At 37.6% G+C, this 57671-nt stretch carries 46 protein-coding genes (2 of these 46 cut by a window edge); 21 read left to right on the forward strand and 25 right to left on the reverse strand.

The genetic code is table 11. The annotated features are described in order from the left end of the window. From A1D18_RS02465 to lapB, 6 genes are all read left to right on the forward strand, one after another. Positions 1–463: the 3' portion of an SPOR domain-containing protein gene (locus tag A1D18_RS02465; RefSeq protein WP_071662244.1), read on the forward strand. Its footprint begins 5 nt before the window's first position; only the last 463 of its 468 coding nucleotides appear in the window; its start codon lies off the left edge, out of view; its stop codon occupies positions 461–463. After that, positions 464–1249 carry an orotidine-5'-phosphate decarboxylase gene (pyrF, locus tag A1D18_RS02470; RefSeq protein WP_071662245.1) on the forward strand — a complete coding sequence of 262 codons (786 nt, stop codon included), beginning with the start codon at positions 464–466 and terminating at the stop codon, positions 1247–1249. Beyond that, complete coding sequence (cmk, locus tag A1D18_RS02475; protein WP_071662246.1) at positions 1240–1944, forward strand: (d)CMP kinase; 705 nt, start codon at positions 1240–1242, stop codon at positions 1942–1944. The genes pyrF and cmk overlap by 10 nt, the downstream gene beginning before the upstream one ends. A 117-nt stretch (positions 1945–2061) precedes the next feature. Further along, the gene (rpsA, locus tag A1D18_RS02480; protein WP_071662247.1) at positions 2062–3633 is read left to right on the forward strand and encodes a 30S ribosomal protein S1; all 1572 of its coding nucleotides are present in this window, start codon (positions 2062–2064) and stop codon (positions 3631–3633) included. 195 nt (positions 3634–3828) lie between these two features. Continuing rightward, complete coding sequence (locus A1D18_RS02485) at positions 3829–4119, forward strand: LapA family protein (protein ID WP_071662248.1); 291 nt, start codon at positions 3829–3831, stop codon at positions 4117–4119. A 91-nt stretch (positions 4120–4210) separates the two neighbouring features. Further along, a complete protein-coding gene (gene lapB, locus A1D18_RS02490; protein ID WP_071662249.1) occupies positions 4211–5371 on the forward strand; it encodes a lipopolysaccharide assembly protein LapB in 1161 nt (386 codons plus the stop codon). A 5-nt stretch (positions 5372–5376) separates the two neighbouring features. Here lapB and A1D18_RS02495 read toward each other — a convergent pair whose 3' ends face one another. Further along, positions 5377–6957, reverse strand: coding sequence for an ABC-F family ATP-binding cassette domain-containing protein (locus A1D18_RS02495; protein WP_071662250.1), 1581 nt, complete (start codon positions 6955–6957; stop codon positions 5377–5379). A 462-nt stretch (positions 6958–7419) separates the two neighbouring features. Here A1D18_RS02495 and A1D18_RS02500 point away from each other — a divergent pair, with 462 nt between their 5' ends. Next, positions 7420–9510: a hypothetical protein gene (locus A1D18_RS02500; RefSeq protein ID WP_071662251.1), complete on the forward strand. Its 2091-nt coding sequence runs from the start codon at positions 7420–7422 to the stop codon at positions 9508–9510. A gap of 94 nt (positions 9511–9604) precedes the next feature. Here the strand turns inward: A1D18_RS02500 and A1D18_RS02505 are convergent, their stop codons facing one another. The 3 genes from A1D18_RS02505 to A1D18_RS02515 all read right to left on the reverse strand — a co-directional run bounded on the left by A1D18_RS02505 (position 9605) and on the right by A1D18_RS02515 (position 13586). Next, positions 9605–10420, reverse strand: a complete 816-nt coding sequence (locus A1D18_RS02505) for an outer membrane protein (RefSeq protein WP_071662252.1) — start codon at positions 10418–10420, stop codon at positions 9605–9607. A gap of 423 nt (positions 10421–10843) precedes the next feature. After that, the gene (locus tag A1D18_RS02510) at positions 10844–12808 is read right to left on the reverse strand and encodes an alkyl/aryl-sulfatase (RefSeq protein WP_071662253.1); all 1965 of its coding nucleotides are present in this window, start codon (positions 12806–12808) and stop codon (positions 10844–10846) included. 100 nt (positions 12809–12908) lie between these two features. Beyond that, positions 12909–13586 (reverse strand): DUF2490 domain-containing protein, encoded by a 678-nt coding sequence (locus tag A1D18_RS02515; RefSeq protein WP_071662254.1) that lies wholly within the window; start codon positions 13584–13586, stop codon positions 12909–12911. Between the two features lie 364 nt (positions 13587–13950). Here A1D18_RS02515 and A1D18_RS02520 point away from each other — a divergent pair, with 364 nt between their 5' ends. Both A1D18_RS02520 and A1D18_RS02525 read left to right on the forward strand, forming a co-directional pair. Then, positions 13951–15588: an anthrax toxin-like adenylyl cyclase domain-containing protein gene (locus tag A1D18_RS02520; RefSeq protein ID WP_071662255.1), complete on the forward strand. Its 1638-nt coding sequence runs from the start codon at positions 13951–13953 to the stop codon at positions 15586–15588. 69 nt (positions 15589–15657) lie between these two features. Next, positions 15658–16599, forward strand: coding sequence for an RING finger protein (locus A1D18_RS02525; protein ID WP_071662256.1), 942 nt, complete (start codon positions 15658–15660; stop codon positions 16597–16599). Positions 16600–16618: 19 nt separating this feature from the next. Here the strand turns inward: A1D18_RS02525 and A1D18_RS02530 are convergent, their stop codons facing one another. The 4 genes from A1D18_RS02530 to A1D18_RS02545 form a co-directional block, all read right to left on the reverse strand. Beyond that, entirely contained in the window at positions 16619–25405 is an 8787-nt protein-coding gene (locus A1D18_RS02530; RefSeq protein WP_071662257.1) for a TcdA/TcdB pore-forming domain-containing protein, read from the reverse strand. Positions 25406–25759: 354 nt separating this feature from the next. Continuing rightward, positions 25760–27763 (reverse strand): hypothetical protein, encoded by a 2004-nt coding sequence (locus tag A1D18_RS02535; protein ID WP_071662258.1) that lies wholly within the window; start codon positions 27761–27763, stop codon positions 25760–25762. Between the two features lie 497 nt (positions 27764–28260). Further along, complete coding sequence (locus A1D18_RS02540) at positions 28261–29100, reverse strand: DNA replication terminus site-binding protein (RefSeq protein ID WP_071662259.1); 840 nt, start codon at positions 29098–29100, stop codon at positions 28261–28263. Between the two features lie 174 nt (positions 29101–29274). Further along, positions 29275–29697: a response regulator gene (locus A1D18_RS02545; protein ID WP_071662260.1), complete on the reverse strand. Its 423-nt coding sequence runs from the start codon at positions 29695–29697 to the stop codon at positions 29275–29277. A gap of 489 nt (positions 29698–30186) precedes the next feature. Here A1D18_RS02545 and A1D18_RS02550 point away from each other — a divergent pair, with 489 nt between their 5' ends. The 4 genes from A1D18_RS02550 (at position 30187) to folE (ending at position 33378) form a co-directional block, all read left to right on the forward strand. Next, entirely contained in the window at positions 30187–31233 is a 1047-nt protein-coding gene (locus A1D18_RS02550) for a methionine ABC transporter ATP-binding protein (protein ID WP_071662261.1), read from the forward strand. Beyond that, entirely contained in the window at positions 31217–31864 is a 648-nt protein-coding gene (locus tag A1D18_RS02555; protein ID WP_071662262.1) for a methionine ABC transporter permease, read from the forward strand. The genes A1D18_RS02550 and A1D18_RS02555 overlap by 17 nt, the downstream gene beginning before the upstream one ends. Positions 31865–31988: 124 nt before the next feature. Beyond that, positions 31989–32801 carry a MetQ/NlpA family ABC transporter substrate-binding protein gene (locus A1D18_RS02560; protein ID WP_071662263.1) on the forward strand — a complete coding sequence of 271 codons (813 nt, stop codon included), beginning with the start codon at positions 31989–31991 and terminating at the stop codon, positions 32799–32801. Between the two features lie 37 nt (positions 32802–32838). Then, positions 32839–33378 carry a GTP cyclohydrolase I FolE gene (gene folE / locus A1D18_RS02565; protein WP_071662510.1) on the forward strand — a complete coding sequence of 180 codons (540 nt, stop codon included), beginning with the start codon at positions 32839–32841 and terminating at the stop codon, positions 33376–33378. A 15-nt stretch (positions 33379–33393) separates the two neighbouring features. Here folE and A1D18_RS02570 read toward each other — a convergent pair whose 3' ends face one another. Continuing rightward, positions 33394–34896, reverse strand: a complete 1503-nt coding sequence (locus A1D18_RS02570) for an ArnT family glycosyltransferase (protein WP_071662264.1) — start codon at positions 34894–34896, stop codon at positions 33394–33396. A gap of 192 nt (positions 34897–35088) precedes the next feature. On the opposite strand from A1D18_RS02570, the gene lpxO reads away from it, so the two are divergent. After that, positions 35089–35991 (forward strand): lipid A hydroxylase LpxO, encoded by a 903-nt coding sequence (gene lpxO, locus A1D18_RS02575; protein ID WP_071662265.1) that lies wholly within the window; start codon positions 35089–35091, stop codon positions 35989–35991. A 7-nt stretch (positions 35992–35998) separates the two neighbouring features. Here the strand turns inward: lpxO and A1D18_RS02580 are convergent, their stop codons facing one another. Genes A1D18_RS02580 through tmk form a run of 4 tightly spaced genes read right to left on the reverse strand, consistent with a single transcriptional unit; the run spans position 35999 to position 39962 of the window. Beyond that, positions 35999–37507 (reverse strand): adenosine deaminase family protein, encoded by a 1509-nt coding sequence (locus A1D18_RS02580; RefSeq protein WP_245756770.1) that lies wholly within the window; start codon positions 37505–37507, stop codon positions 35999–36001. 28 nt (positions 37508–37535) lie between these two features. Next, the gene (locus A1D18_RS02585) at positions 37536–38333 is read right to left on the reverse strand and encodes a TatD family hydrolase (protein WP_071662266.1); all 798 of its coding nucleotides are present in this window, start codon (positions 38331–38333) and stop codon (positions 37536–37538) included. Next, positions 38327–39313, reverse strand: a complete 987-nt coding sequence (holB, locus tag A1D18_RS02590; RefSeq protein WP_071662267.1) for a DNA polymerase III subunit delta' — start codon at positions 39311–39313, stop codon at positions 38327–38329. Before holB ends, A1D18_RS02585 begins: the two co-directional genes overlap by 7 nt. Continuing rightward, on the reverse strand, positions 39306–39962 hold the full coding sequence (tmk, locus tag A1D18_RS02595; RefSeq protein WP_071662268.1) for a dTMP kinase: 657 nt from the start codon (positions 39960–39962) through the stop codon (positions 39306–39308). Before tmk ends, holB begins: the two co-directional genes overlap by 8 nt. A 315-nt stretch (positions 39963–40277) precedes the next feature. Between tmk and A1D18_RS02600 the strand changes: the two genes are divergently transcribed. Then, the gene (locus tag A1D18_RS02600; RefSeq protein WP_071662269.1) at positions 40278–41267 is read left to right on the forward strand and encodes a phosphotransferase; all 990 of its coding nucleotides are present in this window, start codon (positions 40278–40280) and stop codon (positions 41265–41267) included. Positions 41268–41331: 64 nt separating this feature from the next. Here A1D18_RS02600 and mltG read toward each other — a convergent pair whose 3' ends face one another. The 11 genes from mltG to ubiA form a co-directional block, all read right to left on the reverse strand. Next, a complete protein-coding gene (gene mltG / locus A1D18_RS02605) occupies positions 41332–42426 on the reverse strand; it encodes an endolytic transglycosylase MltG (RefSeq protein WP_071662270.1) in 1095 nt (364 codons plus the stop codon). A gap of 5 nt (positions 42427–42431) precedes the next feature. Further along, entirely contained in the window at positions 42432–43706 is a 1275-nt protein-coding gene (gene fabF / locus A1D18_RS02610) for a beta-ketoacyl-ACP synthase II (protein ID WP_071662271.1), read from the reverse strand. A gap of 73 nt (positions 43707–43779) precedes the next feature. Further along, entirely contained in the window at positions 43780–44046 is a 267-nt protein-coding gene (acpP, locus tag A1D18_RS02615) for an acyl carrier protein (protein WP_071662272.1), read from the reverse strand. A 141-nt stretch (positions 44047–44187) separates the two neighbouring features. Beyond that, on the reverse strand, positions 44188–44928 hold the full coding sequence (gene fabG / locus A1D18_RS02620) for a 3-oxoacyl-ACP reductase FabG (protein ID WP_071662273.1): 741 nt from the start codon (positions 44926–44928) through the stop codon (positions 44188–44190). Positions 44929–44937: 9 nt separating this feature from the next. Further along, complete coding sequence (gene fabD / locus A1D18_RS02625) at positions 44938–45867, reverse strand: ACP S-malonyltransferase (RefSeq protein WP_071662274.1); 930 nt, start codon at positions 45865–45867, stop codon at positions 44938–44940. Positions 45868–45952: 85 nt separating this feature from the next. Further along, positions 45953–46903, reverse strand: a complete 951-nt coding sequence (locus tag A1D18_RS02630; protein WP_071662275.1) for a beta-ketoacyl-ACP synthase III — start codon at positions 46901–46903, stop codon at positions 45953–45955. Continuing rightward, the gene (plsX, locus tag A1D18_RS02635) at positions 46900–47937 is read right to left on the reverse strand and encodes a phosphate acyltransferase PlsX (protein ID WP_071662276.1); all 1038 of its coding nucleotides are present in this window, start codon (positions 47935–47937) and stop codon (positions 46900–46902) included. The genes A1D18_RS02630 and plsX overlap by 4 nt, the downstream gene beginning before the upstream one ends. A gap of 10 nt (positions 47938–47947) precedes the next feature. Then, positions 47948–48124: a 50S ribosomal protein L32 gene (rpmF, locus tag A1D18_RS02640; protein ID WP_071662277.1), complete on the reverse strand. Its 177-nt coding sequence runs from the start codon at positions 48122–48124 to the stop codon at positions 47948–47950. 78 nt (positions 48125–48202) lie between these two features. After that, positions 48203–48463, reverse strand: coding sequence for a YfhL family 4Fe-4S dicluster ferredoxin (locus tag A1D18_RS02645; protein ID WP_071662278.1), 261 nt, complete (start codon positions 48461–48463; stop codon positions 48203–48205). A 13-nt stretch (positions 48464–48476) separates the two neighbouring features. Next, on the reverse strand, positions 48477–48968 hold the full coding sequence (coaD, locus tag A1D18_RS02650) for a pantetheine-phosphate adenylyltransferase (protein WP_071662279.1): 492 nt from the start codon (positions 48966–48968) through the stop codon (positions 48477–48479). A gap of 7 nt (positions 48969–48975) precedes the next feature. Beyond that, positions 48976–49842 carry a 4-hydroxybenzoate octaprenyltransferase gene (gene ubiA, locus A1D18_RS02655; protein ID WP_071662280.1) on the reverse strand — a complete coding sequence of 289 codons (867 nt, stop codon included), beginning with the start codon at positions 49840–49842 and terminating at the stop codon, positions 48976–48978. 98 nt (positions 49843–49940) lie between these two features. On the opposite strand from ubiA, the gene A1D18_RS02660 reads away from it, so the two are divergent. The 6 genes from A1D18_RS02660 to A1D18_RS02685 all read left to right on the forward strand — a co-directional run bounded on the left by A1D18_RS02660 (position 49941) and on the right by A1D18_RS02685 (position 54911). Then, the gene (locus A1D18_RS02660) at positions 49941–50657 is read left to right on the forward strand and encodes an outer membrane beta-barrel protein (protein WP_071662281.1); all 717 of its coding nucleotides are present in this window, start codon (positions 49941–49943) and stop codon (positions 50655–50657) included. A 103-nt stretch (positions 50658–50760) separates the two neighbouring features. After that, positions 50761–51405 carry an outer membrane beta-barrel protein gene (locus tag A1D18_RS02665; RefSeq protein ID WP_071662282.1) on the forward strand — a complete coding sequence of 215 codons (645 nt, stop codon included), beginning with the start codon at positions 50761–50763 and terminating at the stop codon, positions 51403–51405. A 175-nt stretch (positions 51406–51580) separates the two neighbouring features. Then, on the forward strand, positions 51581–52201 hold the full coding sequence (locus tag A1D18_RS02670) for an outer membrane beta-barrel protein (protein WP_071662283.1): 621 nt from the start codon (positions 51581–51583) through the stop codon (positions 52199–52201). Positions 52202–52524: 323 nt separating this feature from the next. Next, positions 52525–53178 carry an outer membrane beta-barrel protein gene (locus A1D18_RS02675; protein ID WP_071662284.1) on the forward strand — a complete coding sequence of 218 codons (654 nt, stop codon included), beginning with the start codon at positions 52525–52527 and terminating at the stop codon, positions 53176–53178. A gap of 201 nt (positions 53179–53379) precedes the next feature. Beyond that, positions 53380–54003 (forward strand): outer membrane beta-barrel protein, encoded by a 624-nt coding sequence (locus tag A1D18_RS02680; RefSeq protein ID WP_071662285.1) that lies wholly within the window; start codon positions 53380–53382, stop codon positions 54001–54003. Positions 54004–54302: 299 nt separating this feature from the next. Beyond that, complete coding sequence (locus A1D18_RS02685) at positions 54303–54911, forward strand: outer membrane beta-barrel protein (RefSeq protein WP_071662286.1); 609 nt, start codon at positions 54303–54305, stop codon at positions 54909–54911. Positions 54912–55005: 94 nt separating this feature from the next. Here A1D18_RS02685 and uvrA read toward each other — a convergent pair whose 3' ends face one another. Continuing rightward, positions 55006–57671 carry the 3' portion of an excinuclease ABC subunit UvrA gene (gene uvrA, locus A1D18_RS02690; protein WP_071662512.1) on the reverse strand. Its footprint extends 205 nt past the window's final position, so only the last 2666 of its 2871 coding nucleotides appear in the window; the start codon falls outside the window, past its right edge; it ends in the stop codon at positions 55006–55008.

Raw genomic sequence — 57671 nt, forward strand, 5'->3', positions numbered from 1 at the left:
TTTTTCAATTAAACGTACTAGTTTTATCGCTATTATTGTTATTGCCGCCTTGTTGGTTATTTTTGTGCCGTTATGGGTAAAAGATTATCGTGCAGATACCTTGCTCTCGTTTACCATTCCCACCTTGCCGACGCCACCGAGTGCGGCATTATTACCCACCACTGCCGGTAAAGCGAGTATAAAAAATTTACTGAGTTTTCCTTTAACGCCAGCCAAAGCGTGGGTAGTTGAATTACCCGATATTAAAGATCCTGCACAGGCTGAAAATTTGGTACTCAGCTTACGTCGTAAAGGTTTTAATGCCTATAGCCGGCAGTACAAAAGTTTATTGGGTGTATTGACGCGTGTTTTTGTGGGTCCTGAAGTCAAACCCGAACAAATGAAACAAGTGGCTGAACAACTCCATACCCAGATGCATCTCACCACTCAGGTTGTCCCTTTTGATCCTTTACTTAGCCAATAAATGCCAAAAAAAATTAAAAAATTAAGTTTTTCCGAACGTGCTTCTTTTTGCTTAAATGCAAGTGCGCAGCGTTTGTGTCAACTCATAGCGGATAAACAAACCAATCTTTGTTTATCCGCTGATGTGAGTTGTGCGTCTGAATTACTGAATTTGGCTGATAAAGTAGGAACGGAAATTTGCCTGTTAAAAACGCATGTCGATATCCTGAGTGATTTTACACCTGATTTTATTCAGCAACTTAAGTATTTAGCCCAAAAACATCAGTTTTTAATCTTTGAAGATCGTAAATTTGCGGATATAGGTTATACCGTTAAACAACAATATGCAGGAGGTATTTACCATATTGCGGACTGGGCGGATATCGTTAACGCGCATACCGTTCCGGGTCCAGGCGTTATTCAAGGTTTGCGAGAAATAGGCTTAGCTAAAAAACACGGTTTATTATTGCTGGCCGAAATGAGTTCGGTTGGTTCTTTAGCCAAAGGATCTTATACGGAAGCGAGTCTTGCTATGGCTAAAGAATATCCTGATTTTGTTATGGGCTTTATTGCTCAGCATCAATTAACAGAAAATCCGGGCCTGATACATATGACACCTGGCATCCAATCGGATTCGAGTGGCGTAGATAGGCTCGGTCAGCAGTACATTTCGCCCGAGCGTGCGATTACGCAAAACGGCACCGACATCATTATTGTGGGGCGCGGCATTTATCAAGCAGATAAGCCCACCGTAAAGGCTCAGCATTACCGAGAATTAGCTTGGAAGGCTTATTTATCATGCTGTTAACCACAGAAAAAAAATCTATCATTCCAGTGATTACGCTGGATGGTCCGAGTGGTTCAGGTAAGGGTACGATTAGTTACTTATTAGCCCAGGATCTCGCTTGGCATTTTCTCGATAGTGGAGCTATTTATCGCGCTGCGGCCTGGATCGCGCTATCGACGCAGACGCCTTTCGAAGAGGAGAAACTCCTTCCTTTAGTAGCCGATTTAGATCTAAATATCAGTGTCCAGACCTCCGATCAACCGCTTAGAATTTTTTGGCAGCAGCAAGAGATTACCGATAGCTTACGTACCGAAGAAATAGGTCAATTAGCCTCACAATTAGGGGCTTATCCTAAGGTTCGGCAGGCCTTATTAGCCTATCAACGCTCATTTCGCCGTGCTCCCGGTTTGGTAGCAGACGGCCGGGATATGGGTAGCGTTGTTTTCCCTGATGCTGAGCTTAAAATCTTCTTGGAAGCAAGCCTCGAAGAACGAGCTAAACGACGTTATTTACAGTTGAAGGCAAAGGGGAAGCATGTTAGCCTTAACGCTGTGCGAGCAGAGCTTGAGCAGCGTGATCGTCAAGATAGACAACGGCCCGTTGCGCCGCTTATAGCGCCTAAAGGGGCGATAACTATCGACACAACGTACTTAAGTATTCAAGAGGTGTTACAACTTATTAAAAGTAAGTTGCCACAGGCTCAAACAAAGAAGTAACAAAGGGGCATTAGACGAGAAATTTCCAAAAAATTTCTCATAATGACTAACTATTAACCGCGCATATTGTTGCGCCTTAACCATGGTTCTCTAAAAAAGAACAAGTGATATAACTATATGAGTGAGAGTTTTGCACAGTTACTGGAGGAAAATTTCTCCGAACGTATTTTTTATACTGGGATGATTATTACCGGAACCGTAGTCCGCATCGAAAAAGACCGTGTCGTTGTCAATGCGAATTTAAAATCAGAAGGCTTGATTCCCATTGAGCAATTTTATAATGAAGCCGGCGAATTAGAAGTCAAAGTCGGTGATGAAATTGACGTCAGCATTGAATCTTTAGAAGATGGTTTTGGTGAAACTCGTTTATCGCGTGAAAAAGCCAAGCGGGCAGAAATGTGGACTGCATTACAGCGTGCACACGATGCGGATACGGTAGTAACAGGGAAAGTAACAGGAAAAGTAAAAGGTGGTTTTACGGTAGAAGTTGGCAATCTGCGCGCTTTCTTACCTGGTTCATTAGTGGATGTACGTCCAGTACGTGATTCTAGCATTATCGAAGGTAAAGACCTGGAATTTAAGGTCATTAAGCTCGATCCTAAGCGTAACAATATTGTTTTATCACGACGTGCTGTACTTGAGTCCGAAGGTCAAGCCGGACGAGAGCAGTTATTAACTGAATTAGAAGAAGGGCAAGTTATTAAAGGTATCGTAAAAAACTTAGCCGATTACGGTGCATTTATCGATTTAGGTGGCATTGATGGTTTATTACACGTCACCGATATTTCGTGGAAACGCGTCAAGCAACCCAGTGAAGTGTTAACCATAGGCGATGAAATTGAAGTCGTGGTGTTAAAGATCGAAAGAGATAGAGGCCGTGTTTCATTAGGACTTAAACAATTAGTCGGCGATCCTTGGGAAGACTTAGTGAAACGTTATCCTGTCGGTACCCGTTTGAAAGGTAAAGTAACTAATGTGACTGATTATGGTTGCTTTGTTGAAATAGAAGAAGGTGTTGAAGGTTTAGTCCACGTTTCAGAAATGGATTGGACGAATAAAAACATTAACCCAAACAAAATCGTTCAAGCAGGTATGGAAATCGAGGTTATTGTATTAGATATTGATTCGGATCGACGCCGTATTTCTTTAGGTATTAAACAGTGTAAGTCTAATCCTTGGGAAGACTTCGCAAATAGGCATGCTAAAGGGGAACGTATTACCGGTAAAATAAAATCTATTACTGATTTTGGTCTCTTTATTGGTTTACCCGGTAATATCGATGGCTTAGTCCATTTATCAGATATTGCATGGAATATCTCCGGCGAAGAAGCCGTCCGTAAATACAAAAAAGGGGATGAATTAGAAACGATCATCTTATCGATCGATCCTGAGCGAGAACGTATTTCGCTGGGCATCAAACAATTGGATACCGAATCATCGCACCCTTTTGATAAATACAGTAAAGATCAGATGGTCAAAGGAAAAATAACTGAAATCAACGATGAAGGAATGAAAGTTGATTTAGGTAATAATATAGAAGCTCAGCTTAAAATAACTGAGTACGGTGAAGAAGGTGAAACTTTTGAAGTGGGACAAGAAATAGAAGCAAGAATTTTAAATCTTGATCGAAAAAATCGTCATATTTCACTTTCTTTCCTTCCTTTAGAAGAAAAAGCAGTCACTAAGTAACGGCTGTTTTCTTATTTCTTAAGGAAATCACCATGGGCTTAAAATTAAAATAAAGGATGATTTTGTTGCTAAGCTAAAGCGCTGGCTACACCAAGCGAGAGCTTTAGTTTTATGAAAAAACTAGGATGTGTTGTCTCCACACTCAATGACAACACATCCTAATTTAGCATAAGTTCCCATTGAGTAGGTAAGTCTATGCGATGTATAACATATTTGTTTCTGATAGTATTATTCATCTTCGGGCTGATTTTTGCTGGTCTCAATGCCGATCTAGTCAGTGTTAATTATTATTTGGGCACTAAGCGATTACCGCTTTCTTTATTAACCATACTCAGCTTTATTTTAGGCGGCTTATTAGGTTTGCTAACCGCATTTATTACCTATATTAAACTTAAGTATATCAATCGACGTTTACGACATCGTTTAAATCTCGTTGAAAAAGAATTAACCAATTTAAGAGCATTGCCATTTAAAGATCAACATTAATGATTTACAATAGCCGCTTAATGTTAAGTGGAGTATAATTTATCTTAACGCTTGATAAATCTCCGGTATTTACTTGATAACGAGCGTGATTATGCTGGAGTTATTGTTTCTATTGCTTCCTTTTGCCGCCGCTTCTGGTTGGTATATTGCTTATTTTCAACTTTCTAATTCAAGTACGCGTAAAAAACATACGTGTAATCGTGAGTATTTACGTGGTTTAAATTATTTACTGAATGAACAGTCTGATAAAGCGGTGGATACGTTTATTAAGATACTTGAGGTGGATACAGAAACCGTCGAAACGCATTTAGCCTTGGGTGTGTTGTTTCGTCGTCGCGGAGAAATTGATCGTGCCATTCGACTCCATCAAAATTTGATTGCCAGGCCCAACCTTGCATCCGCACAGAAATTACAAGCTTTGCTTGCCTTAGGAAGAGATTATTACTGTGCTGGCTTATTAGATAGGGCAGAGCGTTTATTTTTTGAAGTCATTCATCATGATGATAGCGAGTATGCGCGTATCGCAGTACGTTATCTATTAGAAATCTACCAACAACAAAAACGTTGGGAAATTGCTATCAAACAAGCGAAAAAAATTTCAAAATGGGATAACAAAATTTTTAAAAATATTGCTCATTATCATTGTGAATTGGCACAGAATTTATTAAATACACATGGAAGCCGAAAAGAAGCCATCAGACTCCTAGAGCTTGCCTTAAAATATGATGCTCAATGTGTTCGAGCGAATCTGATTAAAGGAAAGTTAGCCATTATTGATGAAAAATGGGAACAAGCCATTGCAATCTATCAAGCGATAAAAAAACAAGACCCCGATTATATTACTGAAACTTTAGAGCCACTTAACCAATGTTATCTACAACATCAATCAGGATCAATGGGGTTACTAAATTATTTACATGAAACACTGAGCGAGCATGCACAGACTCCGATTTCGTTAGCGATCGTTAAGTTGATCCAAGAAAAAGATAACGATAAAGCACTGCAATTTTTGACTCAGCAATTACAAGCTAAGCCTTCACTGCCTGGTTTATATCAATTAGTGGATTTACATTTAGCCCAAGAAAATTGTTCTATGACGGATAAAAGTAATTTAATCAGTTTAAAAGATCTGATTAAAAAATTGATGGAAAATAAACCGGTGTATCGCTGTTTAACCTGTGGTTTTAATAGCAAGATTCTCGATTGGTTGTGTCCTGCTTGCCGCAATTGGAGCACCATAAAGCCCTTATAAAAAAATTAATCTAAATTAACTGCATCTAATCGTTTAACATCTTGTAGCTTCTTTTCGCGCGAAATAAATAAAATGCGATCAGCAATTTTGTTGATGAAATGCCGATCATGACTCACAAAGAGTAATGTCCCTGGATAAATCCGTAAGGCAGTCACCAGCGCTTCTGTTGCTTCGATATCTAAATGATTAGTCGGCTCATCCAGAATCAAGACATTTGCTGATTCCAAGACCATTTTAGCCAATAATAAGCGCGCGGCTTCACCGCCGCTTAAGGCTAAAATATCTTTAAGTACATCTTCTTTATTAAATAATACTTGCGCCAAAGTTTTACGTATCGATTGTTCACTGATGCCTGCGGCATACTGTTCTAACCAGGCTAAAACCGTAGCATGCTGATTCAGTAAATCATGATGGTCCTGCGAAAAATAACTGATATGGGTTTCATACCCCCATTCTACACTACCTTGGTCAGATTGAATCGTGTTGAGTAATAGTTTAATCAGTGTTGATTTACCAATACCATTTTCACCCATAATAGCTACTTTTTCGCCACGCTTTATCTCAAAATTGAGTTGTTGGAAAAGTTTTTTCTCTTGAAAGTTTTTGGATAAATCTTTAACTCGCACAACCATTTTCCCCGAGGGGCGCATCGATTTAAATTGAAATAGAGGGGATAATCGCGACGATTGCTTAATATCCGGGATTTCCATTTTAGCGATCATTTTTACGCGTGACTGAGCCATTTTTGCTCGGTTGGCACTGGCACGAAACCTATCCACAAAACTTTGCATGCTCGCTATTTTAAGTTCCACGCTACGTTTTTCTTGGAGTTTTTGCTCGATAATTAATTGTTTTTCAGCAAGAAATTTTTCATAGTGGCCACTGTATTGACGGATTTCACCATAATCTATATCGAGTATCTGATCGGCCAAGCGATTGATGAATTCAACATCATGAGAAATAAAAAGTAATAAACCAGAAAATTCATTTTTTAAATATTTTTCCAACCAGATAATGGAGATAAAATCTAAGTGATTGGTCGGTTCATCTAATAATAAAATGTCAGGCTCTTGAAATAAGGCTTGAGCAAGCAAGACACGTAATTTAAAACCACCCGATAGCGTGCTTAACGGTTTTTCATGATAGGGTAGTTGTATTCCTAAGCCCATTAAAAGCTTCGCCGCTAAGGCGTAAGCACTGTATCCATTAAGCCTCGCAATTTCTTCTTCCAGTTTTCCGAGACGGTTAAGATTTTTTTCATTTTGTAAATCACTGTGTAGCAGATTTTCTTTCTCTTGCATGGCTTGCCACAAGGCAGGCTTTCCTTGTAAAACGATATCGATAATCAGTGTATTTTCATAACGAAATTGATCTTGTTTTAGCCATCCAACGGTAGCGGTTTTAGGAATGGATAAATTGCCCGCGACAGGCTTTTCTGCGCCGGTGAGTAATTTTAGAAAAGTAGATTTTCCAGCACCATTAGCACCCACTAAAGCATAACGACTGTGTGTGGATAGGATAAGATTAACATCATAAAATAACAGTTTTTCGCCATATGCCATGCTGAGTTGATTAATTGAGATCATATTTTTTACTCGAAAATTATTTTTTTGTCGATAGTATACCGGTCTAAGCTAAAAGGCTAATTTTCGATGACAATTTGAGTGATTGTTTTCCAGTAAAATAGAGAGAAGAGAGCAATTGATTATAATAACTGTGCCTAATCATTATAAAAATTTAAGATTTAAAGATTATTTAATCAAAAAACAGATTGGAAGAATTAAAAAGTTATGCTAAATTAATTTTATATAATCTATAATATGTATCTCTATAAAGTTATGCATATTAAATGAATAACTTTATTAACTAATTAAGCTTTTCACCTAAATACTATAAATAAATAGGGAAATTATTTCATACATTACTATCTAATTAATTTCACCCTTCAAAAAACATTTATTGCTTTAGCTTTTATACTGTTATTTTTTTTACGATAAATAAAAAACGTCTCAATAAAATATAAAAAATAATCTTAAAAGGAGATGCCTATGCCACTGTCAATTAACCATTCTAAATTTGAAACACCAACTAATAATAATCAGGATCCTTGCTTCATTGATATAGAAAAAGATGTTAAGGAAGAAAATCTTGTATTGAACCAGGAATTGACTGAGGTCAACGCATTAAACACAGTCGTCAAATATTATTTAGATGGAAAAGGGCATGCCAGTTTATCAAAACTCGTTCGAGATCAGCTGATATTATTAACTGTGGCTATCACTGGGGCTGGTTTATATGCAACAGCAGCCGATGATTATGCGCAATCTATCGGTGAAAAATTAGCGGGTCGCATCAATTATATGGTATGTACTTGTTTGCCTGCATTAGTCGTACTATATAATTCAACCGAACTTTTTTTAATCATGCGTCGATCAGAGGCTATTCCTGAACCGCTAAATCAGTATTTAACTAATTCTAGTACACGCTTAGAAAAATATTTAGAAGATATGGCTATTACTACGGGAGCCGCAATTTCTGCTTTACCTCTGGCGGCGGTTAGCTACATGTATCCTATTCCGGGTTTATCAAAAACACTACTTGTATTTCAAGGAATTGTTGTTTTAATTGATAATACGATACTTCATCTTTTTCCGTTTAAGCTAGCATTTTCAGAACCTTTATACCGTCTCCCCAGTCTACCATTTGAATTTATCATTCGACAAATAATGAATTGCCAACTGAATCAAGAAGTAAAGGATAAAAAAAAGTTACAGATGCAAATAAATCAATCGATACAGGCGATCAAACAACGTCTCATCAATCATTTAGAATGCGGAGAAAAACTTTTAAGCATTTACGGATTTAAATTCCTAGGTTGCAGTTACACCAACGAAGTAAAAAAACAGATTGATGATGAATATAGTCGGCAAAATTTACCCATCGAATTACTCATTGCTTTACTGAATCGTTTACATGACATGGCTTCCCATCAATCCATTTCACCACCCAGCAGCCTAAGGAAATTTTTTAGAACACTGAGTTATGTTCCCGGCGCACTGTGGGTTATGTCCAGCTGTGCAGGGTTTTTAGCCGCACCTGTTAATGAAATGACTGCATTAACAGGTAGTCCAGCGCTAGGCGCCACGTTTTCGACACCACCGATTTACTTTTTAGGCGTATTATTAGCCTTTTTTGGTGGTAATGCGTTACAAAATACGTTTGATTATATCACTGATTGGAAAGAGGACGCGGTTAAAATCCCGATGGCTTTTAAACTTTACCCAAAAACTTCGGTGCTACTCATTTTCATTTCGATGTATCTGTCTGCATTTTCTTATGCGGCAGGGGCACAATTAATTAACGATAACTTTAAAGGGGATTTAGCATTTTTACGTCCTTATTTACTTTATTTAGCCAAAACAGGTTTAACCTTTTTAGGTTTTACTGCCATGATCGATTTTTTCAATAATATGTTAAGCAAGTTTGGACAATATGGTCGCAATGAGGATGCTCAAACAGTCATTAAACTTGCTGAGGCCTTCAGTCAAATGAAAAATAGTTTTCAACGGATGAAACCGGTTTTCTTGTTAGAATCTTTAGCGAGTATGAATGAAGGTTATTTAAATAGTATTTTAAATGTAAAGGATAAAACCGATCAACGAAATTTCAGTGAGCTACTTATTCAGCTAGCCGAAAAGTTAAAAGTAAAGTTGCTTAAAGAATTTGAATCGATAGATTTAGCAGATATAGACGAAGCTAAGTTCATTAAATTATTATCTCAGCTAAAAAATGATTTGTGTTATATCGTCGATAAGATTGAGGCGCTATTAATTTTTTTCGATACGGATCAAAAATCGGATGCGTTGCCTGTAAACTTAAAAGAAGTTTGCCAGGAATATAAAGCCGTTTGTAAACTCATCACAACACTAGATGGTGTAAGCTTAGCTAATGATAGAGAACTCGGTACTTTTTCTCGTGATGATCGTTATGCCGGTCCTTCTTCAGAAACAACCCCTTTACTTATAGCACCAGGAGGGTCTATCCAAACCAGGTTTTTTCATCATTATGCGAGTACTAGCAATAGATCGAGTTTTTCGCCGATAGATTTAACAATCGCATCGTCACAAATAGGAAGGTAAAAATCTAAGCAGAAGTATTTTCCATAACGAACTTGAGCTTATCATGTGATAAGCTCAAGCCGAACTAATATTTTTTTATTAGAAAAAATTTCACCTAACCAAAAAGATAGCGTGCTGTAAAAATAATATTATGAGCATGTAAGTTTCCAATATCTGCAGGACGAAAAAGAGGATTAGATCCCGAAAGAATTTCAGGATTGGCGTTAAGCGAACCTAACTGGAGTTGACCAAAATTATCATAGGAATACCCTAAGCTAAGCCAAAAATTAGTCACCACAATAAAATCAAAGCCTGCGCCTATATTGTAACTCCAGTTTGTAGTTGTTTGTGAATCCGTAGTTACTAAGGTCCCAGTGGGATTATTTGGGTTTGCTGGTATAGGAAGAGTCTGACTTGTACGTGCCCAAGAAGTACCTAATCCAAGATTCAGATAAGGCATCAGTCTATTAAACCACTGATAAAAATCTATTTTCCAGTTGAGTAAAGCACTACTTTCCTCGAGTCTATACGGGACAGTTCTAGTAGCTATCCCAAAAAAATTTGTAGGTGTATCTAGCGAGACCTGATCAGTATAGCGATATTGTATACCTAAACCCATAAAAGGGAAAAAACGGCTGTCAGGATCAAAAGCAAAAGGATTTTTCCAAGTATAGCCTACTTCACCTTGGAAATAGATAGGTGATGAATTATACTGAGGTGATAAAATCAATGGTAAAGGCTGTGGAATCGGTGGAAGAGTCATTAGATAACCACCTGCTCCTGCCCGGTAATCAATAGAATCCCCAATACCTAAGGCAGCATACCAATGATGTTGATTTTCTTTGAGATCAAAGTCACAACAAGTCCGCGCTAAACTATCAGTAGCGAATGATAATAAAAGTGCAAACATCCCTAAACGCAAATATGACATATAAATTAACCTCAACCATCCATAAAGAGTAAGCTAATTGTAATACATAAAAATGATTTGTAAAGTTATACCCACTAGAATCTACTCGGGTTAAATCACACCGATAACTTTATGTGAGGTGAATGTTCTTACCGAACTGGGAAGTAAATTAGTATTAAATTTTCCATCAACAAGAAGAATCGTTTGCATTGATGATTTGGATCCGCCCTAATCCATCAACCATTACATCCGATAATAAAAGTTATCGGATGTACTGGCTTAACTGTAACTTTTTAAATATATAACTTCTCAGTTGCTTATTGCTATCTAGTTTTAATTCCCTTTTTCGATTTTCTGCCAACTTCCGTTCCATAAGAAACGGTATATAGTTTAATTTCCTTGTCGCATTTGAGTTAGAATCTACAGATAACCGACGCGTTTAATTTAATTTGGCGTAATGATGTTAAACATTGTAGGAAAAGTATCGAATAAGCCCATAAACTCCTCAAGTTTTTGCTTGTTGCCTTCTAATTTTATATCACCTTCTGAAATAGCTTGCATAACATTTTTTTGTTTTAATGTCAGTGCATCAAAAATGTTTCTAGTAAGATTTAAAGTTGCATGAGCCTCTTTAATTTTTTTATTGGGGGTATAGATTAAAACTGAATTTTCTATTTCAAGTGCATACAATTGTTTTTTATCAGTTAAATTTAGGTTAATTCTAATTTTTTTACCTTCGGCTTTTTGGCTATTGAGTCTAATACCCATGTAATCAAGATACATTTCGATAGGCATAGCACGTAATGTGTCTGGGCTCGCAGTCTCAGTTCCTGCAGCCTGTGATACACCATACCGAAGCTCGTAGGCACCCATCAAATATTCATTACGCCATGTTGCATTTTCAGCTTGGTAACCTAACTGCTCAAACGCATCAGCTTCCAAATTACGCGCAGTTTGATTCTTAGGATCCGCAAAAACAACATGATTCATTACTTCAGCTACCCAGCGATATTCTCCTTTTTTGTAATACTCACGTGCTTTACGTATAACTGCATCTTCACCACCCATAAATTCAACATAACGCTTTCCTGCTTCTACAGGAGATAATGGATCAAGATGAGCAGGATTTGAATCATACCAACCTAGATAGCGTTGATAGACAGCTTTGGCATTATGACTCACTGAACCATAGTAACCTCGGTTGTACCATTCATTCGACAATGATGGCGGTAATTGAAGTCGATTACCGACTTCTGTCATGGTATAACCTTGATTCATCATATGAAGTGTCTGATCATGAATATATTTATAAAGGTCCCTTTGTTTTTTTAAAAAATTTATAATATTTTCTGTTCCCCAGATTGGCCAATGATGTTGAGCAAATACAACATCCGATCGGTTCCCAAACATTTCAACGGCGTTATTTATTGTCTTCCACCAAGTAGAAGCATCTCTGATTTGTGCTCCTCGCAATGTATAGAGATTATGTAATGTATGTGTCGCATCTTCGGCCATACATAATGCGCGCTGCTTCGGGAAATAAATAATCATTTCAGCAGGCGCTTCAGTATCGGGTGCCATTTGAAATATCATTTCGACACCATCAATGACTCTTTTCTCGCCCGTCTTACTAATAAGGTCGGTTGGAGGGATTAATGTTACATTACCAAGTGATACTGTTTTCCCTAAAGCGGCATCGACTTGCCCTTTTTCATTTTTAGGTAATAAAGCGCCATACATGTAAGTCGCACGTCGACTCATCGCATTTCCAGCATAGACGTTTTCACTCACCGCCGCTTCCAAAAAACCCTGTGGAGCGAGTATTCTTACTTTTCCATTGGCAACATCTTCGGGCGTTGTTACTCCTCTGACGCCGCCATAGTGGTCCGCATGACTATGCGTGTAAATGATTGCAACAACGGGTTTTTTAGGTCGGTACTGATAATACAATTCGAGTGCCGCTTTTGCTGTTTGTTTCGTCAATAAAGGATCAATGATGATAAGACCTTTCGTACCTTCAATAATATCCATATTAGAGAGATCATATCCTCTCACCTGATAAATATTGTCTTTAACTCGATAAAGACCATAATTCATATTAAGCTTCGATTGACGCCAAAGACTAGGATTGATTGTTAAAGGTGCCTGAGTAGATGCAAGAATAAAAGCATAATCCTTTATCGACCAAATGAGACGACCTGCTTCATTTTTAATCTGTAAAGCTGGAATAGTACCGATAAAATTGTTTTTTGCATCGGCAAAATCCTGTTTATTATTGAAAGGCAGCTCATGTAGAACAGATTGATTTTTTTGTTGAGTCCATTGAGATGCCTCTTTAAAAGCCATTTCATTGGCATAGACATTAAAAGCTAAACCTAATAGAACAGATGAAATGAGGTTTTGTATCATATAAAAAAATTATAGATGATTTTTACCATTTTGCCGATTTTTCCAGGACCAAAGCTCAGCGGATAAAAATTAAATTGAAATTAGCCATACTCATAATTAATTAAAAATTATAGATAAAAGATAAAATATGATTGATCTGATTTTGTTTTAATGGAGTTTGGGATTGATATTGATTAATATAGCCTATTTCTAAAAATTGGGTAGTGGATAGATGAAAATTAATACCAAGAAATAACCTATTTTCTCTCAATAAACTATTCGATGTATAATTTGTTCTATTGAGACGAAAAAAAAGCTCATCATAAAAGTAAGGATTTATTCTTCTTACGAAGCGATATTTCATTTCAAATGAAATTCTTTCTCGAAGTTGAAGAGCTATTTGACTTTGATTCGCACGCATTATCTCTTCTAATCGTGATCGTGAAACAAAACTAACGGATTCATTTGGGTGAATAGGCCAAATAAATTGCTGAAACAAACGATTTTCTTGATAAAATTGATGATAAGGTTTGTGACCTGACCATCGATAACCAAACCATATACGTGTATTAAATAAAATTTTTCGACCCAAACCGCCCTCGAGATAGGCCGTTTGCCAGGGATAATTTTTATGAATAAATCTTAATTCGGATGAAATTAAATAAAGCCACGGACTCTCTTCAGAAAAACTTTTCTGTGTATTTATCCCTAACCAAAGTTTTTCATTTTGCTCCAACGCAAAACATGTTGTGGTAAAAAGCAGTAAAAATAAGCCAAAAATATAGTTGAATTTCATCATTATATAAAATGCTATCTCTATTAATTTAAATTTAAGTAATAAACATCAATTCGTAAAAATAATTAAATAATAAATTTTCCCTGAAAATGGCCAGGGTAACAGCAAGCATCAGAGTGCAGTATGGTTTGCCACATCGGATAATAAGCATAGGTATCCAATGACTCTTTTGAGCTTATTCACCTTATCCATAATAATCTTGAGTATATCCTATGGGATAAGACTATTATATATCATGTTTTATTATCAATTAAACAAATTTACGACAATTAAATTTTAAAAAATTATTTAATTTAATGTTAATAATATTAATTTATAATAAATTTTAAAAGAAAAAATAGTCTTTCTTATAAGGGTGGTTGTTATTATGTTTTTTCTCAAGCCTAAATTTAATATTAAAGATTTGACAAAAAATAGTCCTGAATTAAGCGAAGTTTTTCATCATAAAAACCAAGGTATTCCTAAAAAAGATTTACTTGCTTTATTAAAACGAGTTCAAGAAAAAAATATTGTTTTACTTATTCGACCCGTTGAAGTACTGACTAGGGCCTTACATGAACAAGGGAGATTTCCAACTAAAAATTTTAATATTAAAGGAAAATCATCTTCATGGGGTGCATGGGCGGGTTTTATTCCTATCGATCAAGCATATAGTAAATTAAATAGCAGTAATCCTGAGAAAATAAAAAAAGCCAATAAAGAGGTTCAAGCTTGTATAATAAACAAATTTGCGCAGGCTATCCACTTAACAATCTCTGAAAAACGTTTTCAAGAATTACAGAATAAAAAATTTATTTTTCTGCAAGGCCAAGAAGATGAATATTTGAGAATTAATTGTCCTCGTCCCCCTTTTACAAGTAATAAATCCGAATTATGTTATGCAAAAAAAATTAATGCCACGGAATATGCTCTCTATACGGCTGAAAAGAAATCATTTCAAGTTTTAGCAGACATGCATTTAAATAGGCCGCTGATTGCTGATTATGACTTATTAGCTATTTTTCGTACCTGGAAGGATTTTAGTCAAGATAATATTAGACCTAACCCTGATGTAACTTTAAGGGAACGTCATCGGAGACTTTCTCCTATCGAACAGCGTCGTTCTATGGAAAATGAAAAAAACTTCTATGGCCGAGAAATCCCAAATTTAGGTAATATTGCTCCTGAAACAATAAAAATACTTAGTGAATTGAATCAAGCCTTAAATAAGGGAGATTATTTAGAGTGCATTCATCATAATGATGATGCTGGTTCACCTGCTAGTGATCCGACAGCAAATTATCCAATAACGGCTTTGCTACCTAAACTTAAGGGACTACCCGAAATAGTATTAATTGATTCTGCAAAAGAGTTTGTTGATTTTATCGAAGCTATTAAACAGCATGAATTTCGCGTTGAAGCGAACCCTTTATGGGAACAAGCGGTTCAATTAGCAGCTAAAGAAGATTTCTATCAGAAAATAATTCGTTTAGAGCATTTAAAAAATAATCCAGAAATTTTGAAAAATTCCTTAAGAGATATATTTACAGCCATCGGTATAACTGATTCAACCTTAATAAAAGAAATAACTTATGTAGTATTACTCACTATGAAGCATAATATTCATATTCAATTTAAAGATTTTTTCAAAAGTATCAAATCATGTTTATTGATTAATTCAGTGTTAGTAAGCCAATGGTGTAACGTATTAGATAAACTATTAAGTAAAGGCTTGTTAACAGATGACGTTTTTTTCCAAATTCAATGGCTTGTAACACAACTCAAAGAAGATATACCGGGTTTTTCTGAACTTTCCGCAACAATAATTAACTTTGAAAATTTTGAGAGTTTACAGCAATGTCAAACTAAAGAAAGGCTGAATGAATTATTGAGTTTGGCTGAAACATGCATCCATGATAATAAATTAGATAAAATCAAATTTAAAGCCGGTATAAATGAAGGTTTGCTGAAGTTATCATTAGAAACCACAGAAGAATTAACAGCCTCGATGCTATTTAAACTATAAAAAAGTTATTTTTAAATATTAATGTTATAATAATAAAAATACTTTTCCTAAAAAATCAAAGGAAAGTTTATGCTACAAGAAGAAAGCCCTTATGTGTGCCCTATTTCTAAAAAGTTTTTTTTTGATCCCGTTTATTTGCTATGCAATGATAAAAAACATATTTTCGAAAAAGAAGCTTTGCAAGATAAGTTAGCTGAAAATTTAAACTGCCCAAAGTGTAAAATTCCTCTTGACAGTAAAAACCAAATTCTAGAAGCTAATGACATGAAAAAAAGCATCTATGAAGCGATACAAAAAAATCAGCTTTTGGTTTGTAATCAATACCTTCCTCGTGAGGTCATTTTTAGTTTACTTTGTGAAGGTAAGCTAAAAATGCCATTAACAACCATAGAGAAAATACTAAACTATAACTATACTCATCAAAAATTAGAGCTAAAAGAAAACTTGAGTTTTATATTTTTAGATAATTTCACAACGAAAAAACAAAAATTAATTTTATATGCACTAAAAATCCAGCCACAACTTATGGCCTATTTTTTACGGAATTCCATACAAACTTCCCAATTAAAGCTGATCGTTAAAAAGTTAACGGACATAAAGGGTGCCTTTAATGAAATAACTATCAACCAGTTCATTACACACACTACGGCTAATCAGCAAGAATTTAATTCGGTGAGTTACTTGTTGCTCTCTAATGTTGAAGGAAGAGAAATCTTAAAAGAAAATAGTGCCCTATGCACTCTTATTGGGGAAAGATTATCGGAAGATAGCCTCAAACAATTCGTAAATCAAACTACGCATAAAGGTACATTATACTATTTATTAACTGATGAAGAGGTTGGCCAGAAAATATTAAAAAACCATAAAAATTTGAGAGATAAAATGAGTTACATTGGAAAAACACTATTATCTAAACAAATTATCGATGGACCTGATAAAGGTCAAACCTTGCAGAACTTGTATAATCAAGTCATTAATTCGACATCTCTAACTAAGAGATTGACACATTAATAATCAATATCCCATAAATTTAAATTAAATTTATGGGATATTTTCCATTCTGGATCTTTTTTGGTGATTCAATCAACGGATCTTGTTGATCTGCCTGATCTCGAGTGATTAAATTAAAAAATCCGACTAGCGGTTTGGTTACACGTGATAATCGCTGTTGCCCTTGTTCAACGCGTCGTTTTGCCTCGACTAATGCCCTTTCTTGTTCTATTAAACGATCTTGATCCGGTTTAATACTCAAAACTAAACTCTGAACAATAAAAAATTGAGTCAATTTTTTTAGTGCCTGATTCACATAATGTGTCACGGGAATGCCAAGATGTTCTAATAATAAGGGAAATTGTGGTAGAAAAAATAAAGCGATCCCTAGGTAGTAATAGCTGAGATCATTGCTGATTGAGGAAAAGATCAATGCGGTGCGTAACCCCAAGGTGATCAGATGAATAGACGCAGAATCAAAAAATAAAAATTCGAGTAAACTCGGTAGATATGAAAAATTATAATAACCAAACTGTAATAAATCGGCAAGGAAACGTATTGCTTGTTTGGTATAACGAGAATTTTTGCAGTGTACGTCCCCATACATGGCTTGTAGCTTAGGATGCAATAGTGCCGTTTCCAACACTACGGCGGCTATTGACATAATAGGATTGGTTTTATCGCGATCATCCCAACAGAGTTGCTGTCCTGTTGTTAAACAACGTGCTAAATAATAGCGATGATCCTGCTCACGCCAATTGGGTCGCAAACTAAATAACTGGAAAAAATCTCCTGCTGACGTATGCAGAAAACATTCACTAGCAAAATAATTGAGTCCCATTGATCTTACTTTTTGTTTAAAAAGCTGGCTAGCCACTTTATTTTGTAAAATCTTATCTTGTAATACCTTTTTGTGATTCCACTGTGTTTGTAACCATTTTTTAGCTTCGTCGGGAAGATAAGGAAATAAGAAAGCCATAGACACAGGCTGAATTTTTCTCAAATCAATGGTTTGCCTACACGACGCTTCCGGATCAAAGTAAAGATAATTAGAACTGACTGTCACTGAAGTCGATTCCCAATTCAAGCTTGCATAATTAGGTAGTGCTTGCTCACTATCGTGCCCCAGCATATACCAAAACAGCTCGGTAGCCTCTGTGGAAATAGAATGTTTATGGAACCAAATAAGCGCCTGTTTTCCATTGTGGCAATATCCTAATAAGCCAATAGAAGATTCATTGAGTATACATTGCGATTGTTTGAAAAAATCTTCCTGGCAATGAACCAGCGGGTTCCTTTCTTCGGATGATACAGCTGAGGTGCCTAAAGCTAACAAAGGAAGAGAGGCGGCTACGACGGGTAAGGTAGCAGCGTTGTTTTGGCGAAAACGCCTTGTAAAAAGGCAATATACGCTGCCAATAACGCCTCCTAGCGTGGCAGATAAAAAAGAAATAATTAACCAAGGAAATACTACTGAGATTTTATTCCAGGCATCTCGCTTTTTATCGACAAAGTTTGGCGCCTCTACCTCAAGACGATGCCAATCGTGATGAACATAAAGTGGAGAATCATTGTTTAATAGAAGGTTTTTTTCACCATGGGGCGACAAGCAAGTATGAAAAACTGTATTTGCATAGTCATAAGGATCTTTTATAACCAGGCTTTCTTCATCTCGGTACAATAAACAGGTTCTCACGGCTTCTAAAAAGAAGTGAAGTCTAATAAGTTTATAATAATCGGTAATATCGAAACCGGTTCTATTCCAAGTTTCATCCCGCATTCCTTGTAAAAAAGTCCATTGGCCTGTAACACTAGAACCGGAAAGTATAATATCTTGTTTATTTTTTTTGTACTTTATTTCTCCGCTAAAGGGAAAAATGAGTGTTTTATTAGAGAAACTAAAAAACTGATAAAAAGTGACTTGATAATGCTCTAGAATTGCTTTGGGCACCTCAAAAATATAGGAACTTTCACTCGAAATATATAAATTAAGATTTTTTTTATCTAAAAATAAAGGGAATAAAGATTGACTTGAAGTAGGCCATTGATCGAGTACCCACAAAAAAACATCTCGATAAGACATGGCTAACTCTGTAGCAACTTGAGTGTCGGAACGAGAATATTCTCCTGAATAATCTTGATACGCTGGATTGAAATAAACCATTTTTGCTTTAGGACTAAAAAAAACAATACCTGTTATGCCAAATAAGCCCGAACCTATACCTAAATAACGCCAATCTGATGTATCTCCCTTGGAAGGATTATAGAAAAATCGGTTTTTATTGGGATTCCACCAGAGTCTTTTCCCTTCTTGCAATTCAATAGAAATAAAGGCATTTTTTCGACTGGTGATAAATGAGGATGTTTTATTTAAAAAATCGATAGGATTAGAGAGTAAGTCACTCCTAAAAAAATGACTTTCATAACGTGCTATAAATTTCGATTTAAATTTTTGAATAAAACATAGTTTATTGCTAAGAAAAAAATGATGTAGTGGTTCGCTATGGAACCAGCTTAACTCTATTTTTTCCAAATACCATAGTTTAGGTAAAAAGGGATTTAATGAAAAAATGGCGCCGTTTTGATGAATCCACAATCGTTGCTTATGAAAATAAGCTGCCTGTAATGAGTCGGCCAGTACGATCAGAGGAGGAAGTTCTAATTGTAACCGTATCCCTTGAAAATAAGTCGATATGGTGTCTGAAAGAGCCGTTTGTTGATAAAGTATGCCATTATCGCAAAAGAAAAAATCGATGTCCGCGATGCGTGTTAAATAGCTAACGTGAAATGGATCGCCATCGGATTTTAGTGGTGGCTGCATCATGACAAAAATTTTCTGGTCTAAATCATACCATACCGCTAAAGCCTTTCCAGAGAGATCAGTGAGCCCTTGTAAGATAATGGGATGCTTCCTTGAAGGATTTTCTGCCCTTAACAGCACGGTAATTTTTTTCCACCAATCATATGGATGGGCACGGATCCATGCCGCATTGAAACTGACAGTGGATGTTTCACCTAAAACATTTATGTTTTTTATAATGTTTTCGGGTGTCAAAATAAAAAGCATTTCCTTTTCATAGTAAGCATGAGTTATCGATAAAGGGAGTGATGTTGCTACCGCTGCTCCTTCTATTTGACGAAATAATTGTGCTGAAGAGTTGTCTTCAGCAGGTAAAAAAAAGTAAAAAACATCGCTACCATCTGCGGCTAACAAAGCGCCTAGAAAAATCAGTTTTGTTTCCTCGACACGAGGATTAATCAATTGATATTGGCCATTATCTCGCTGACGAAGCCAGACGGGATTGGAATTAAAATGCTCAGAGAGTGGAAAAATCCTTAGGGTGTTACTCAGCTCAGCAAGAATTGTCCTCGTTACAAGTTGAGGATAATCGTCCCATACTGATAATGAATCAGGTTGTTGATTAAAAATAGACTTAATATAGTGATGGAGTACCTTATCTTGAGTATTAATTAAAATCTGCGACAGTTGATCATCCTCAATAGAAAATAAAATTAATTTGTTTTGAATTAAATGATAACTGGCCTTTTGTATGCTTTTTCCCTGTTTATTTTTAAATAATTGTAGGATCGTTACACTGCCATCTGCTTGGACGACAACGGACTCTATCTGAGTTTTTTCATGTGAACTATTTTTTTCATTGCTTATAAGCTGACCTAAGCTCTCTGAATAAAGAAGATAGTTTTCTTTAAGTTGATGGGTTTGACTATTGCTCTGCCAAAATAGATAAGGAGGCGCTACAAAGTAACAGCGATTAGCAACACACTCGATTAAATCGCTGTCAACATTAATACGCTCTGGAATGCTTTGGGTATAAATGCAACGATCTTCTTTAACAAGATAGTAAGCGGTGCCATTATAAGTAATTCCTTTATGGTCTTGAAGAGGGAAATAATTTAGCTTAACGCGAGTATGGAAGGACTTATCTTGTATATAAGTTTTTAAAGCAAACCAATCATTTTTAAAAAAGGGAAAATTAAGCTCCTGAAGTAACAATTTTTTTCTCGACCAATCAATCGCAAAGACAAAAAGATTTTTATCGACGAGTAAGCATCTTTCATTGTGTGGAGAAATCATTTTAATGGGAATGCTATCCGCTATTTCAATCCCCGTGGTAGTAAATCTCAACCTGTCTACAGAAAAATCTTCTGTAACCAATGTCCACGTAGTGTGTGGAGATTGACTAAGCAGTGTGAGTGAGCCTATTCGATTCAATACGATAGAACAACGATCTAACCTAGTCGGCGCTTCGATCGTATAGTGAAGATTTTTATAGATCTTTTTATCCTGATCTGAAAAGTTAGGGATGATTAACGTTCGTTCTTGTTCATTCAAAATAATTTTGATAGGCGTGGTAACGGCTTCTTCATGAATGCTATCAATAATGAATTCGATTGGAAAAACGTAAAAGTCATAATGAAAATCATCCACTTTTTCCAACTTTCTCAGTACGGAAAACCCCCTATCCTGCCTCAAAGTAGCACCAGGAAGTATCATCCAACCATAATCAAGATAAATAATAGGCGTGCTTGGAAGGATCCAGGTCGATACGGTTTTCCAATTTTCTAATCGCGTGCTTTTTGGGTAATCCAAACGTTCGCGGATATTAATTGCTTGTTGCTTATCATGAATCACGCGAGGCGTGGTACCAAACCAAAAGAGATAATTCATGTTTCCATTGCCCTCTCCTCGATGAGGAGCCGCATAAATATAAGGACTTCCGTAATAAAGAGTATTGCTAATAAAATTAATTTCGGTTACCACAGCGCCATAAATTGGATGCATGATGAATTGATTAGTTTGCGAAAATAGTTTTTTCTTATATCCCTTATGCCGGTAAGCATCATCTAACTGATAAAAATAACTACCGACGGCTTCTGCTTTTTTGGCGACCGATTGAAACGCTTGAACTAAAGCCATCGTTCCAATAGCCACACCCGATAAAATGACTGAACCCGCGCCCAAGACCGAAGCGACTGTAGTAGAACCCACATAAGCTGCCCCCAGACTTGTTAATGATAGCGATAAACCGCCGGTATCAAAAACCAGTTGCGCACTGAACGTGACTCTTTCTTGTGCTGTTTTAGCGGCATGAAGTTCCACGCTATCTAAGACTACATTAGCCACACCAAAAAGGGCTGCTAAGCCTTCCCCTGCTCCTTGCTTTAAACTCAATTGAAAAAAAGACAATGGTTTTTCAGCTAAAGTAAGTTCTTCACGTAACAAAGTTTTAACTATATCAACGACTTTGTTAACATCCATCAATGTACTATGCGCCATCTGTACTAGATTAAGATAATGGTGAACCTGTAACGCCGTGTATAAAGGTCCTTGTTCTGTCTGAAATTGTGCGCGATCCTTGACTTTCACAAGATCAAAGATGGCTTGCACAGTAAAAGCCATATTTAATCCATCGACACTTTCTATATTTTCTGTAGAATCCCCTAAGGATTCAGGGATATTTTTTTTTAGCGCCGTCGCATCAGCCATACTTGCATAGAGAAGATTCAGATTTTCTCGCAATATCGTAGAAAAGATTCCATCGAGCTCTACCGTACGAAGCTTGTGCGTATTAGTATCTAAAAAATGTATCTGTTCTTTACCTAACCTCCTTTGTCGTGCTGTTTCTAAAATAGGAATCCAGTCTTTGTTAAAATTTGAATGTTGTTTAATGGCAAAACACCAATCCTGTGCTGATTTTAAGAGCAGCAAATTTTCTTCGTGACTATCAAAAGAGAAAAGAGATCGTTTGACGGGTTGCCATTCCTGCTCCAAATAAGCCTTAGATCCGCTATATAAACTTATTTGATCATTATTGGGTAATGTTTTTCGATAGAGATCGATCCGGTCTTCTGGCGATAAAAGAAATAAAATTTGATCTTTTAAGCTATTTCCCTTTAATAAAGCATGCGCTGAATCTTCCCAGTCCATATGTCGATATTCATAATCCCCTAGATAGATTGCTGCAATCTTTTCGTTGCCAATGCCTAGAGGTTGATGGAGCTCGCTAATAGCTTTCCCATGAGACACTGAGAAAAACTCATTCATTTTAATCAAGCTGAGTTGGTTATCTGCCAACATGCCTTTGAGCTGTTTAAAATCAATCTTACTACTCAGTTGATCGATGCCTTGTTTTAATATACTAGCCGCTTTAGGAAATTTTAGCTGTACCGTTTGCAAATACGTTTCCAGTGTTTCAGCGCTTTGAGCCAAGACCAACAGCTGAAAAATCCTATTTAAATTTTCAATATTTTCATCCAAAAGAAATATTTTTCCTATCGGATGGTTGACTTTAATTAAAGCCAGTAATAAGGCATAACTATCTGCCAATAAAATAATATGGCCTCGTTCTCTCGCCTGCGCAAGATCGGTCATAAACGAGACTTCTTCATCTAGCTGTAATGTAAAATCAATACGGCAGGATGCCCCCACGCTTCTTTGACATCGTTTTCGTTTTGGAGTGCCCTCCTCTTCCGAGCTTTGTTCCATTTGATTCACTCGTTTTCTCTTATTGGGTGAACGTTCAGGAGAAGATAAGCGTTCATCCGTAGAAATATGATCCACTGCGTGTTGGCTCGAACGTTCGGTTAAAAAATCGAGCTCTTTTTTAGCCTGACTATTCATGACTAAACCCATTAGCGCCACTTTTCTCGCATCACTAAGTGATTTAAGATTATCTACATATTTCTCGGCTTGTTCTAATGCCGCATTCACTGATCTGGATATCATCGAACTCGAAACAAGTACCTTGAACTCAAAGATGAAAAGACTTTCCGTGAGCAATTCTTTTTGAGCATTGAAGCTTGGGAGCGTGGCAACGAGATCTGCACGTCCTTGTGCCGAATAATTAGGTTCAATAAAGGTTCTCACTTGGCACGTTTCTTGGTTTAATCCCGCTATCATTCCTTGCATAACGGCTTGAAAAACAAATTCTTTTTTTTGTCCTTCTAACTCTCCTTGAAATAAACTCCGTAAAGGAAATAGAACTTTTTGCACGCTATCTTTTAAGGTAGGTGAAAAAACAAATTCTTTTAGATGTTTTTTGGTGAAAAAATCAGAAAAAGTTAACGTTTGAAGTGGATGAAAAGTTCCTTTTAGCGGGGTAATCGTTGTTACTGCATCAAAGGATCTTAGATCAATACGCTGTAAGCGAATCAGTGAAAAAAAATCAGGGCCATTTTTTGTCGCATCAATTCGTATCGAAATTTTATGAATTTCATCCTGTTGATCTTTGCGTTTCGAACATAACTCATTCAATGCTGCTGGGATAGGACTTTCAGGTTGATGGCGCGTTCTTGCTCCTGTTTCTGAACTTAATTCAAGAACAATCGTCTTTTTAACATGGTTACTCTTAAAATCTATCGTTAACATAGCAAATCGATCCGGATGTTCAGGGAGCAACAAAATAGATTTCTCAAGTATTTGTGGATCGTTAAAATTATTATTTTTAGAAAGCTTAGGAGAGTACGTAATAACATATCCCATTAAAAGCGATAAGAAAGAACGGAAATTTAGCTCTCCAAAACGGCTATAATAAAGCTCGATAAGGTTTTTTTGAATCTTTTCTTGTTTGTCTCTATCACTCAATAAGGGATCAATTGAGGTTTTCAAAATCTGACCAATCACATCTTTTTTAGTCGGTATCTGCGCTGTACTAACAAAAATAACGTCTCCCCTCGTTGTCAGTTGCGCTCTTCCCGCGCGATTATCGTCGGCTAAATTAAAATTAACTCCGGCAATGATCACTGTTTCACTATAGGTTCTTAAGCTCAACACATGTTGAAAATAGCCTTTGTTTTGTATTTGATCAATCGCCTCTCTTGCGGTGGCTATGCCTGCTTTTAACTCGATAATAATAGCAATACTGTTACTTCGACGGTTGTTAGCACGACTCGTCATCATAATATCGGTATAGCCATTCCCCGAAATACGTTCCACATAACAATCGATATGATAACGATTTTTAAAATTCAAGCTTAAACTACCATATAAAAATCCATGTGAAAAAGCTTCGGTTGATACAATTTTGTTTACTTCCTTGATGTAAATATTTTTAGTATTCTTAGATAGATTAGGATTTTTTTCTAAATAAGATTCCAATGCTTTTTTTAATTGTGCTTGAAAAATCGGTTTAAATTTTTTAAAAAGATCAACATTTCCTTTTAAATAAAATCCCAATGCATTTTTTACCTGTTCTTCATCTAAACTAAATTTTTTGACCGTCTCTTCATCGATATCTTCAATACCTGAGTTGAATTCAATTTTTTCGAAACCAAAATTTCGTAATTTATTTTCATATTCCACTGCAGAATCTGTATTCCGCTGTTCTTTAAAGCGTGTCTGATAAAATTCTTCTTTAAAATTTAATCCTTCTTTATGATCGGTATTTTTATAAGCTATCTTAGCCAGCATAACATCTTTAAAAGCCAAGCTAGCGTAAGGTTGTTTACTCTTAGTTTTAGCGGCATACGGCGATCCGTCATCATTAAGCACGGTAATTGATCTAAACACTAAATGTTTGTTATTGTTTTCTCGATTACCTATTTCAAACACAAAATCCAATGTTTTTTCATTATGATCAAATTTCCAAAAACTTGCTGTGACCTGAAGATCCTCTTTTAGCTTTGTGTGTTGAAAATTGTAGATACCTCCTAAAAAATAACCGATAAAAAACTCAGCTTTATCAGTCGAATGGATCATGGGCATACGTTGAATAAATTGATTCATCACTGTAACAAAGCTTCTACCTGAAGGTGTTTTTCCTTTGGTAATCAGCAGCTCTATCATCTCCGGTAATTCTTGTGGCATAAAAAAGCAATCTTGTAAAAAATGTTGTTGTTATAAGCATGGGACATGGTAAGAACCTAGCCATCGTGACGCGTTGTATCATATACAATAAAGATTGCAACACTTTAGTGACTCAAATGGTTCTTTTTTCAAGGAATTTCTCCTCGTATACACGGGTAGATTGACTATTTGAGAGTTGTTTCTAGGTTAAAGTTTTTAGTAAGGCGCCGTCTAAATCGATTAGAAAAATAGATCCTGTCATTTATAATCCGATCAAAAAAATAAATATTTTAATAGTAATTCAATTGCTTAAAATTGTCGATTATATTAAATAACTCGTAATTAAACTGCCAACTAGTAATTGATCTGTTAAGATTATGAAGTAAAATTCCTACTATCATCAGAGGTAGACTTATTATCAGATAGTTGACTATCAGAATGAGATTTTGCTTGACTAAAAAGCATGGTAGGACTTGGAAAGAGAGAATTAGAACTGGATTTTGATTTGTTTGTGTCTATGTGATTAGAATTATGAGATGCATCTTCTATGCCGGTATTAAAATCTTTTATTTCCTTAATAAACGCCTTTGTGGCTATTTTTCTTTTTTGCTGATTCATGTCAGGTTTAAGCATGTTTCCGCTAAAAGAATTAACTCCACAGGCTACGGCTCCCGCCATTGACACAGGAGAGCTATCATAAACTAGTACAGAATTACCCACCGCATTGACAGAAAGACCGAGTGTATACCAAATAGTAGATAAAAAAGACTTTGCTCGGCTTAATAAGCTTTTAGGAAGGGGTATATCCATTGCTTGCTGGGTTTCAGTGGATGAAAAAGGTTTTATTAAAGCATTTTTTAATTTGTTAATGGATAGACATATAAAAGCCATTTGCGCAATATAGGCCACAATTCCCATAGCAATAGCGCCGGTTATTCCAATAAAAATTGATAAATCAACACCGGCAGTGTAACGATAATAGGCTAAACCTGCTAATCCCACCGGAAGCAACACTAACATAATAACTAAACCAACTTTTTCATGAGTCTTTAAATTCTTTAAATTTTTGAACCATTCTAGGCAATTCTTATAGGCATACTGGCTTAATTCTTTGAAACTCTTATTTAAAGCGGCCGCTTTTTTTAATAATTCTAGTGAGGCGGTTAGTGTTGCGACTGTCAAAGCAATGCCCACCGCGACCGCTAAAACACCGACAATAATTAACGGCAGAGGCGGCCAGATGATGGCGAGTATGGGTAATAATTTGCCAATTAATCCTAAAATAGTGATATAGGTGAGTGCTGTAGTTCCTGCGCCTACGGTGAGTGAAGCCAATGTCAGTAAGGGTGTTAATAGATATTTGTAAGTTGTAGAGAATTGCTTGCGATTCCCATCAATATCAATATATTCACTAATACCTCCTTTTTTTACTAGGCTTAGTATAAAGTCAGGAAAATTCTTAGAAAAGAAGCCAAAATTCGCTGTAAACCCAAATAGCGTAATTAATCCTCCTAAGATAAAAGCGGTTGTTGACAAGGTGGGAAACAATAAAATAATAGCCGCACCGGTTGAGATACCACACGCTAATGCAGCCATGAATGCCAGCAGGATGCCAGTATATTTGAGGAACTTTTTCTTTTTATTGGGTGTTTGAAAAGTGGTAATCGCTTCGCCAATTTTTTCTATTTCTTGTGGAATGCTTAAAAGCGGCTGTTGGTTAACACTAATGTCTCGATAAGATGCAAATTTATTGAGTTGCTTAATATGATCGGAAATATATTGAATTAATTTTGGTTTGTTATTTGATTTTTTAAATAAATTAATACTATTGTTCGATGAAAAATCGATAGCATAAATCTCTGCGGTTTTTTCTTGCTGTTTTATCAAGTTGTTACTTTGCTGACAAAGAATAAAAGCCAGGGTTTGCAGCGCAATATTGACTGCATAGCGATCGTCTTTATCGAGAAATGATTTATACTTTATCAGTTGACGTAGCTTTTTTCTCTCATTTTTTTCAGTTTTTGATAAGGTTGACTGTTCTATTTTAGATTCTTTTGAAAGATACGGATCGTCTTTCCATACCATTAAAAAAAGTGCTAGATCTGATAATTTACTTTTAAGCTGATTAATTTGCTCGTTAGTATAAGTTGGCTCAGTTTTTGTGTTAGACTTTCCGTCGATCATCGTGACCAAAAATTCTTTAAATACAGGATTTGAAGTAAATTTATATTTTTCAGCAGTCTTATTCTTTTCTTGTAAAAGTTTAGCATCCCATTCCTTTTTAATCAGACGACCTATACGACGTGAATCACTGAGAAATTGGTGAAAGTTTCTACCCTGTAAATTTCTTAGTGCTGATGCGACATGCGTTTCAAACATAAGACCCCCATTGCATTGATCGATTTAAATTTCCTTCAGCCAAGCACGCTACTTGACTCTTAATTAAGTGTAGCTTCTTGAGCTTAAGATAAAATTAAACCTTTATTAGGAAAGCTTAAGCCTAGAGTATGGATTTAGGTGTTAGAACAAGGATATAAGCTATGAGTAACTTATATCTCCAACTTTTTTATTAAGGTCTTGTACAAGAAGAGGAGGATCGACAGATTTTTGGTGTGGGCAAGTTGATATGGGCAGCTTCGTTTTTGTTATGCGGTAATTGTTCCTCGATTTCACGTTGCTTACCGACAAGCTTTTTTCTCGACGTTGCCTCATCTTTTAACATAATATTCCCTCAAGTTTTTTAAAATTTGTATTCAGATGACGACTTATTTTTTAATGAAAAAATAAAGTCAATAAAATTTAAGCATGTTGCAGAATAAACTACAACCTATTATGTATTTAATTAATAATTGGGTGACTTGATATTTAATTTATAATTAATTAAGCACTTCTTTTTTATATCGATACACACTGATCGACGGTAAAAAAGCAACCGATTCGATTTGCTTATCTACACGCATCTTACGATCTTCTACACGCGGCTTACTAAAACAGACGATAGGATTCGGCAATTGCTGATCATGTAAATAAAATAAAGGTAAAGCGGTGCGAATATCTTCATACACAGAGTAATTGTTCTCTTTAAATGCACCAATATTTACTACCCAGCCAGGCTTAATAGAGCGATGTTTAATGAGTTTAGTTTGATGAGATAAGGCACTTAATTTTGCTTTTTGTATTTCAATATGTAAGCCCTGCCCTGCTTTGTCGAGTAATTTTTCTGAAGCTTGTTTTGATAATTGTTTACTGGTGGTGTGTTTTCCTTTAGCCCAAGCAATGCGTCGCGGATGATAGTTAATATAAATAATATGCCGAAAAACTTGTTTCAGTTTAATACCTGGATAACCGGCATGCGCCAAGGTGTCACGGACAAATTTAGTGATATCATGTTGCATCGTTTGGTGGCATGTACGTACGAGTTGTTTAAAAGTACTTTTAGCCTGATTAACCTCATCAATAAGCCCTAAAGTTTCTTTCGTGCCGGCGACAACACCTGGACATTTAAAAGTCTCTTGGGGAGATAAACCCTGGGTCGGGCTAAAGTTTCCTAGGGCGAAGATAACTTTATCGCGATGGTTAACAAATTCATCGGCACCATTATCCACCCATAGTGGTAATTCAATGAGCTTGGTTTGAATATGTGACTTACAGCTATCGAGAGTTTGTAATAACGATTTAAAACAGCTAATGAATTGGGGTGCAAAATCTATTAACACATTCCCTCCCTTAAAAAGATTTAGCTAATTAATTATCCCATAACCAAGAAACATATTTTAACTTTAATAATATAATCTAAAACAAACCATTTAACATAATTATTTTTAATCTAATTAAATTGGTTATGGGATAAACTATAGAAACCTTTAATTATCTGATTTTTAAGCTGGATACTAATTAATTCGAGCCAATTCTTCGATCCGAGAATGACAAAAATCAATAGCTCTAGCCAAGGTTTGTTTGTTAAAGGGTTTAATAAACACCACATCAGCGCCTAAATATAGGCACTTTTGCTGCATAGGGCCATCAGCATGGGCTGTGGCTACGATAAGTGGTGTTTGTTGGTTGGCCGTGAACTCACGTGTAGCCCGAATAACTAATTCACCGGATTGATCGGGTAAGCCTAAATCTAATACAATAAGATGATAAACATAATGCTCGACACGATCAATTGCTGTTTTTGCATCGCTTGCAATTTCGACTGTGTATCCTAACTCACTGAGACAATGGCTTTGGACCTTTTGACAAAAAATATCATCCTCTATCAATAAAGCGGAACGTTCTTCTAAGGTGGGTTGTTTTTCTAGACTATTCATAAAATCATCCATTAATTTTTAAATTTTATTTTTTTAATGCATACATTACTTTCTACCATCAACGATGAATTATAATAAAAAATTAATTTTAATTTATCTTATACTATCGTTGTGAGTCATAATTATTTATTATTTCTAAGCTAATTTACAGTGAATTTATCTTCTTAGGATATATGCTATGTACTTTAAAGATTAGTGTCAAGTCATTCAAACTTTAAAAAAAATTTTTTATTTCGAACTTTAGTTTTTATTATAAAAAATGATAGATAATTAAGTCTTATCGATATAGACCTACATTTAATTTTTCTGCGTTACCCTCTAGACTTAGCTTTAGGAATCAAGCCACGTTGATTTAACGAATAAAACTGAATTAAGATAGCCACGCAAAATCTGAAAAATAAGTATGAGAAAATTCTTGTTACATTCTTTAACTAAGCACCAATAATACTTTTAAACCAAGCTTTCTAAGCTGAATGGATAACCTAAAAGATGATAAAACTTATTAATATCACCAAAATTTATAATAGTTTAGGCCCCACTCACCATGCCCTACGCAACATTAATCTGACGATTCGCCAAGGAGAAATTTTGGGTATTGTAGGTCAAAGTGGTGCCGGAAAAAGCACACTGGTACGTTGTATCAATCTGTTAGAAAGGCCTAACCAAGGACAGGTATGGATTAATAATCAAGAATTAACCACTCTGCACCCCTCTGATTTACGTTTAGTGCGACGACAGATAGGCATGGTATTTCAACAATTTAATTTGCTTGCCGCCAAAACGGTGTATGAAAATATTGCTTTACCGTTAAAATTTGCCCATTATTCTCAATCAAAAATTCAAGCCGCGATTGAGCCTTTATTAAAACTCACTCGCTTAAGCGACAAGCAAGAGGCTTATCCTGCACAACTTAGCGGCGGACAAAAACAACGTGTGGCTATTGCGCGTGCATTAGCCAGTCAGCCCAAGCTATTACTCTGTGATGAGGCGACATCCGCGCTGGATCCACACACTACGCAAACTATTCTCCAATTATTAAAATCTATTAATCAGCGCTTAGGAATTACTATCGTATTAATTACTCATCAAATCGATGTCGTAAAAAGTATTTGCGACCGTGTTGCCTTGTTGGATCAAGGATCGATCGTTGAAGTGACCGATATCGTCAGTTTTTTTACAACACCAAAAACTAATTTAGCCAAAAAATTGGTGAGTTTGTCCTTAAAACATGAACTCCCTCCTCTATTGCAAAAGCGACTCAATGCGCAAAAAAAACTGGATAGCCATGCCGTACTTAGAATCATATTTCAAGGACAAGCCGCAGCGGAACCGTTAATTGCCCATGTTATGCGTGAAATGGGTATTCATCTGAATATTTTACAAGCGAATATCGAATGTCTAAAAGAAACTATCTTAGGTATTATGGTAGTCGAAGTCATAGGTGATCAGAGTTCTTTACCTCACGGTATTCAATTTTTAATGAATAAAGGACTTCATGTAGAAGTTATGGGTTATATCAATGAATCTATTGTTTGAGTTACTCACATCCACTGGGGAAACACTCTATATGGTGTTTTTCTCGGGTCTATTGGCTATGCTATTGGGTTTACCTTTAGGCGTATTGTTATTTAGTACGCGACAAACTAATTTATTACCCATGCCGTTACTGAACAAAAGTTTATCTTTAATTGTTAATATGGCGCGTTCTATTCCGTTTATCATTTTAATGCTAGCCATCATTCCCTTCACGCGCTTATTAGTCGGGACGTCAATAGGGACTAGTGCTGCTATCGTACCCTTAACGTTAGCAACCGTACCATTTTTTGCACGCATGATAGAAAATAATCTCAACCAATTACCTTCCGGTTTAATCGAGACAGGAATCGCCATGGGCGCAACCACTTGGCAATTAATCCCAGCTATTTTACTAGCAGAAGCCCTACCGGGGATGGTGGGCACATTAACGACGACCTTCATTACTTTGATTGGCTATTCTGCTATGGCGGGAGCAGTCGGTGGTGGCGGTCTAGGTGATTTGGCCATACGCTATGGTTATCAACGTTTTGATGCCGGAGTGATGATCATGACGATAGTGATCCTCATTGCTTTAGTGCAAGGCATACAGCATCTGGGTGATTATTGGACTAAACGATTAAACCATCGCTAAGTAAAGTCTAGATTACCGTGATCAGCGCCGTAATGTGATGGAGTTAATGCCTTCATTTTCTATGCAGCCCTGCTAAGCTTTTAGCAGCCTATAAACTTTTGAAGTTGTCTCGGAATTATTTAAGATGATAAAGAAAATTATTCATTTCACATTAACATGCCTACTGATAAGTAACTTCTTAAGCTTAAGTGCTTGCCATCATCGTGAAAACCCTAATCAAATTCGTTTAGGGACGATTAGCGGACCAGAAACCGAACTCATGCAAGTTGCTAAACAAGTGGCACAACGAGATTATGGCTTAAAAATAAAACTAATTGAATTCTCTGATTATTCGCTACCCAATCGAGCTTTGAACGACGGCAGTCTCGATGCGAATATGTTTCAACACCAAGCTTATTTAACTAACGAAATTCACAATCGACATTATCCTTTAGTAGTCATCGCTAAATTATTTATTTATCCTATGGCTATCTATTCAGTGAAAATTCAACATTTAAGTGATCTAAAACAACATGCAATAGTCGCTATTCCCAATGATCCCAGTAATGAAGCTCGTGCATTATTGCTACTTAGTCAAGCCGGCTTATTGACACTTGACACACATAAAGACACACTCATGACAGTGGCAGATATCCGACATAATCCTAAACATTTAGAGATCAAAGAACTGGATGCCGCGCAATTACCGCGCGTACTCGCGGATGTAGATTTAGCAGTGATTAATGCTAACTATGCTGCGCTAGCCCATCTCTATCCACAGCAAAATGCGTTGTTCAGTGAAAATAGAAACTCTATTTATGCTAATCTATTGGTGGTCAAAGCAAACAATAAAAACAATCCAAAATTTATTTATTTAATTAAGGCAATCCATTCCTCTGAGGTAATGGCCGCCGCAAATAGATTATTTCATGGTGCAGCCATTCCAGCCTGGAAATAGATGACTCATTAAATTAAACAAGAAAATATAAATGCCGATGGAAAAACACATTAAAGCTATTTTAACTGCACTCGGAGAAGATACGGAACGCGAAGGGTTAAAAAACACACCTTTACGCGTATCTAAATCCTTACGCTATTTAACTAGTGGTTCGCGCGAATCATTAGATGATATTTTAAATGGCGCGGTGTTTCGCTCAACAATGGAAGAAATGATCTTAGTCAAAGATATCGAATTATATTCGCTATGTGAACATCATTTATTGCCTTTTATTGGTGCCTGTCATATTGCCTATATTCCGAACGGGAAAATCATTGGCCTATCAAAAATATCACGTATTATTAATTTTTATGCACGACGTTTACAAATTCAAGAAAATTTAACCCGTCAAATCGCTGATACATTAATGAAAGTACTCGATGCAAAAGGCGTCGCTATTATCATTGAAGCCAAACATCTGTGTATGATGATGCGCGGTGTTGAAAAACAAAAAGCTTCCATGAAAACATCGGTCATGCTGGGTTTATTCCGACAAGATCTACGAACTCGATCTGAATTTTTAAGCTTAATCGGATAAGCTTAACTTTCTCGTTTAATTATTAAAATATTTTAAATAAAAAAAACTGGGGGCATGAGGTAAATAGGGTGGGTCGATCCAATAGGTATCATTAATGGTTTTCAATATTTTTTGTCGATACACAGGATAATTAAACTTGGTTCCGATCAAATAATAAAAAGGGGCTTGTTGGTAATAAAAAGTATGTAATTCCACGCGTTGAAAATAAGGCTTGTAATCATTATAGGCTAGCGGTGTACGTGAAAAAATTAAAAAGTTTTGCTTGTTGAAAGTTTTGAAATTAGTAATTAAATCATCTTCTCGACCGTGATAAGAACCCTTTAAAAATACCGATGCATAACAATGGGTATCATAAAAAAATAAACTCGCATCGGCATAATTAGGACTGGCATAAATAACAGGTTGTGGATATTTTTCTTTCAGAAAGTCATTGATAGGCTTATGATGAAAAAAATAGACGATCTTGTTATAGCTTAAAGCCAGAACATTATGATGTTGTATAGATTTAAGCGGAGTAAACAGTAAACTCACAATCAATATAAGCTGTATACTGCTCCAATAAATTGTAAATTTTAATAATTTTCTGAGATTTTCAGTACTTAAATACAAACCAGCCCAAACATAAATGAAAGGAATAAAGGCAAGCGGCCAATGTAATCCTATGGGTTTGAAACTACTCAGTACAAAAAAGAATAGCAACGGTATAAAAAAGAAATAAAATATAGCCTGTTGTTTTAATTCCTGTTTAGGAAATTGAGTTACAGCAAATACTAATGGCGGTGTGATAAGATACAGTAAAATTAACAGATATCCGAATAATGTTTTAAGACTAAAACCCATATCATTATTTCGATTGTAAATATTAAATAAAATATTCGACCAATCGTGTTGATAATTCCAATAGATATTCTGTAATACAAAAGGCAATGCGAATAAGACCAATAAACCTAAACCGATGAGACGAGCCCGGTTCGGCGCAATAAAAAGAAAGTACACGACATACGCTAAACCTAATAAACAAGCAAAATATTTTGAAAAAAAAGCCAGACCTAAAAACAAACCACCGAGAGCGAACCAACAACCCTCATCATTCTTCCGTAAAGCTTGTAATACACACATAACGGATAAAAAGGAAAATATAAATAACGGAGTGTCGGTAGTAATGATAATATTGAATAGACTAATCGGTGCAATCATTAATAAGATGCTAGCCATAGCCGCGCGCTCTGGATCTTCTTTTTTTAGATAGAGATAAGTGACGAGACCCAGTATGAGACTCGTGAAGATGGCCGGTAAGCGTAACGTTAAACCATGATGACCGAATTGTAACAATGGATATAAAACAAATCCTATCATCGGTGGATGATCATAACCCCCACCACTGAGGTAAGTACCCCATATGGCATAATAGGCTTCATCTGCGGTAATGGGGATGAACCAGGCTAATAGGAATTTAACCGCAAGTACAGAAAAAAGCGCGAATATAACGCGTGCAACAGGAGAAAAAGAATGTTTCACTATTGTTATTTTTAGTAGATTTTTTAAATAAAAGAAACTGCGCTAATAGTAACCTTAGAGCCGAATAAAAACAAGCGCCGCTTGCTCAAGGGAAAGCACTATAGCAATTAAAAATTTTCCTTTTTAATTTGAGTTGACGGCTTTAAATTTAAAGTCTCAAAATTTTTGTCATGTTTTGGAGAAGACATTTTAATGAAATATATCCTACTGATTTTGTTTGTCGGGTGCGTCGTTTATATTCATCGACGCGGAACAAAACGTTATCCATTTTGGCGCCAACTTTCCGATCATTCAACTTTTTTTGCGCCGTTAAATGTTTTTATGTACCTGTTTTCAGCGGTGCCCAGCACACCCTATCTGAAGTTAAAAAATTTTCCTGAATTAGAAGTTTTACGTCAAAATTGGCAACTAATTCGTGAAGAAGGCATGACTCTTTTGGCTGCGCAACAAATTAAGGCTTCCGCTGATTACAATGACGCGGGATTTAATTCTTTTTTCAGAACCGGCTGGAAGCGTTTTTATCTGAAATGGTATAACAGCCATCATCCCTCGGCCGCGATTCACTGCCCAAAAACGACTGCGCTATTAAAAACACTGCCCTCAGTTAAAGCGGCTATGTTTGCTGAATTACCTGACAAAAGCCGTTTGCCACGTCATCGCGACCCTTATGCTGGTTCTTTGCGCTATCATTTAGGTCTAATGACACCGAATGATGATCGCTGTTATATCAATGTCGACGGCACGCTATATAGTTGGCGTGATGGTGAAGGCGTCATTTTTGATGAAACCTATATTCATTACGCTGAAAACACCAGCGGTCAAAATCGTTTGATCCTATTTTGCGATATTGAACGACCCCTAAAATATCGTTGGGCACAACAATTTAATTACTTAATGGGGCGTTATTTAATGAGTGCTGCCGCTGCACCGAATGATGAAACCGATGATACCGGCGGTGTGAATCGCATCTTTAAATATGTTTATTTTATTCGTCGCATCGGTAAACGCATTAAAAAATGGAATAAACCCACTTATTATTTGATTAAATGGACTTTATTCGGTGGCATTGCTTCCGCCATCTTTTTTTCATTCTAAGCCGCACTCAATGATAATGCGGCTTTATAAAGGGTTGTTCAAATTGTAAAAATTGCTGTTCCAATTTCCATTGACTATCTGCTTTTTCACTAGTAGCCAAGAAACGTTGACAACTGAGAGATAACTTACCGGTGCTTAAACTATCTTTACAGCGTGCAACCGGATGTTGGTAATGGGCATCTTGCCATAAACTCGCACCCGGTAAAAAACTATAATAAATACTATTACGGACTAATTGTTTTAAGGTCAAATAAGAAAAATGATAATTGACTACCGCTAACTTAAATTGCTCGGTCAGATTGGTTCTTAATACACCTTCATCATCTGTCGATAAAGCGATGGGCACGTGATACTGTCGATAAAGTAGGATCGGATGCTGTTGACCACTCACGTTTAATATTGCGGCATTACTACTGAGGTTGATTTCGACTAATATCTGCTTTCTAGCCATTTCTTGAAGTAATTGTACCGCATGATCTTCATAGCGAATATCCACACCATGACCAATACGATTAGCGTGAGCTACCTCTACGGCTTCACGGATATGAAAACGTAAACCACTCATCGAAACCAAACCAGGAACCAGCTCACCGGCGTGTAAACTAATTTTTACACGGGGATATAAGCGATGCAAAAAACCCACCATTCGCATCTGCAAGCGATAATCGCGCATCGATAGCTTTCCATCTTCAGCTTGTACTAAATTAATGCCTACGACACGGGGATCGCGACTCGCTAATTCAAAGCCCGTTAACAACTGTGCAAAAACCTGTGTGGGCGGCTGCTCACGTAACACTTGATATAAATAACGCAATTTAAAATTTGGACACAACTGCTTTCCAGGTCCATTGAAAAATGCTTGTAGGTGCTTTTGGTAACAATCGAATTGCTTGGAAATATTTAACACGATAGGAATAACACTACTTTTTAAAAGTTTTTCACGCAAGTGTTTTAAATTATCGTCCCAAGCGAATTGACTTCCTAATAACCCGGAGTTGTTGTCATCTGGCATAATCATCAATTCTAAATACAATACATTTTCCCGACACGCTCTTTCTACTGCTTCATGCAGCATTTCGGCCCGATGCTTAACTAAAATAGGTAAATATTTTTCAAACGTTGCAAAAAAATGATCATGCCCCGATTCTTTACCTGGTTGAAAATTCCGCATCGACCATGCATCAATAATTTGATTATACAAAATAAAGGATTTTTGCACTTGCGCAATGCGATAGGGTGGAGAGCAACTGAGATCTTTTTTTACAGCAAAACTTGTGGCATTGACGCATAAATCATCTCGGCTGGCATAGCGCAACATATTTTCCGCCATACTAACACCGCCAAGATGATTATGCAGATCCCCTCCTTTTGGCATAGCGTGCAAAAAAGCACTTAATTTTTTCGGTTGGTTTTGTATCGAATTAAAATAGGCAGCAGTTGCTTGCTCAGCATCCGTTTCCGCCTTAGCGAGATTACTGCTAAATAGCAACAGGAAAAGAATACATGCGCGCATCATTAAAAACATCCTCTTGAAAAATTAACGTCTATCGGTTGACGGGCTGGCCACGCTGTGCTTGCTTAAATAACGTAAAAAAATTAGTAGTCGTTTGTTCGGCAATTTTATTTAAAGAACAATCCCGCAATTGTGCTAAACATTCGGCAACATAACGCACATAGGCGGGCTGATTCGGTTTACCACGAAATGGATGAGGTGCTAGATAAGGGGAATCCGTTTCAATTAACACACGTTCCAAGGGTACTTTTTGCGCGATAGCTTTTAACTCAGCCGCATTTTTAAACGTTAAAATACCAGAAAAAGAAATATAAAAATTTTCTTTAATGGCACTCTCGGCCATGCTTAAATCTTCTGTAAAACAATGAAGTACACCACCCACCTGCTGTGCACCCTCTTCTCTTAAGATGTTTAATGTCTCTTCACGCGCCTGTCGAGTATGTACAATCAGTGGTTTATTCACCGCAATGGCGGCACGAATATGCTGACGAAAACGTTGTTGTTGACATTCTTTTTGTGTATTTTCGCGATAATAATCCAGACCCGTCTCGCCTATCGCCACAACCAAGGGATGCTGTGCGAGCTTAATTAATTCATCCAACGTGGCTTCTTCCGCGACTTGTTCGGTGGGATGGACACCCACTGATGCAGAAACCTCTTTAAACTGTTCAGCAATCGCTAACACTGCTGGAAAATTAGCTAAGTCAATACACACACACAGAAAATGTAATACGCCTTGTTCTCTAGCAAAATCCAGGCAAGCATTGAGATCTTTTTTAAAATAATCGAGATCCAACCGATCCAGATGGCAATGTGAGTCAACTAACATGATTTACCTTGTAAAGCCCAACGAGAAAACAGATCTTCTAACATTAAGGAGAGATTCAGCGTAATTTTAGTTGTGTGCGCCTGTAATGCCATGACACTATCAAAATATTGCAACAAAAAATTCGTCGACAAACACGCCGCTAAATGCGTTAGCGCGTCTTCTATAGCCGTATATCCACTCAGTAACTGGCATTTTAGCAATTCGCTGACGACATTTAACAACGTAGATAATAATTGCTGTGCATCCGTTTTTACATAACGTGCGGCACATTGGATCGGATCCATGCCTTGATTTAATAACTGTGCTAATGCCGCCACTAAATCAGTATAAAATAAATAATAATTCTGCTGTGCATACGTCATTGCGAGCAACGGTGCGCCAGCGGATAAATGGTAAAGTTTATCGACCGGTGCGGACGCTGGAAGTTCCTGCGCTAACCAAACCATCGCTAGCGATTTTTCTGGAGGGAGAAAACGAATCACCTGGCAACGACTTCGAATAGTCGGTAACAAGCGTTCAACTTTTTCTGTCAGTAAAATAAATAATGAACGCTCACTGGGTTCTTCTAAATTTTTCAATAAGGCTTGACTGGCGGCCAATAGCAAACTATCTGCCGGGTTAATCACAATAATTTTATACGCGGCTTGACTGGTATGATTTAGTTTTTCAATGACATCACGTACTTGATCAATGTTAATCCCTCGCTTCGATTTCTCTGTAGCAAGCAAACACAGATCTGGATGTGTACCCGCAGCCACTAGTACGCAATCACGACAATGCTGACAAGCAAACTGTATACTCTTCGCACTTGGATTTTTACATAATAAGGTTTTAGCAAAATTTGCTGCAAATAAAGTTTTACCTAAACCCGCTTGTCCTACCAGTAACAAGGCATGGGGTAAACGGTTCTCTTGATGACAGCGATACAGTTGCTGCCATTGTTTGGTTTGCCATGGCAAAGGCGCTAAGTAATTATTCATCAGACTTTATCCATAACGTTAATAATTGCTCCAAAACCTTTTTAATTTGTTTTTGCACATCCTTTAATGAACGACTCGCATCAATGATATGATAACAATCCGGCATTTGTTTGGCCCGTTCTAGGTAGCTAGCACGTGCACGGGTAAAGAAATCTTGCTTCTCCACTTCGATACGGTCTGCGGTTTTTCGATGATGCGTGCGCCTTAAAGCAATATCGACCGGTGCATCGAGTAACAAAACGGTATCCATTTTTAAATCTTGTTGCACCCATAACTGCAAACTACGAATAAAAGCTAAATCTAACCCTCTGCCACCACCCTGATAGGCGTAGCTGGTTTCGGTGAAGCGATCACAAAGCACCCAATCACCGCGCTGCAAGGCCGGTTTAATCACGTAATGAATATGCTGTGCGCGCGCCGCAAAAAATAATAATAGCTCGGTTTCAGGAATAATGGTCTCTGGTGAAAAATCAGATTGCAACACTAAAGCCCGTATCGCTTCGGCTACTTCTGTGCCACCCGGCTCACGCGTCACAGTAAGCGAGATACCCGCTTTCCGTAAATACTTGGCGACAAACTTAAGTTGTGTTGATTTTCCTACTCCTTCTATCCCTTCTAAGCTAATAAAGCGTGCTCGAGTGATTTGCATAACCCTTCCACATAAATATTTAAGCAATTATACGCATAATAGTAGAGGTTTCGCGATATGAATCCTTAATTTATTTTTCGATACTTGTTTGGGCTAAATAGGTCATGCTATTTTTTCATGCGAAAATTACTTGAAGAAACTATCAAAAATTTTACTGAAAAAATATTTCGATCGCTTAAACTTACCCCATCGATAGCTAGGTTGCTTTCTAAGTAAAAGTTAATTTAGTAAAGTCGCTAAACTGACTATATAACATTAGACATGTTATTATAAAAAAATAGGGAAGAAATAGGCAATTGCACTATAAGGAGGTTTATGCAAAGTCAATTAAGCAACACTGTTGCAGAAAAAAAGAATAATCTTTTATACCAGATGTTATCTGATTTAATTATAGAAAAAGAAGGAGCAAAGCTACTCAATAAAAATCTTTTAATCCAATTGTTAATACTAAAAATCTACCAACCCAGTAAATTTAAAGAAATAAAGGGGGGTTACTCCAATAATACTTACTATTACGCAGAGGAAAATCTCGTTTTACGTTTTCCAAAAGCGTATAATCCATTATTTCCTGAGCTATCGATAGAAGTACAAAATCTTATTCAAGCTAAATTGCTAAATTTAACCCCCTTAAAAACGATTGCTTATTATTCAAAATATAGCTTACTGGTCACAGAATTCATTCCTAGCTATCAGTCCTTTTCAGCCGCTGATTTTAAAAATCCCTGTAAATTAATCTCTCTAGCGCATTTAGTTAAAAAATTACATTATTCACAAGTAAAGTTTAAAAAAAATTCTGAAACCGCAATTTCTTTTATCGACGAATCCTCTCAATGTTTTCAAAATATTCAACCTATCTTAAATAAAAAAGATTATCAAATATTGAAAAAATTATTAGGTATTAGAAGCTTTCTTACTCGATTAAAATGTTTAAAAGTGCCTTCACATGGTGATTTACATCATTTTAATGTGATTGAAATGAATGGGCGCTTGCAATTGATTGATTGGGAACTCTCTAGCATGGAAGATCCGGCTTACGATATTTCGAGATTATTCTGCGTGACTGGCCTTAACACAAAGCAAAAAGAGATATTTTTGGAAACCTATAAAAATTCTTATAATATCATCTTATCCGAATTAGACGTCAAAAATTTAATTAAACGTATATTTCTTCATGAGTCCTTAAATTATTTTTCTATCGTTATTTGGGCAAGATATGCGATGCCTTTTTTTTACAAAGATAAACAAATCTTACTAAAAGAAGCTATCAAGCGCTATAAGGAAAAAGAAACGCTCATCCGTTATTAAACCTACTCACTGCAAAAAAGAGTTTTACTTAGTTTACCGTCAAGTAAAAACATTAAACTTTACCTTATAAATCATTCAATTTACAAAAAAATGAACGCATGGATTTACTTAAATACCAAAAACTTTGACAAGATCTCCTTTTCTTCACATAAGGATAGCGTTGATCGAGCTGATAAAGTTGTACCGCCATATTATGTTCGGCTAAATGTGCAGAAAACTGATGTGACCCATCACCTTTTGCAACAAAATATAAATTCTGGCTGTGATCCGGATGTAAAGCAGCCACTAGCGAAGCATAACTAGGACTCGCAATCGGTGTGGGCGGCAAACCTTTGCGCGTATAGGTATTATAGGGAGTATCTTTACGTAAATCTTCAATGGTTAACTTACCAGTATAATGCACACCTAAACCATAAATAACACTCGCATCGATCTGTAAAGGGATACCCGCCTGCAAACGACGCACAATCACACCCGCAATCATTGGCCGCTCTTTAGCGATTGCCGTTTCTTTTTCCACTAAAGAAGCGACAATCAGCGCTTGATAAGCTGTTTTATAGGGTAAATTAGCGGCACGATCCTTCCAAGCAGCCTGTAGTTTTTTTTCTAGCAATCGATAAGACCATTTTAATAAATCACTATCCTTGGCACCCGCACTAAAATAATAGGTTGCCGGATAAAATAAACCTTCAGGATTCTGCACCGGTAAACCCAAATTAGCTAAGACTTGTTCTGGAGACACGTGCTTGAGTTGATGTTTAACAGTCGATAAATTATTTAATGCACTGATTAATTGTTGAAATGTCCAGCCTTCTACTATCGTAAAACGATGGAAAATGGCTTTTCCAGCTAACATTTGATCCAATAATTGACCCGGCGTAGTACCAGGATCAAATTGGTACTCACCCGTTTTTAGTTTATTAGTCGCCCCTTTAACATAGGCTAATAACAAGAAAAAACGCGAATGTGACATATAACCTTGATTTTGTAAGTCCGTGAGTAAATGATGTACCGAGGCACCGGGTTTAAATACGATGTGTATTGTTTGCGTGGGATTTAAAGGGGATTCTAAAAACCGGTAATAATGCACAACAAAATAAGTAGATAAAAAAAAGACTAACAGAATGATTAATGCAACCAGCGTCAATCTTTTAGGCATAGGCGTTACAATCGAGCAAAAAGCAATGAAGCATTCGTTCCACCAAATCCAAACGAGTTAGAGAGCGCATAATCCATTTTTAATTCTTGTGGTACATTGGGAACAAAATTTAAATCGATATAATCATCATCGGGAATATTGAGTTCAGGTGGATTCCCGGGATTATCTAAATTAATCGTTGGTGGCACTTTTTGTTCTTTCAGTGCTAGAATAGTAAAAATTGCTTCAACTGCGCCCGCAGCGCCTAGTAAATGGCCGGTCATCGATTTAGTCGAACTAATCGCCATCTTTTTAGCATAATCACCAAATACGCGACGTATCGCTCTTAATTCTAAATAATCACCTTGCAATGTGGAAGTCGCATGCGCATTGATATAAGCCACTTTTTCTTTATCGATATTGGCGTCATGCAAAGTATTTAACATCGCTGTCATGGCCCCCTGCCCGTCTGGTGCGGGACTGGTCATATGATAAGCATCCGCACTCATACCAAAACCCACTAATTCGGCATAGATAGGTGCATTGCGTTGTTTAGCGCGTTCATATTCTTCTAAGACTAAAATACCTGCACCGTCACCTAACACAAAGCCATCACGAGCTTTATCCCATGGGCGACTTGCAGCTTGTGGATCTTTATTACGATTAGATAACGCTCGACAAGCAGAAAATCCACCTAAGCCTAAAGGAGTCGTCGCCATTTCCGAACCACCCACCACCATGACATCCGCATCCCCATACAGAATAGTTCTGGCACCTAAACCAATATTGTGTGTACCCGTAGTACACGCAGTTACCACGGCAATGTTTGGTCCACGTAATCCATAACGAATCGAAATTTGGCCCGCTAGCATATTGGTAATAGCGCCCGGTATAAAAAAGGGAGATATTTTGCGCGGGCCTCCTTGTTCTAATTTACTGTTGTTTTCTTCAATAAAAGGTAATCCACCAATACCAGAACCGACTGCTACACCAATACGATCCGCATTTTTTTCAGTGATTTCTAGTTTTGAATCCGCCATCGCTTCTATTGCAGCCGCTAAACCATATTGAATAAATAAATCCATTTTTCGGCCATCTTTCGCCGAAATACCATAATTTTCAGCTTGAAAAGCTCGCACGCTAGCAGAAATTTGACAGGGGAAAGCGGAAACATCAAATGCGGTAATTGTAGAAACTCCACTTTTACCTGCCAATATTGCTTCCCAAGTAGTTTTGGTATTAAGACCTAACGGTGTCATCATCCCAACACCGGTTACCACTATACGTCGCTTTTTCTTCACGTTACCGCCCCCTTCAAATGAACTGGCTTATATTCTGGTGCTGCTTACTGCTGCTTATTGTTTTATATGGAGTTTATTCTTCAGTTTCTTCTGAGCTTTCTGTTTCGACTTTATGTTGTTTGATGTAATCGACTGCTTGTTGAATGGTACGGATTTTTTCAGCTTCTTCATCTGGGATTTCGGTATCGAACTCTTCTTCCAATGCCATCACTAATTCGACGGTGTCTAAGGAATCAGCACCCAAATCATCCACAAAAGAAGCTTCCATAGTGGCCTCTTCTTCTTTTATTTCAAGTTGATCAACCACTACCTTCTTTACACGCTCTTCAATTGTACTCACTGAGAATCTCCCCTATTTAGTATAAATAAAACCTGTCGCTTAGTTTATTCAATTATTGAGTGAACGCAAGTCACTTTACTTAAATTAAGCAATTAAGTTTAGCCGCTTACAAACTAAACTTATGTTGGAACCCTATTCTGATCAATTCATATACATTCCACCATTAACATGTAAAGTGTTTCCAGTCACATAATCGGCCCAATCAGAAGCTAAAAATACACACGCATGAGCGATATCCTGAGCTGCGCCTAATCGTTTGACTGGAATTTTTTCCAGCAATGAGGTGCGTTGATTTTCATTTAATTGACGAGTCATATCCGTTTCTATAAATCCTGGCGCGACAACATTGACAGTAATATGGCGCGTTGCAACTTCTTGAGCCAATGCTTTGGTAAATCCAATTAACCCTGCTTTTGCCGCCGCATAATTAGCTTGACCGGGATTTCCTGTACAACCTACTATAGAAGCAATATTAATAATACGTCCATATTTCGCTTTCAGCATCGGTTTTAAACACGCTTGTGTTAACTTAAAAACAGCACTTAAATTAGTATCTATCACGGCATTCCATTCATCGACTTTCATACGCAGTAACAGATTATCACGGGTAATGCCCGCATTATTCACTAATATATTAGGTAAGCCAAATGCGTGTAATTCGGTCATTAAATTTTTTATCGACACTTCATCGTTTAAATTGAGTACTAAACCTTTTCCTTTTAAGCCTTGCTCATGGAATGCATGGGAAATTTTTTCAGCTCCGGCAGCGGTAGTGGCGGTCCCTGCAACCAGTGCACCTTGTTGCGCCAACCCTACTGCAATTGCAGCACCAATACCGCGGCTGGCACCCGTCACCAAGGCTATTTTACTCTTTAATAACATAAACCTTCCTTAACCAATTAAGGCTTCTTGTAGTATTTCCGGATCTTGTATCGAGAGTGTCGGTATCGATGTCATACGTTTATTCAAACCCGCTAACACTTTACCTGGACCACATTCAATAAATTCTTCGATCCCGTGTTTTTCAAGCGATTGTATTATTTCTACCCAACGCACAGGATTATATAATTGTTTGATTAAGGCTTTTTTTATCAGTATCGGATCGTGTTCAATACTTGCATCAACATTATTGACGACAGGGATATGGGGAACAGAAATATGAATGGTTTGCAACGTTTCAGCCAAATGTTCAGCCGCGGGTTTCATTAAAGCACAATGCGAAGGGACGCTGACTGGAATACGTTTCGCTAGTTTAGCACCGGCTTGTTTAGCCTGTTCCAACAATCGATCGATCGCAGCCGCATCCCCTGCTACCACCGTTTGACCGATGGAATTATAATTAGCCGGCGCTAAGACTTGACCTTCAGCTAATGAGTCGCATAAAACCTGCAATTTACCATTATCTAAACCGACAATAGCTGCCATCGCACCCGCACCCGGTGGGATTGCTGCTTGCATTAAACGCCCACGTTCGGCTACCAGACGTACAGCGATCAAAAAATCCAACGCCCCGGCACACACTAAGGCTGAATATTCACCTAAACTATGGCCCGCCATAAACGTCGGTTTTACGCCTCGCTGTTGCTGCCAAACCCGCCATAAAGCCACACTGGCTACCAATAAAGCGGGCTGTGTGTTTTCCGTTTGATCAAGTGCCGCTTCCGGACCCTTCTGGCACAACTCCCACAAGTCAAACTTTAGGACTTGTGAAGCCAGCGCAAATGTTTCTTGAATTAAAGGGTACTCTTTCGCAAACTCAGCTAACATTCCTAATGTTTGCGAACCTTGGCCTGGAAAAATAAATGCAACTTTTTTATTCATAATTACTTTATCCATAATTACTCACTCAAATTGAACTTTACAAAATCACATAGTTTATGAGGTTCTAGGGCAAATAGGGTTTCATTCAATAACGTACTAAAGCAGAACCCCACGTTAAGCCTGCGCCAAAACTTTCCATTAACAATAATTGTCCGCGTTGGACGCGACCGTCACGCACGGCGACATCTAAGGCTAACGGAATAGAAGCAGCAGAAGTATTGCCATGTTGATCCAACGTAACAACAACTTGCTGTAGAGTCATTTTAAGTTTATTCGCCATGGCTTGAATAATTCGTAAATTAGCCTGATGCGGTATTAACCAATCAATATCTTTTTTATTTATTTTATTCGCGGTTAAGGTTTCCTCTAAGACTGCACTTAATTTGTTAACCGCAATTTTAAACACTTCACTGCCTTGCATTTTAAGATGCGGAACATCACCTTTTTTTAAGCCTGTACCTAATGATAATAAATCTTTATATGATCCGGCTGCATGCAGATGCGCAGAAATAATTCCTGGTTCTTTAGCGGCTTGAAGTACCACTGCACCGGCACCGTCACCAAATAAAATACAGGTAGATCGATCTTCCCAATTAATAATATTGGACATACTTTCACTGCCTATCACTAAGGCAGTTTCAACCACGCCATTACGGATAAATTGATCCGCAACACTTAAAGCATAATTAAAACCAGCACAGGCCGCTACAATATCAAAGGAAGGACATCCATCTTCACCCAACTCGGCTTGTACTAAACAAGCAGTGCTGGGGAAAAACTTATCGGGAGTACTCGTGGCAACAATAATTAACTGTATATCCTTAGCGACCATTTCAGCGGCTAACAAGGCTTGCTTTGCTGCTGCAGCCGCCATACTCGCCGTGCTATCGTTAGGACCGATAATACGACGCTCGCGTATGCCAGTACGTTCAACTATCCATTCATTCGTGGTAGCCACCTTCTTCTCGAGCTCGGCATTGGTTAATATCTTTTCTGGTAAATAACTGCCCGTGCCTGCAATACGTGAATATTTCATAAAGACTGTTCAGATTCCTTCAATAAACCGGTTACTTGTTCGCGTATCCGTTCGGGAATATTTTTTTGTACTTCCAAGATCGCTTCATTGATAGCATTTTTAAATGCCAATATATTGGCACTCCCATGACTCTTAATCACTATGCCGCGCAAACCCACCAAACTAGCACCGTTATAATGGGCGGGATCAAATTGTTTACGTAACCCTTTCAATACATGCAAAGCCATTAAGCCAGAAAGACGTGAAAACCAATTACGATTAAAGGCTAGTTTAATATAATGACTCATTAATTTTGCCACCCCTTCAGTTACTTTCAATGCCACATTACCGACAAAACCATCACATACGATGACATCCGCCAACCCTTGATAAATCTCATCGCCTTCGATATAGCCGATATAATTGATATGCGCATTCTTTAATAATTCCGCCGCCTTTTTAACCTGTTCATTACCTTTTATTTCTTCAGAACCAATATTCAATAAGGCCACTCGTGGACTGGGAATATTATCAATCTCAGAACTTAATACTGAACCCATAACGGCAAATTGTAGTAGATGTTCAACCTCGGTATCGACATTCGCACCCAAATCTAAGACGCGTACTTTGGTTTGTTCTTTCATCGTAGGAAGCATCGCACTAATAGCCGGTCTATCGATGCCCGATATGGTTTTCAATACAAAACGGGCTGTCGCCATGAGTGCACCGGTATTGCCGGCACTGACACAAGCCTGAGCCTCACCTTCTTTGACTAAATTAATCGCAACACGCATCGAAGAATCTTTTTTATTACGCAACGCTAAAGCCGGAGCTTCATCCATCGATACCACCTGGGTCGCGGAATGTAACGTCAATTGACTGGACGCTGGCTTGATTTTTGCCAGTTTCAGCTGATTTTGCAAATTATCCAAGTCACCGACAAGAATAATATGTAGCTCTGGCTCTTCCTGAAGAGCCAGAATCACAGCGGGTACTATGACGGAGGGGCCGTAATCGCCTCCCATAGCATCTATAGCAAGAGTATAACGAGACATTTTACAGGTGTTATTCCTTAACGTTTAGTACCTTTTTTCCACGATAATAACCATCTTTGGTGATATGGTGACGAATATGCCTTTCTCCACTAGTCGCATCGATAGAGATAGCGGGAGAAGTTAAGGCATCATGCGCACGGCGCATGTTTCTTTTGGATCGAGATTTACGTGATTTTTGGACTGCCATGAGGGCCCTCTTATATATAAGGAATTCTATAAAGAGGCATATTATGGGGGCTGATGGTCGAAAAAACAACCGGTGTTTTTATTTCACTTCAGCAACTTTTACTAAGTCCTGATACTTCAATAGCAATTGTTCACGGGTTTCTTTATGGTCAGGATTAACGACGATACAAGCTACCGGGCAAACCTCAACACACTGCGGGGCATCAAAATGACCCACACACTCTGTACATTGATGGAACTTAATTTCATAAATAAACTCACCCTGAATGATCGCGTCATTAGGGCATTCGGGCTCACAAACATCACAATTGATACAATCATCGGTTATTAATAAAGCCATCTCACCCCTGTTCTTAGCATTTTGTTTGTTTAAATTTGGTTTGTAAAGCCTCTGCGACAACTGCCGGGACAAACTGTGCCACATCGCCTCCGAGACCGGCAATTTCTCTGACTAAGTTAGCAGAGATAAAAGAATGCTGCTCGGCCGGAGTTAAAAATAAGGTTTCCAAATTAGGCATCATTTTCCGATTCATACTTGCTAATTGAAATTCATACTCAAAATCAGAAACTGCACGTAGACCGCGTAAAATGACGTGTGCGTTATATTCTTTCGCGCAATTGATTAACAAACCATCAAAACCATGTACCTGTACATTATTAAGATCGTTTAACGCTTGTTTAGCTAAATGGATGCGTTCATCCACAGAAAAAGCCGGTACTTTACTCGGATTCTTCGCCACCGCAACGATAACAGTTTCAAACAAACGTGCAGCACGTTGCACTAAATCAAGATGGCCATTGGTCATCGGATCAAAAGTTCCGGGATAGATTACTTTGATTTTCATGAGTGCATCATATTTTAGGGAGACCGAAAAAAAATCCTAAAAATATTAAACCACCTATCCAAGCATTATTCAAAAAAGCTTTAAAACACGCTTCAGGTTTTCGATCTTTAATTAAAAAATGTTGATAGATCAATAAAGCCACTACTAACACCAACATCACATAATAAACCCAATACACCTTTAAGTAGAAGCCGATAAGGCTTAATAATAAAACAAAGACTGTCTCTAAAATGGCAATAAAAACCACTTCACGCTGACCCAATGCCAGCGCACTGGATTTAATGCCCACGCGCCTGTCATCGTCTCTATCCACCATGGCGTAGATGGTATCATAAGCAACACACCAACCATAAGCGGCCAAAAATAATAACCAAGCAATAGCCGGTATTTTCCCGGTTTCTGCAGCAAAAGCCATTAAGATGGACCAAGCGCCAAATACGATCCCTAAAAATAATTGTGGCCATTCAATATAGCGTTTGGTAAACGGATAGATAGCCATCATGACCACGGCGATTCCGGCCAGCTCTATGGTTAAGTCATTCAATTGGTACACCACAAGAAACGCTAGTAAGCTTAAAACAAGTAATATAAGCACCGCTGCTTTCAAACTCACCGCACCGGTCGCTAACGGTCGATGTTGCGTTCTTGCCACAAAACCATCCAGATTTCTATCCGCAATATCATTCATCACACAACCGAGTGATCGTGTTAGCACCGCACCGATTATAAATAAAGCAAGGATTTTAAAATCTACGGCGCCCGCACTCGCAATCCATAACGCCCATAACGCAGGCCACAATAATAAAAATATCCCTATGGGTTGATGCAATCGAAGCAACGCAATATAAGCTCGCCAACGTGGTAGGTAGTTCATGCTGCTTATCGTATAATAGGATTAGCCACACTGCAAAGCATCGATAATGGGTATACTATATAAAATTTGATGATCTTCATTCACAAGGAGCGTTGTTCATGTTGAAAAAAATCAGGACTACGATTTGCTCACAGGCATTGGATTTTTGGCAAGGCATCGTGAAAATGAAGCGACCGGAGTGTATTAATAACCCTAAAGATTGCGAGTTAAACGACAATACAGACAAAAATTCAATGGTTAAGCGTATACTTTTCATTTTTTCAGGTTGCTTCCCTTTAGTAGCTAGTGCGTCTATTCCTGGATTTTATCTCTTAGGTCAACTCGGCACAGCCGACACACACCAAGAAGCAACTAATGCCGCTGCGCAATCTATTAATAGTAAAATGGCTTTCACCGGCCGCATCGCTGGCGGTTATCAATTTAATCAAAACGTCGCTTTTGAAATGGGTTACACGCGGTTTTCTGATGTTGATTTTTCCGGCGTCGGTGGTGTACCCGGCCAAAACGTTTCTTTAAGGGAAAAAGCTATTGATTTTATGGCTAAACCGATGTTACCTATTTCGAGTAATGTCAATCTTTATGCCAAATTAGGTTTAGCCTATCTTAAAGCAAATGGTTCTGCTCTCGTCAATGGTCGGAATTATCTAGGTTATTCCGATAGCTGGAATCCCAGTTTCGGTCTCGGTCTTAGCTATGATATTACACCGTTTGTACCGCTCGATTTAGCATGGACACGCATCCAAGGTGTCGGTGGTGGTAACAGCCTACCCAGTACCGATTTTTATTCGATAGGTTTAGCGTATTATTTTGGTTAACGCGTTGCATTGAAAATAGAGTTTAGCTTTATCTTTTATCTGTGCTTATCGTTTTTCATAAACTATTTTTTAACTGTTTAATCATTTATTATTAGGAGGCATTATGCAAAAAAGAAATACAACCGCCTTATTGCTGGTGAGTACAATGACTATTTTCAGCACGCAAAGTGTACATGCTGAAATGCCCGGTTTTTATGCCGGCGCACAAGTCGGTTATGCGAATAGTCATATCAATACGACTAATTTAGTCACGGTAAATAATGGAACGTCTCCGGTGCCGTTACCGGATCTGAATAACCTTGCTTTAGCCTATCGCCTCAGTTTTGGTTATCAATTTGATCGACATTGGGCAATGGAATTTGGTTATCGCCATTTTAGTAACGCCGATATTTCACTCGGCACAAATAATTACATCGCCAGTGCATCCAGCAAATCCAGTGCATTCGATTTAACTGCAAAAGGAATACTTCCCGTCACCACTAAATTAAGTCTTTATGGAAAATTAGGCATTGCTTATCTACGCCCTAACTCACAAGGAAGTTTAATTATCATTAATGCTCCTTACAACGGCACAACGAATAGCTATTCTAAAACCTTAGAACCAACGTTTGGTTTAGGAGTGAGTTATGCATTGAAACCGAATGTTCCTGTCGAATTTTCTTGGAATCGTATCCAAAAAATAGGGGGTAGTAATCATGCGCCGAGCAGCGATTTTTACTCACTCGGCGTGTCGTATTATTTTGGATAATGTCTGCATACAACATGCCATCTATGGAAGTACATTAAAATAGCTAATGAAAGAAAAACTTTTTAATAACCTACTTTTTGTATTTCGCAGTATTTCTTACAAATTGACATTAATTCATATTAACGATTAAATAGTAAACTCCAATAATAATATTCCCGTGGAGAAAATAATAACAATGCTTAAAAAAATACTCATTACCAGTGTCTTAACAGCAAGTGCATGTGCTGTGATGAATGCTAATGCGGCACTTCCAGTGGGTTTATATGTAAGCGGTCAGACCGGTTACGCCGACACTCACATGAAATCTCGTCTCCCGTCACCGACTGGAATTGCCTTAGAAAATGACGGACTGACAGGTCGTTTGGCGATTGGTTATAAAGTCACGCCTAATTTTGCCTTAGAATTAGGTTACTTACAGTTGTCTGAAGGAAAATCATACTTTCCTAAACAAAATATCACCTTATACAATAAGCAACATGCTATCGACGTCGCTGCTAAAGGCATTTTACCCATTACCAGCAATGTTAATATTTATGGGAAATTGGGTGTCGCTTATTTAACTACCGAATTAAAAGAGGATACTACCTTAGATGGGACACCTACGTCTATCGATCTCAATTCCGTTGAAGGAATTGCAAAACATAAATGGGCTCCTGAAGTGGCTATCGGCATGGGTTATGACATCACACCTAACGTGACGGTCGATACCTCATTAACACACATCCAACCTTTGGGAAGCAATCGTCCTGGTAACATAGACTTCTTGGCTGTCGGTGTCGGTTATCGCTTCGGCTAAACTTAGCTTACAAGCAAATATCTAAAAAACCCCTAATTAGGGGTTTTTGCTTTTGTGTTCGTTAAAGAATAAAACTCACCTCAACACTGCGGCGATTAGAGTCGAGATTCACGAGTATTACTGAAAAAAACGACTTTCCTCGCATACGTTATGCTTAACCCATTAAATAAAAATAGAAAGTTTACATTTTAAAAAAATTTTTCACAAAAACAAAAAAATAAAATAAAGAAAATTTTTTTATGCCAGACGTTGACAATAAACCAATCTAATTGTTTAATAGTTGCTCGTTTAACTAGTTAAATCCTTTCAGGAGAATAATAATAATGTTTAAAAAAATTCTAAATACATCTGTATTAGGTGTTTCTGTATTAGGCGCTATGGCAGCGAATGCTGCTGCACCGGGTGTATACGTCACAGGCCAAGTCGGTTATGCCAATACCCAGATGGGTAACAAAACCGATACCGCTAATCTTCTTCATAATAAAGATAAAGCTGAAGCTAATAACCTATCCAATAATGGTTTAGCAGGTCGTTTAGCACTAGGTTATCAATTTAACCAAAATTTTGCGGTAGAAGTAGGTTACCTACAATTAGGTCAAAGGAAAGTTAATGTACTTGTAAGCCCAGAACAATCATCATTAAAATTACGACAAAATGCACTCGATTTAGTGGGCAAAGGCATTATCCCTATCAGTAACAACATTGATGTCTACGGTAAACTCGGTGTTGCTTATCTAACCAGTGATATTAAGGAAACGGTTAAAGAAGGTGGACACTCTACTACCACGTATGATCTTAATGATGTCGCTGGGGTTAACAAACACCAATGGGCGCCAGAAGCCGCTATTGGCGTCACCTATGACATTACACCAAATGTATCTGTAGATACTTCTTGGACACACATCCAACCTTTAGGCAAAAACCGACCCGGTAACATCGACTTTGTTGCTGTCGGTCTCGGCTACAATTTTGGCTAAATCTTCGTTTAACCCCCCAAAAAAACCATTTTTAAGGGGGTTTTTTAATTAAGATAACTATTCTTGATTAAAAAATTAAGCTAATTAGTACCTCTATCTAAGTTTTTAGTTATTGGTATTAATTGACAATAAAACTAAATCTAATTGTTTAATAGTTGCTCGTTTGACTAGTTAAACTCTTTCAGGAGAATAATAATAATAATGTTTAAAAAAGTTCTAACCACAACGGTGTTAGGTGTTTCTGTTTTAAGTGCAATGGCAGCGAATGCAACAACGCCTAGTCTCTATGTCACCGGCCAAATTGGTTATGCCAATAACAATATGAAATTAAAATCGAATGATAAACTTCCAAATAATAATTTATCAAACTCGAGCTTGGCTGGCCGAGTAGCGATTGGTTATCAGTTTAATCAAAACTTCGCATTAGAAGCGGGTTATTTTCGAACTAATCAAAAGCAAATCACTCTTGTTACGGATAGTCAAAAGGGCCTAGTCGTAGGTGATGTAGCGCTCGATCAAAATGCCATTGACTTAGTAGCTAAAGGTATCCTACCTGTTAACAGTAACCTTAACGTTTATGGTAAATTAGGTGTCGCCTATGTGACGACTGATTTTAGCCTTAACTCAGATGATGAAAGATTTGGCCCTACCATTCAAAACATTGCTAAGCGCAAATGGGCTCCAGAAGCGGCAGTTGGCGTGAGCTACGATATTACTCCAAATGTATCTTTAGATACCTCTTGGACACACATCCAACCTTTAGGTAAAAACCGACCCGGTAACATCGATTTTGTTGCTGTCGGTCTCGGCTACAATTTTGGTTAAACCTTTGTTTAAACCTTAAAACTCAAAAAAAACCCCTTTTTTAAGGGGTTTTTCTTTTCTATCACGCAAGCATATAGCCCTTATTATTAGATTAGTGTGCTATGGAGGCTATCAGGCGATAAAGGGGGGTGACCTGAAATCCCTATTATATGAATATAATTTTCCAGCTAAAAGGCCGGATTGATGCTCCTTCACTTGAACTTTATCAATATATTTGATAAAAAAAGTTGACAGATATTTATACAAGTGATAAATAAGACCTGTTTAACTAGTTAAACCTTTAAGAGGAAAATAATAATATGTTAAAAAAAATAATCGCAGTAAGTGTATTAGGCGTTTCGGCGTTTGGTATGGTGGCTGCTAATGCAACTACTCCAGGCGTTTATGTTGAAGGCCAAGTAGGTTATGCCAAAACCGGCAAGCACTTTGTAAAGCCTTTTCCTTCAGGAAAAGTTTCTTCCAAATATCAAGGTGGTTTAGCGGGTCGTTTAGCTATTGGTTATCAATTCAACCCAAACTGGGCGGTTGAAATGGGTTATTTACAATTAGCTCAGCAAAAAGCTAATGTAAAATCTAGTCTGGCCAAGCAATCGGTCACACTGAATCAACATGCTTTTGATGTCGTTGGAAAGGGTATCCTCCCTATCACCAGTAAGTTTGATGTCTATGCTAAAGTAGGTATGGCTTATTTAGTCAATGATCTAAAAGGTAATGTAGTGAATGGGCAATCAATTGTTAGACCACTGGCTAAACATAGCTGGGCACCTGAAGCAGGTGTGGGCGTTACTTATAATATAACTTCTAATGTGTTTATTGATACTGCTTTTACGCATATTCAACCCATTGGTAAAAATCAGCCGAATAACATTAATATGGCCACAGTAGGTCTAGGATTTACTTTCGGTTAAAAATCACCAAACACACATTCAGTGATAAAAAAACCCCTGTTCTAGGGGTTTTTCTTTTATAATCTGTGTCTTTTGCCAATTCTTTATGCAAAATTCAACCATGACGGCTACCATCCTCGCTCGTTAAACTTCGCTTACCTAGCAAGGGTTTCAAATACTGACCGGTATAAGAAGTTAGTTGTTTTGCGACCTGCTCGGGCGTACCCACACAGACTATCTCGCCGCCTTTACTGCCTCCTTCTGGACCGAGATCAATAATCCAATCAGCGGTTTTAATCACATCCAAATTATGTTCAATCACCACCACCGTATTACCGCGCTCGCGCAAACGATATAAAACCTTCAGTAATTGTTCTATATCATAAAAATGTAAACCCGTCGTTGGCTCATCCAAAATATAGAGTGTACGACCCGTATCACGTTTACTTAATTCTTTAGCCAGTTTGACGCGCTGTGCTTCGCCTCCTGACAAAGTGGGCGCGCTTTGACCGAGGTGCAAATAGCCTAGACCTACTTCGATCAAGGTCTGTAATTTTCGTGCCAATACCGGCACCGGATTAAAAAACTCATGTGCATCTTCTACGGTCATTTCTAGAATTTGATAAATATTTTTCCCTTTATAATATATTTCTAAGGTTTCACGGTTATAACGCTGACCTTTGCAGATATCACATTGCACATAAACATCCGCTAAAAAATGCATTTCTACCTTAAGTACACCATCGCCTTCACACGCTTCACAGCGACCCCCTTTCACATTAAAACTAAAACGCCCTGCCATATAACCACGCGAACGCGCTTCAGGCGTGGCAGCAAAGAGTTCCCGTATGGGTGTAAACAAACCAATATACGTAGCAGGATTCGAGCGCGGCGTGCGACCTATGGGACTTTGATCAATATCAATGACTTTATCCAATTGTTCTAAACCGGTGATAGCTTGATACGGCGCAGCTTGCGGTAAAATAGCCGCATTCAATTTTTTAGCAGCCAGTGGATATAAAGTATCATTGATTAACGTCGATTTGCCCGAACCCGACACGCCAGTAATACAGGTCATTAAACCCAAAGGAATTTCAACATCCATCTGTTTTAAGTTATTACCGCTTGCACCTGATAGTTTGATGACGTGATTTTTATCGAGTTTGTGTCGTTTTTTAGGGCATTCGATACGTCGCTCACCGGATAAATATTGACCCGTTAATGAATTTGGATTTCGCATAATCGCGGCCGGTGATCCTTGCGCAATCACACGACCACCATGCACACCGGCGCCTGGTCCCATATCGACGACATAATCTGCGTGTCGTATCGCTTCTTCATCATGCTCGACAACTATCACCGTATTCCCTAAATCGCGCAATCTAAGTAAAGTACTTAATAAACGGCCATTATCGCGTTGATGTAATCCTATCGATGGCTCATCGAGAATATACATGACACCCACTAAACCTGAGCCGATTTGACTAGCTAAACGTATCCGTTGCGACTCACCACCAGATAAGCTATCTGCACTCCGATCCAGTGACAGATAATTTAAACCAACATCAATTAAAAAACTTAAACGATCGATAATTTCTTTTTGTAAACGTGAAGCAATCTGTGCCCGTTGACCAGACAAATTTAATTTTTCAAATAATTCTTTTAATTTATCGAGGGGTAAAGCAACCCAATCAGTAATCGCTTTATTGGCAATAAAAACATGCCGCGCAGCAACATTAAGACGGGTGCCATGACAACTACTACAGGGTTTAGAAGCTAAATAGCGGGCTAAATCTTCTCGCACCGAATGTGATTCCGTCTCTTGATAACGACGTTGCATCACTGGTATCACCCCTTCAAAGGGCTTTTTCTTATTATAGACATAGCCTTTTTCACTCTCATAGTGAAATTTTATTTCTTCTTTACCACTACCATATAAAATAATTTTTTGAATAGTATCTGGTAATGCATTAAAAGGTGACTCTAAAGAAAATTGATAATGCTTAGCTAAAGTCGATAATAACAAAGAATAATAAGGGTTTTGTGCATCCCATCCCCGAATTGCACCGTGTGTGATACTTAACTCCGGTTGTGGTATGACTTTTTCAGCATCAAAAATCAGCTCATGGCCTAAGCCATCACACTGTGGACAAGCGCCGGCTGGATTATTAAAAGAAAACAAACGTGGCTCTAACTCGCTAATACTATAGCCACACTCAGTGCATGCAAAACGTTCCGAAAAAACCAATTCTTGCTTCGTTTTTCCTGCCGTATCTTGCACGATCACCGTCACTAAACCTTCGCTCAAGGATGCCGCAGTAGCTAAAGACTCACTCAAGCGTAAGCGATTTTCTGGCTTTATTTTTAGCCTATCTACCACCACATCGATGCTATGCTTTTGTTTTGCACTTAAACGGGACACTTGATCCAATTCGACCAATTCCCCATCAATTCGTGCCCGTAAGTAACCTTGGCTACGTAATTCATCCAATAAGGGTTTAAATTCACCTTTCCGTCCTTGTACTTTCGGCGCCAAAATAAGTAGGCGTGTCTCATTCGGCAAAGCCATCAAAGTGTCAACCATCTGACTGACACTTTGCGCAGCGAGACTGGTGTTATGTACAGGACAACGTGGCTCACCTATTCGGGCAAATAATACACGCAAATAATCATAAATTTCAGTGACCGTACCCACTGTCGATCTCGGATTATGAGAGGTTGATTTTTGATCAATAGCGATCGCGGGAGAAAGCCCTTCAATATGATCGACATCCGGTTTCT

This window comes from Candidatus Rickettsiella isopodorum (assembly GCF_001881495.1).
In the GTDB taxonomy this organism is placed as follows: domain Bacteria; phylum Pseudomonadota; class Gammaproteobacteria; order Diplorickettsiales; family Diplorickettsiaceae; genus Aquirickettsiella; species Aquirickettsiella isopodorum.

What these genes read in the sequence shown, in the direction of transcription:
- pyrF (WP_071662245.1), top strand. Translation starts at nt 464, where the DNA reads ATGCCAAAAAAAATTAAAAAATTAAGTTTTTCCGAACGTGCTTCTTTT.
- cmk (WP_071662246.1), top strand. Translation starts at nt 1,240, where the DNA reads ATGCTGTTAACCACAGAAAAAAAATCTATCATTCCAGTGATTACGCTG.
- rpsA (WP_071662247.1), top strand. Translation starts at nt 2,062, where the DNA reads ATGAGTGAGAGTTTTGCACAGTTACTGGAGGAAAATTTCTCCGAACGT.
- A1D18_RS02485 (WP_071662248.1), top strand. Translation starts at nt 3,829, where the DNA reads ATGCGATGTATAACATATTTGTTTCTGATAGTATTATTCATCTTCGGG.
- lapB (WP_071662249.1), top strand. Translation starts at nt 4,211, where the DNA reads ATGCTGGAGTTATTGTTTCTATTGCTTCCTTTTGCCGCCGCTTCTGGT.
- A1D18_RS02495 (WP_071662250.1), bottom strand. Translation starts at nt 6,957, where the DNA reads ATGATCTCAATTAATCAACTCAGCATGGCATATGGCGAAAAACTGTTA.
- A1D18_RS02500 (WP_071662251.1), top strand. Translation starts at nt 7,420, where the DNA reads ATGCCACTGTCAATTAACCATTCTAAATTTGAAACACCAACTAATAAT.
- A1D18_RS02505 (WP_071662252.1), bottom strand. Translation starts at nt 10,420, where the DNA reads ATGTCATATTTGCGTTTAGGGATGTTTGCACTTTTATTATCATTCGCT.
- A1D18_RS02510 (WP_071662253.1), bottom strand. Translation starts at nt 12,808, where the DNA reads ATGATACAAAACCTCATTTCATCTGTTCTATTAGGTTTAGCTTTTAAT.
- A1D18_RS02515 (WP_071662254.1), bottom strand. Translation starts at nt 13,586, where the DNA reads ATGATGAAATTCAACTATATTTTTGGCTTATTTTTACTGCTTTTTACC.
- A1D18_RS02520 (WP_071662255.1), top strand. Translation starts at nt 13,951, where the DNA reads ATGTTTTTTCTCAAGCCTAAATTTAATATTAAAGATTTGACAAAAAAT.
- A1D18_RS02525 (WP_071662256.1), top strand. Translation starts at nt 15,658, where the DNA reads ATGCTACAAGAAGAAAGCCCTTATGTGTGCCCTATTTCTAAAAAGTTT.
- A1D18_RS02530 (WP_071662257.1), bottom strand. Translation starts at nt 25,405, where the DNA reads ATGCCACAAGAATTACCGGAGATGATAGAGCTGCTGATTACCAAAGGA.
- A1D18_RS02535 (WP_071662258.1), bottom strand. Translation starts at nt 27,763, where the DNA reads ATGTTTGAAACGCATGTCGCATCAGCACTAAGAAATTTACAGGGTAGA.
- A1D18_RS02545 (WP_071662260.1), bottom strand. Translation starts at nt 29,697, where the DNA reads ATGAATAGTCTAGAAAAACAACCCACCTTAGAAGAACGTTCCGCTTTA.
- A1D18_RS02550 (WP_071662261.1), top strand. Translation starts at nt 30,187, where the DNA reads ATGATAAAACTTATTAATATCACCAAAATTTATAATAGTTTAGGCCCC.
- A1D18_RS02555 (WP_071662262.1), top strand. Translation starts at nt 31,217, where the DNA reads ATGAATCTATTGTTTGAGTTACTCACATCCACTGGGGAAACACTCTAT.
- A1D18_RS02560 (WP_071662263.1), top strand. Translation starts at nt 31,989, where the DNA reads ATGATAAAGAAAATTATTCATTTCACATTAACATGCCTACTGATAAGT.
- folE (WP_071662510.1), top strand. Translation starts at nt 32,839, where the DNA reads ATGGAAAAACACATTAAAGCTATTTTAACTGCACTCGGAGAAGATACG.
- lpxO (WP_071662265.1), top strand. Translation starts at nt 35,089, where the DNA reads ATGAAATATATCCTACTGATTTTGTTTGTCGGGTGCGTCGTTTATATT.
- A1D18_RS02580 (WP_245756770.1), bottom strand. Translation starts at nt 37,507, where the DNA reads ATGATGCGCGCATGTATTCTTTTCCTGTTGCTATTTAGCAGTAATCTC.
- A1D18_RS02585 (WP_071662266.1), bottom strand. Translation starts at nt 38,333, where the DNA reads ATGTTAGTTGACTCACATTGCCATCTGGATCGGTTGGATCTCGATTAT.
- holB (WP_071662267.1), bottom strand. Translation starts at nt 39,313, where the DNA reads ATGAATAATTACTTAGCGCCTTTGCCATGGCAAACCAAACAATGGCAG.
- tmk (WP_071662268.1), bottom strand. Translation starts at nt 39,962, where the DNA reads ATGCAAATCACTCGAGCACGCTTTATTAGCTTAGAAGGGATAGAAGGA.
- A1D18_RS02600 (WP_071662269.1), top strand. Translation starts at nt 40,278, where the DNA reads ATGCAAAGTCAATTAAGCAACACTGTTGCAGAAAAAAAGAATAATCTT.
- mltG (WP_071662270.1), bottom strand. Translation starts at nt 42,426, where the DNA reads ATGCCTAAAAGATTGACGCTGGTTGCATTAATCATTCTGTTAGTCTTT.
- fabG (WP_071662273.1), bottom strand. Translation starts at nt 44,928, where the DNA reads ATGTTATTAAAGAGTAAAATAGCCTTGGTGACGGGTGCCAGCCGCGGT.
- fabD (WP_071662274.1), bottom strand. Translation starts at nt 45,867, where the DNA reads ATGAATAAAAAAGTTGCATTTATTTTTCCAGGCCAAGGTTCGCAAACA.
- A1D18_RS02630 (WP_071662275.1), bottom strand. Translation starts at nt 46,903, where the DNA reads ATGAAATATTCACGTATTGCAGGCACGGGCAGTTATTTACCAGAAAAG.
- plsX (WP_071662276.1), bottom strand. Translation starts at nt 47,937, where the DNA reads ATGTCTCGTTATACTCTTGCTATAGATGCTATGGGAGGCGATTACGGC.
- rpmF (WP_071662277.1), bottom strand. Translation starts at nt 48,124, where the DNA reads ATGGCAGTCCAAAAATCACGTAAATCTCGATCCAAAAGAAACATGCGC.
- A1D18_RS02645 (WP_071662278.1), bottom strand. Translation starts at nt 48,463, where the DNA reads ATGGCTTTATTAATAACCGATGATTGTATCAATTGTGATGTTTGTGAG.
- coaD (WP_071662279.1), bottom strand. Translation starts at nt 48,968, where the DNA reads ATGAAAATCAAAGTAATCTATCCCGGAACTTTTGATCCGATGACCAAT.
- ubiA (WP_071662280.1), bottom strand. Translation starts at nt 49,842, where the DNA reads ATGAACTACCTACCACGTTGGCGAGCTTATATTGCGTTGCTTCGATTG.
- A1D18_RS02660 (WP_071662281.1), top strand. Translation starts at nt 49,941, where the DNA reads ATGTTGAAAAAAATCAGGACTACGATTTGCTCACAGGCATTGGATTTT.
- A1D18_RS02665 (WP_071662282.1), top strand. Translation starts at nt 50,761, where the DNA reads ATGCAAAAAAGAAATACAACCGCCTTATTGCTGGTGAGTACAATGACT.
- A1D18_RS02670 (WP_071662283.1), top strand. Translation starts at nt 51,581, where the DNA reads ATGCTTAAAAAAATACTCATTACCAGTGTCTTAACAGCAAGTGCATGT.
- A1D18_RS02675 (WP_071662284.1), top strand. Translation starts at nt 52,525, where the DNA reads ATGTTTAAAAAAATTCTAAATACATCTGTATTAGGTGTTTCTGTATTA.
- A1D18_RS02680 (WP_071662285.1), top strand. Translation starts at nt 53,380, where the DNA reads ATGTTTAAAAAAGTTCTAACCACAACGGTGTTAGGTGTTTCTGTTTTA.
- A1D18_RS02685 (WP_071662286.1), top strand. Translation starts at nt 54,303, where the DNA reads ATGTTAAAAAAAATAATCGCAGTAAGTGTATTAGGCGTTTCGGCGTTT.